The 56,113-nt window shown below is 71.6% G+C and carries 53 protein-coding genes and 2 pseudogenes (2 of these 55 only partly in view); 39 read left to right on the forward strand and 16 right to left on the reverse strand.

The window, feature by feature from the left end; genetic code table 11:
- From ACGF4C_RS14825 to ACGF4C_RS14835, 3 genes are all read right to left on the reverse strand, one after another.
- A protein-coding gene (locus ACGF4C_RS14825; RefSeq protein WP_393566382.1) for an FAD-linked oxidase C-terminal domain-containing protein crosses the window boundary here: on the reverse strand, window positions 1–3,023 show its 5' portion. The gene continues 109 nt to the left of window position 1, outside the view; only the first 3,023 of its 3,132 coding nucleotides appear in the window; its start codon is at window positions 3,021–3,023; its stop codon lies beyond the left edge, outside the window.
- 89 nt (window positions 3,024–3,112) lie between these two features.
- Window positions 3,113–3,679 carry a hemerythrin domain-containing protein gene (locus ACGF4C_RS14830; protein ID WP_393566384.1) on the reverse strand — a complete coding sequence of 189 codons (567 nt, stop codon included), beginning with the start codon at window positions 3,677–3,679 and terminating at the stop codon, window positions 3,113–3,115.
- Between the two features lie 159 nt (window positions 3,680–3,838).
- On the reverse strand, window positions 3,839–5,929 hold the full coding sequence (locus ACGF4C_RS14835; protein WP_393566385.1) for a SpoIIE family protein phosphatase: 2,091 nt from the start codon (window positions 5,927–5,929) through the stop codon (window positions 3,839–3,841).
- Window positions 5,930–6,320: 391 nt separating this feature from the next.
- Here ACGF4C_RS14835 and ACGF4C_RS14840 point away from each other — a divergent pair, with 391 nt between their 5' ends.
- From ACGF4C_RS14840 to ACGF4C_RS14890, 11 genes and pseudogenes are all read left to right on the forward strand, one after another.
- Complete coding sequence (locus ACGF4C_RS14840; protein WP_393566386.1) at window positions 6,321–7,505, forward strand: zinc-dependent alcohol dehydrogenase; 1,185 nt, start codon at window positions 6,321–6,323, stop codon at window positions 7,503–7,505.
- A gap of 135 nt (window positions 7,506–7,640) precedes the next feature.
- Window positions 7,641–8,420, forward strand: coding sequence for a VOC family protein (locus ACGF4C_RS14845; protein WP_393566388.1), 780 nt, complete (start codon window positions 7,641–7,643; stop codon window positions 8,418–8,420).
- Window positions 8,421–8,558: 138 nt separating this feature from the next.
- On the forward strand, window positions 8,559–8,915 hold the full coding sequence (locus ACGF4C_RS14850; RefSeq protein WP_201802755.1) for a gas vesicle protein: 357 nt from the start codon (window positions 8,559–8,561) through the stop codon (window positions 8,913–8,915).
- Between the two features lie 76 nt (window positions 8,916–8,991).
- A complete protein-coding gene (locus ACGF4C_RS14855; protein WP_310726350.1) occupies window positions 8,992–9,435 on the forward strand; it encodes a gas vesicle structural protein GvpA in 444 nt (147 codons plus the stop codon).
- Between the two features lie 3 nt (window positions 9,436–9,438).
- On the forward strand, window positions 9,439–10,152 hold the full coding sequence (locus tag ACGF4C_RS14860; protein WP_393566391.1) for a GvpL/GvpF family gas vesicle protein: 714 nt from the start codon (window positions 9,439–9,441) through the stop codon (window positions 10,150–10,152).
- Between the two features lie 55 nt (window positions 10,153–10,207).
- Window positions 10,208–10,462, forward strand: coding sequence for a gas vesicle protein GvpG (locus ACGF4C_RS14865; RefSeq protein WP_393566393.1), 255 nt, complete (start codon window positions 10,208–10,210; stop codon window positions 10,460–10,462).
- Window positions 10,463–10,511: 49 nt separating this feature from the next.
- Complete coding sequence (locus tag ACGF4C_RS14870) at window positions 10,512–10,874, forward strand: gas vesicle protein (protein WP_393566394.1); 363 nt, start codon at window positions 10,512–10,514, stop codon at window positions 10,872–10,874.
- On the forward strand, window positions 10,871–11,668 hold the full coding sequence (locus ACGF4C_RS14875) for a GvpL/GvpF family gas vesicle protein (RefSeq protein WP_393566395.1): 798 nt from the start codon (window positions 10,871–10,873) through the stop codon (window positions 11,666–11,668). The genes ACGF4C_RS14870 and ACGF4C_RS14875 overlap by 4 nt, the downstream gene beginning before the upstream one ends.
- A gap of 70 nt (window positions 11,669–11,738) precedes the next feature.
- Window positions 11,739–11,894 (forward strand): annotated as a pseudogene (locus ACGF4C_RS14880) (hypothetical protein); the annotation flags it as partial.
- Between the two features lie 121 nt (window positions 11,895–12,015).
- A complete protein-coding gene (locus ACGF4C_RS14885) occupies window positions 12,016–12,336 on the forward strand; it encodes a gas vesicle protein K (protein WP_393566397.1) in 321 nt (106 codons plus the stop codon).
- 168 nt (window positions 12,337–12,504) lie between these two features.
- Window positions 12,505–12,675, forward strand: a complete 171-nt coding sequence (locus ACGF4C_RS14890) for a hydrophobic protein (protein ID WP_393566398.1) — start codon at window positions 12,505–12,507, stop codon at window positions 12,673–12,675.
- 81 nt (window positions 12,676–12,756) lie between these two features.
- Here the strand turns inward: ACGF4C_RS14890 and ACGF4C_RS14895 are convergent.
- Window positions 12,757–13,554 (reverse strand): annotated as a pseudogene (locus tag ACGF4C_RS14895) (SDR family oxidoreductase); the annotation flags it as partial.
- A 104-nt stretch (window positions 13,555–13,658) separates the two neighbouring features.
- Window positions 13,659–14,585 carry an SDR family oxidoreductase gene (locus ACGF4C_RS14900; RefSeq protein WP_393566399.1) on the reverse strand — a complete coding sequence of 309 codons (927 nt, stop codon included), beginning with the start codon at window positions 14,583–14,585 and terminating at the stop codon, window positions 13,659–13,661.
- Between the two features lie 246 nt (window positions 14,586–14,831).
- Between ACGF4C_RS14900 and ACGF4C_RS14905 the strand changes: the two genes are divergently transcribed.
- Window positions 14,832–14,960 carry an LPFR motif small protein gene (locus ACGF4C_RS14905; protein WP_393566401.1) on the forward strand — a complete coding sequence of 43 codons (129 nt, stop codon included), beginning with the start codon at window positions 14,832–14,834 and terminating at the stop codon, window positions 14,958–14,960.
- A gap of 108 nt (window positions 14,961–15,068) precedes the next feature.
- On the opposite strand, the gene ACGF4C_RS14910 is transcribed toward ACGF4C_RS14905, so the two are convergent.
- Entirely contained in the window at window positions 15,069–15,440 is a 372-nt protein-coding gene (locus tag ACGF4C_RS14910; protein WP_030412801.1) for a hypothetical protein, read from the reverse strand.
- A gap of 286 nt (window positions 15,441–15,726) precedes the next feature.
- Between ACGF4C_RS14910 and ACGF4C_RS14915 the strand changes: the two genes are divergently transcribed.
- From ACGF4C_RS14915 to ACGF4C_RS14930, 4 genes are all read left to right on the forward strand, one after another.
- A complete protein-coding gene (locus ACGF4C_RS14915) occupies window positions 15,727–16,455 on the forward strand; it encodes a HemK2/MTQ2 family protein methyltransferase (RefSeq protein ID WP_393566403.1) in 729 nt (242 codons plus the stop codon).
- A 16-nt stretch (window positions 16,456–16,471) separates the two neighbouring features.
- Window positions 16,472–16,741, forward strand: a complete 270-nt coding sequence (locus ACGF4C_RS14920) for a CDGSH iron-sulfur domain-containing protein (RefSeq protein ID WP_393566603.1) — start codon at window positions 16,472–16,474, stop codon at window positions 16,739–16,741.
- The gene (locus tag ACGF4C_RS14925; RefSeq protein WP_393566405.1) at window positions 16,738–17,877 is read left to right on the forward strand and encodes an iron-containing redox enzyme family protein; all 1,140 of its coding nucleotides are present in this window, start codon (window positions 16,738–16,740) and stop codon (window positions 17,875–17,877) included. Before ACGF4C_RS14920 ends, ACGF4C_RS14925 begins: the two co-directional genes overlap by 4 nt.
- Window positions 17,878–18,032: 155 nt before the next feature.
- The gene (locus tag ACGF4C_RS14930; protein WP_393566407.1) at window positions 18,033–18,809 is read left to right on the forward strand and encodes a 2OG-Fe dioxygenase family protein; all 777 of its coding nucleotides are present in this window, start codon (window positions 18,033–18,035) and stop codon (window positions 18,807–18,809) included.
- On the opposite strand, the gene ACGF4C_RS14935 is transcribed toward ACGF4C_RS14930, so the two are convergent.
- Window positions 18,751–19,143 (reverse strand): hypothetical protein, encoded by a 393-nt coding sequence (locus ACGF4C_RS14935; protein WP_393566409.1) that lies wholly within the window; start codon window positions 19,141–19,143, stop codon window positions 18,751–18,753. The two genes, ACGF4C_RS14930 and ACGF4C_RS14935, sit on opposite strands and share 59 nt — an antisense overlap.
- 465 nt (window positions 19,144–19,608) lie before the next feature.
- Here ACGF4C_RS14935 and ACGF4C_RS14940 point away from each other — a divergent pair, with 465 nt between their 5' ends.
- Window positions 19,609–19,809 (forward strand): hypothetical protein, encoded by a 201-nt coding sequence (locus ACGF4C_RS14940; RefSeq protein ID WP_393566411.1) that lies wholly within the window; start codon window positions 19,609–19,611, stop codon window positions 19,807–19,809.
- Window positions 19,810–20,324: 515 nt separating this feature from the next.
- Here the strand turns inward: ACGF4C_RS14940 and ACGF4C_RS14945 are convergent.
- Window positions 20,325–21,221: a SigB/SigF/SigG family RNA polymerase sigma factor gene (locus ACGF4C_RS14945; protein ID WP_393566413.1), complete on the reverse strand. Its 897-nt coding sequence runs from the start codon at window positions 21,219–21,221 to the stop codon at window positions 20,325–20,327.
- A 283-nt stretch (window positions 21,222–21,504) separates the two neighbouring features.
- Here ACGF4C_RS14945 and ACGF4C_RS14950 point away from each other — a divergent pair, with 283 nt between their 5' ends.
- The 9 genes from ACGF4C_RS14950 to ACGF4C_RS14990 all read left to right on the forward strand — a co-directional run bounded on the left by ACGF4C_RS14950 (window position 21,505) and on the right by ACGF4C_RS14990 (window position 28,120).
- Window positions 21,505–21,855, forward strand: coding sequence for a hypothetical protein (locus tag ACGF4C_RS14950; protein ID WP_393566415.1), 351 nt, complete (start codon window positions 21,505–21,507; stop codon window positions 21,853–21,855).
- Between the two features lie 705 nt (window positions 21,856–22,560).
- Window positions 22,561–22,716, forward strand: coding sequence for a DUF6131 family protein (locus tag ACGF4C_RS14955; protein ID WP_234442379.1), 156 nt, complete (start codon window positions 22,561–22,563; stop codon window positions 22,714–22,716).
- A 333-nt stretch (window positions 22,717–23,049) separates the two neighbouring features.
- Complete coding sequence (locus ACGF4C_RS14960) at window positions 23,050–23,280, forward strand: DUF6480 family protein (protein ID WP_393566416.1); 231 nt, start codon at window positions 23,050–23,052, stop codon at window positions 23,278–23,280.
- 587 nt (window positions 23,281–23,867) lie between these two features.
- Complete coding sequence (locus tag ACGF4C_RS14965; RefSeq protein ID WP_030414850.1) at window positions 23,868–24,425, forward strand: hemerythrin domain-containing protein; 558 nt, start codon at window positions 23,868–23,870, stop codon at window positions 24,423–24,425.
- 59 nt (window positions 24,426–24,484) lie between these two features.
- Complete coding sequence (locus ACGF4C_RS14970; RefSeq protein ID WP_030414851.1) at window positions 24,485–24,901, forward strand: CBS domain-containing protein; 417 nt, start codon at window positions 24,485–24,487, stop codon at window positions 24,899–24,901.
- 295 nt (window positions 24,902–25,196) lie between these two features.
- Window positions 25,197–25,523 carry a hypothetical protein gene (locus ACGF4C_RS14975; RefSeq protein ID WP_030414852.1) on the forward strand — a complete coding sequence of 109 codons (327 nt, stop codon included), beginning with the start codon at window positions 25,197–25,199 and terminating at the stop codon, window positions 25,521–25,523.
- 255 nt (window positions 25,524–25,778) lie between these two features.
- Window positions 25,779–26,126, forward strand: a complete 348-nt coding sequence (locus tag ACGF4C_RS14980) for an Ig domain-containing protein (RefSeq protein WP_393566418.1) — start codon at window positions 25,779–25,781, stop codon at window positions 26,124–26,126.
- Window positions 26,127–26,181: 55 nt separating this feature from the next.
- Entirely contained in the window at window positions 26,182–26,640 is a 459-nt protein-coding gene (locus tag ACGF4C_RS14985) for an RrF2 family transcriptional regulator (RefSeq protein WP_393566420.1), read from the forward strand.
- Between the two features lie 202 nt (window positions 26,641–26,842).
- Window positions 26,843–28,120, forward strand: coding sequence for an acyl-CoA dehydrogenase family protein (locus ACGF4C_RS14990; RefSeq protein ID WP_393566421.1), 1,278 nt, complete (start codon window positions 26,843–26,845; stop codon window positions 28,118–28,120).
- Window positions 28,121–28,147: 27 nt separating this feature from the next.
- Here the strand turns inward: ACGF4C_RS14990 and ACGF4C_RS14995 are convergent, their stop codons facing one another.
- Window positions 28,148–29,263 carry a CapA family protein gene (locus tag ACGF4C_RS14995; protein WP_393566422.1) on the reverse strand — a complete coding sequence of 372 codons (1,116 nt, stop codon included), beginning with the start codon at window positions 29,261–29,263 and terminating at the stop codon, window positions 28,148–28,150.
- Window positions 29,264–29,521: 258 nt separating this feature from the next.
- Here ACGF4C_RS14995 and ACGF4C_RS15000 point away from each other — a divergent pair, with 258 nt between their 5' ends.
- A complete protein-coding gene (locus ACGF4C_RS15000; protein WP_393566424.1) occupies window positions 29,522–31,186 on the forward strand; it encodes an FAD-dependent oxidoreductase in 1,665 nt (554 codons plus the stop codon).
- Window positions 31,187–31,188: 2 nt separating this feature from the next.
- Here the strand turns inward: ACGF4C_RS15000 and ACGF4C_RS15005 are convergent, their stop codons facing one another.
- Complete coding sequence (locus ACGF4C_RS15005; RefSeq protein ID WP_393566426.1) at window positions 31,189–33,159, reverse strand: amino acid transporter; 1,971 nt, start codon at window positions 33,157–33,159, stop codon at window positions 31,189–31,191.
- A 297-nt stretch (window positions 33,160–33,456) separates the two neighbouring features.
- Here ACGF4C_RS15005 and ACGF4C_RS15010 point away from each other — a divergent pair, with 297 nt between their 5' ends.
- The 4 genes from ACGF4C_RS15010 (at window position 33,457) to ACGF4C_RS15025 (ending at window position 39,649) form a co-directional block, all read left to right on the forward strand.
- Window positions 33,457–35,868, forward strand: coding sequence for a GAF domain-containing SpoIIE family protein phosphatase (locus ACGF4C_RS15010; protein ID WP_393566428.1), 2,412 nt, complete (start codon window positions 33,457–33,459; stop codon window positions 35,866–35,868).
- A gap of 27 nt (window positions 35,869–35,895) precedes the next feature.
- Window positions 35,896–37,074, forward strand: a complete 1,179-nt coding sequence (locus ACGF4C_RS15015) for a MalY/PatB family protein (RefSeq protein ID WP_393566429.1) — start codon at window positions 35,896–35,898, stop codon at window positions 37,072–37,074.
- Window positions 37,075–37,553: 479 nt separating this feature from the next.
- On the forward strand, window positions 37,554–38,828 hold the full coding sequence (locus ACGF4C_RS15020; RefSeq protein WP_393566431.1) for a VWA domain-containing protein: 1,275 nt from the start codon (window positions 37,554–37,556) through the stop codon (window positions 38,826–38,828).
- Window positions 38,828–39,649, forward strand: a complete 822-nt coding sequence (locus ACGF4C_RS15025) for a hypothetical protein (protein ID WP_393566432.1) — start codon at window positions 38,828–38,830, stop codon at window positions 39,647–39,649. The genes ACGF4C_RS15020 and ACGF4C_RS15025 overlap by 1 nt, the downstream gene beginning before the upstream one ends.
- A gap of 512 nt (window positions 39,650–40,161) precedes the next feature.
- On the opposite strand, the gene ACGF4C_RS15030 is transcribed toward ACGF4C_RS15025, so the two are convergent.
- The 5 genes from ACGF4C_RS15030 to ACGF4C_RS15050 form a co-directional block, all read right to left on the reverse strand.
- Window positions 40,162–41,556, reverse strand: coding sequence for a DUF5685 family protein (locus ACGF4C_RS15030; protein WP_393566434.1), 1,395 nt, complete (start codon window positions 41,554–41,556; stop codon window positions 40,162–40,164).
- 147 nt (window positions 41,557–41,703) lie between these two features.
- Window positions 41,704–41,871 (reverse strand): hypothetical protein, encoded by a 168-nt coding sequence (locus tag ACGF4C_RS15035; RefSeq protein ID WP_393566436.1) that lies wholly within the window; start codon window positions 41,869–41,871, stop codon window positions 41,704–41,706.
- Window positions 41,872–42,048: 177 nt separating this feature from the next.
- Window positions 42,049–42,321, reverse strand: coding sequence for a hypothetical protein (locus ACGF4C_RS15040; protein WP_393566437.1), 273 nt, complete (start codon window positions 42,319–42,321; stop codon window positions 42,049–42,051).
- 201 nt (window positions 42,322–42,522) lie between these two features.
- On the reverse strand, window positions 42,523–43,905 hold the full coding sequence (locus ACGF4C_RS15045) for a PP2C family protein-serine/threonine phosphatase (RefSeq protein ID WP_393566439.1): 1,383 nt from the start codon (window positions 43,903–43,905) through the stop codon (window positions 42,523–42,525).
- 107 nt (window positions 43,906–44,012) lie between these two features.
- Window positions 44,013–44,846: an undecaprenyl-diphosphate phosphatase gene (locus tag ACGF4C_RS15050; protein ID WP_362142000.1), complete on the reverse strand. Its 834-nt coding sequence runs from the start codon at window positions 44,844–44,846 to the stop codon at window positions 44,013–44,015.
- A 255-nt stretch (window positions 44,847–45,101) separates the two neighbouring features.
- Between ACGF4C_RS15050 and ACGF4C_RS15055 the strand changes: the two genes are divergently transcribed.
- The 3 genes from ACGF4C_RS15055 (at window position 45,102) to ACGF4C_RS15065 (ending at window position 50,554) form a co-directional block, all read left to right on the forward strand.
- Window positions 45,102–46,196: an acyltransferase family protein gene (locus ACGF4C_RS15055; protein ID WP_393566441.1), complete on the forward strand. Its 1,095-nt coding sequence runs from the start codon at window positions 45,102–45,104 to the stop codon at window positions 46,194–46,196.
- Between the two features lie 177 nt (window positions 46,197–46,373).
- Window positions 46,374–48,008 carry a helix-turn-helix domain-containing protein gene (locus ACGF4C_RS15060; RefSeq protein ID WP_393566443.1) on the forward strand — a complete coding sequence of 545 codons (1,635 nt, stop codon included), beginning with the start codon at window positions 46,374–46,376 and terminating at the stop codon, window positions 48,006–48,008.
- A gap of 83 nt (window positions 48,009–48,091) precedes the next feature.
- Entirely contained in the window at window positions 48,092–50,554 is a 2,463-nt protein-coding gene (locus ACGF4C_RS15065; RefSeq protein ID WP_393566445.1) for a SpoIIE family protein phosphatase, read from the forward strand.
- Window positions 50,555–50,590: 36 nt separating this feature from the next.
- Here ACGF4C_RS15065 and ACGF4C_RS15070 read toward each other — a convergent pair whose 3' ends face one another.
- On the reverse strand, window positions 50,591–51,001 hold the full coding sequence (locus tag ACGF4C_RS15070; RefSeq protein ID WP_393566447.1) for an SRPBCC family protein: 411 nt from the start codon (window positions 50,999–51,001) through the stop codon (window positions 50,591–50,593).
- A gap of 126 nt (window positions 51,002–51,127) precedes the next feature.
- Between ACGF4C_RS15070 and ACGF4C_RS15075 the strand changes: the two genes are divergently transcribed.
- The 5 genes from ACGF4C_RS15075 to ACGF4C_RS15095 form a co-directional block, all read left to right on the forward strand.
- Window positions 51,128–51,598, forward strand: coding sequence for a MarR family winged helix-turn-helix transcriptional regulator (locus tag ACGF4C_RS15075; protein WP_393566449.1), 471 nt, complete (start codon window positions 51,128–51,130; stop codon window positions 51,596–51,598).
- Window positions 51,599–51,943: 345 nt separating this feature from the next.
- A complete protein-coding gene (locus ACGF4C_RS15080; RefSeq protein WP_393566451.1) occupies window positions 51,944–53,404 on the forward strand; it encodes an amino acid permease in 1,461 nt (486 codons plus the stop codon).
- A gap of 114 nt (window positions 53,405–53,518) precedes the next feature.
- Complete coding sequence (locus tag ACGF4C_RS15085) at window positions 53,519–54,469, forward strand: hypothetical protein (RefSeq protein WP_393566453.1); 951 nt, start codon at window positions 53,519–53,521, stop codon at window positions 54,467–54,469.
- 178 nt (window positions 54,470–54,647) lie between these two features.
- Window positions 54,648–55,094, forward strand: coding sequence for a hypothetical protein (locus ACGF4C_RS15090; protein ID WP_393566455.1), 447 nt, complete (start codon window positions 54,648–54,650; stop codon window positions 55,092–55,094).
- Between the two features lie 583 nt (window positions 55,095–55,677).
- Window positions 55,678–56,113, forward strand: partial view of a zinc-dependent alcohol dehydrogenase family protein gene (locus ACGF4C_RS15095; RefSeq protein WP_393566457.1) — the start only. 617 nt of this gene lie beyond the right edge of the window; the window shows 436 of its 1,053 coding nt (coding positions 1–436); its start codon is at window positions 55,678–55,680; its stop codon lies off the right edge, out of view.

A 56,113-nucleotide genomic window follows, 5' to 3' on the forward strand; every position in this document is an offset into this window, starting at 1 on the left:
AGCCGGGCGTCCCGGGCGGGGACCCGCGGCCGGTCGGCGCCCTGCTCGGGACGGCCGGCGGGCAGCGGACCGTCGAGGCCGAGCGCCAGCGCCTCGGCCAGGTGGAGCGCGCCCCGGCCGGTGTCGCCGTCGGCGATCTGGGTACGGCAGCTGAAGCCGTCGGCGAGCACCAGGGCGGCGGGGTCGGCGGCGCGGACGGCCGGCAGCAGGCCCTGTTCGGCGATGGTCATGGAGACCTCGTGGTGGCCGCGTTCAAAGCCGAAGTTCCCGGCCAGTCCGCAGCAGCCGACGTCCAGGACGTCCGCGTCCAGCCCGGCCCGGCGCATCAGTTCACGGTCGGCGTCGTCCTTGAACACCGCGTGCTGGTGGCAGTGGGTCTGCACGGTCGCCGGCCGGTCGAGCCGGGGCGGCCGCCAGCCCTCCGGGGCGTGGTGGACGAGCTGTTCGGCGAACGTCCGGAACTGCCCGGCCAGCCGCTGCACGTCCTTGTCGTCCGGGAACAGCTCGGGGGCGTCGGCGCGGAACACCGCGGTGCACGACGGCTCCAGCCCGATGACCGGCGTCCCGGCCTCGATCCACGGCCGGAGCTCACGCACGGTGCGGCGCAGCACCCGCTTGGCGGTCGTCAGCTGCCCGGTCGAGATCCAGGTCAGCCCGCAGCACACCGGCCCCGGCGGTACCGCGACCCGGAAGCCGGCGTCCTCCAGGACCCGCACCGCCGCCCTGGCGACGTTCGGGTGGAGGTGGTTGCTGAAGGTGTCCGGCCAGAGCAGCACCGTCCGGGCGTCGCCGGGGTCGGGCTGCGGGCGGTCGCGGGCGGTCCACCATTCGGTGAACGACTCCGCGGCGAAGGCCGGTGCGGTGCGCTCGGTGGCCACCCCGGCGGCGCGTTTGCCCAGCCGGGCCAGTACGGGGGCCCGCAGCGCCGCGTTGACCAGCCGTGGCGCGCCGCGCGCCAGCTTCGCCCACAGCGGCAGCCAGCCCAGGGCGTAGTGGGCGGCCGGGCGCGGCCGGCCGGCGTAGTGGTGGGCGAGGAACTCCGCCTTGTAGGTGGCCATGTCGACGCCGGTGGGGCAGTCGGACTTGCAGCCCTTGCAGGCCAGGCACAGGTCGAGCGCGTCGCGGACCTCGGTGGACCGCCAGCCGTCGGTGATCGCCGAGTCGGCGTGCCCGTTCAGCATCTCGAACAGCAGCCGGGCCCGCCCACGGGTGGAGTGCTCCTCCTCACCGGTGGCCCGGTACGAGGGACACATCACCCCGCCGGTGTGGGTGCGGCAGTTGCCGATGCCGACGCAGCGCATCACCGCCCGGGTGAAGGAGTGCTCGTCGTCCGGGTAGCCGAAGTGGGTGCGGTGGGTCTCGGGCCGCCAGGCGGGGCCGAGCCGGAGGTGGTCGTCGGTCCGGTGGGGGCGCACGACCTTGCCGGGGTTCATCCGGTCGTCCGGGTCGAAGAGCGCCTTCAGCTCGCCGAAGGCACCGGTGAGCCGTTCGCCGAACATCTTCGGGAGCAGTTCGCCGCGCGCCTGCCCGTCGCCGTGCTCGCCGGAGAGCGACCCGCCGTACGAGACGACGAGGTCGGCCGCGCGGTGCAGGAAGGCGCGGAAGTCCGCCACTCCCCGGGCGGTCTTGAGCTCGAAGGGGATGCGGGTGTGCACGCATCCCTGGCCGAAGTGGCCGTACAGCGACGGATGGTCGTAGTCGAACTCGGCGAACAGCGCCTTCAGATCGCGCAGGTAGTCACCGAGCTTCTCCGGCGGGACCGCGGAGTCCTCCCAGCCCTCCCAGGTCTCCCGGTCGTCCGGCGGCCGCGCGGTCACGCCGAGGCCGGCCTCGCGCGCCTTGAGCATCCGCTGCTCGCGCGCGGGGTCGTCGGAGAACGCCACGGTCGGATCGCTCTCCTTGCGGCCCAGCGCCCGGAGCAGGTCGTGGCACTGGGCGTCGACGTCCTCCCGGGTGTCGCCGGTGAACTGCACCAGCAGCCAGCTGTCGCCCTCCGGGAAGATGTCCAGGGAGTCGAGGTAGGCGTGCTCCTCGCGCATCAGCTGCGCCATCCGCCCGTCCAGGGCCTCCAGTTGGGTGGGGTTGCCGTGCGCCAGCAGGCGGGGTACGTCGTCCGCGGCCGCGCAGATGTCGGGGTAGCCGAGCACCACCATGGCCTCGCAGGACGGCACCGGCACGAGGTCCAGCTCGGCGTGCAGAACGGTGACCAGCGTGCCCTCGCTGCCCACCAGCGCCCGCGCGACGTCGAAGCCCTTCTCGGGCAGCAGCGAGTCCAGGTTGTATCCCGACACCCGCCGCGGAATGTCGGGAAATCCCCGCCGGATGTCGCCCAGATACCGGTCCGCGAGTTCCCGCAGGCCCCGGTAGATTTCCGCCCGCCGGCCGCCTTCCGCCTGGATCTCCGCGTATTCCTCCGGCGAGGTGGGCCCCACCCACATCCGGACGCCGTCATAGGTGAGGATTTCCAGCCGCCGCACATTGTCGACGGTCTTCCCGTACGCCTGGGCCGAGGCGCCACAGGAATTGTTGCCGACCATTCCGCCCAGCGAGCAGTGGCTGTGCGTGGCGGGTTTCGGGCCGAACTTCAGTTTCTCATCGGCAAGTTGCCGGTTGAGTGCGTCGAGCACGATGCCAGGTTCGACCACGCACCGGCGCCGTTCGGCGTCCACCGACACCAGGCGGTCGCAGTATTTCGTCCAGTCGATGACCACGGCGGTGTTCGTGCACTGCCCGCCGAGGCTGGTCCCGCCGCCCCGGGAGAGCACCGGCGCACCGAATTCGGCGCACACCTCGACGGCGGTCGCGCCGGCGTCGACGTTCCGCGGAACGACCACGCCGATCGGCACCTGCCGGTAGTTGGAACCGTCCGTGGCATAGGCGCCGCGGCTGCCCGCGTCGAAGCGCACCTCACCGTCCACCCGCTCGCGCAGCGCCTTTTCCAGCGCACCGGTCCGCGCGGCGGGGAAGGTCTCCGGCGAGCCGTTCTGCCGCTCGTCCGGCGTCGTCTCCTGTCGGTGGTCCATACACACCTTCTGCCGTTTCTGCGCTACGAAAGGCCCGGACGCCCCTGCGGACGGCCGGGCCGTACGGGCCCGGGGGTGGTTCCGGCGGGTCAGTCCGGGCCGCCGCCGCGGCCGGTGAGCAGGTCCCGGGCGCGGTCCACCAGCCCGAGCCCCGGGGCCAGCAATTTGTTCGCCGGCGGGGCGTCGGGGACGCCCGGGTGCGGCCGGGTGGGCGCGAGCTTCTTGGCCGCCCGGACCTTCTCCCCGAGCGCTTCGAGTTCCCCGGGAAGGCACGCCTCACGCAATCGGGCGAACAGTTCGCTCTCCTCTTCCCGGATGTGTGCCCGGACCTCCGTCCGGAGTTTCACGAACAGTTCGTTGAACGCACGGTCTTCCGCATCGAGCCGTTCCAGCTCTTTCAGCAGCCCTTCCACGCGCTGGTGGTCGGCGATTTCCCGGTCGGCCAGTGCGGCGCCGTCCGGCAGCTTCTCGCGGACCGCGGGGTAGAGGTACTGCTCCTCGGCGACGGAATGCCGGACGATTTCGATCGTCAGCCGGTCGAGCAGCCTTTTGCGCAGCGAGGCCGCAGGGACCGCCGCCTCGATCTGCTCGAACAGCGCGGCCATCTCCCGATGGTCCGCGGCCAACTCCGTGATGACATCTCCGCCGTGTCCCATGGTCGTACCTCTCGCCCATGTGCGCGCGTCCGCCCTTCGGCCACCAGAACGGGTTCCCCCGCACCGTCCCGGCTAACGCCTCGACCGGCGGGAATTGCGCCGGATGCCGCATCCGGTTCCTTGGCGGGGGCACCCGGGGAAATGCGGCGGAGGAATTCCTCAGCCGTCGGCGCCGGGCGGCCCGGGCCGGGCCCGGGCGATGAGCAGGGCCACATCATCCGCGTCGTCCGGGTCGCGCAGCTCGTCGAGCAGCCGGTCGCAGGTGTCCTCCAGGGACGGGTCCGGGCGGTCCAGGAGAGCGAGCAGGCGGTCCAGGCGGTCGTCGATGGTGTCCCGGCGGGTCTCGACCAGCCCGTCGGTGTACAGCACCAGCCGGTCGCCGGGGCGCAGCGCGAAGGTGGTCTCCTCGAAGGGGACGCCGCCGACGCCGAGCGGGACGCCGGTGGGCAGGTCGAGCAGTTCGGGCGGCCGGCCGGAGTGGATCAGCACCGGCGGCAGGTGCCCGGCGGCGGCGATCCGGCAAACGGCCTGCTGCGGATCGTGGACGGCGTAGACGCAGGTGGCGTACTGGTCCAGGCCGGCCGTGATCCGGTCGACGTGCCGCAGCACCTCGGCCGGCGGCATGTCCAGGTCGGCCAGGGTGCCGGTGGCGGTCCGCAGCCGCCCCATCGTGGTGGCGGCCTTGGTGCCGCTGCCCATCACGTCACCGACCACGAGTGCCGTCTGCTCCCCGGCGAGCGGGATCACGTCGAACCAGTCGCCGCCGACCTCGTTCGTGGTGCCGGCCGGCCGGTAGCGGGTGGCGATCTCCAGCCCGGCCCGCTGCGGCGGACGGTCCGGGAGCAGGCTGCGCTGGAGCGTGACGGCGGTGTCCCGCAGGCTCTGGTAGAGCCGGGCGTTGTCCATGCTCACGGCGGCCCGGTCGGCCAGTTCGGCGGCCAGGGTCAGATCGTCCTCGTCGAACGGGACGGGGTTGCGACTGCGGGTGAGGCCCAGCGCACCGAGCACCTCACCGCGGGCGATCAGCGGGGTCGCGAGGTAGCTGTGGATACCGGCCCGGGCGAGGATCGCGGCGGCCTCCGGGTCGCGGGCGATGCGCGCCAGGGACTCGTCGTCGACGTGGCGCACGAGGATGGGCCGGCCGGTCCGTACGCATTGGGTGACCAGCCGGTCGGCGCCGTAGCTGGCGATGTGGCCGGGCGGGTCGGCGGCCCGGGCCGCCTCGGTGGCGTAGGCGGTCTGCACCGCGAGGGCCCGGAAGACCGCCGGGTGGGCGCCGGAGGTGGTGGGCCGGCGGTCGTCCAGGAAGGAGTCCAGGATGTCCACGGTGGCCACGTCGGCGAGCTCGGGCACGGTGACCTCGGCCAGCTCATGCGCGGTCCGTTCCACCTCCAGCGTGGTGCCGATCCGCGCCGAACCGTCCGCGATCATGGCCAGCCGGCGCCGGGCGCGCGCCGCCTCCCCGGCCGCGCGGTGCCGGTCGGTGACGTCCACGATCACCCCGGCCACGCCGAGGATCCGCCCGCCGGGGTCCTCCAGCCGGTAGAACGAGACCGACCAGGCGTGCTCGTTCTCGGGGTCGGCGAGGGTGCGCCCCACGACGTACTGGTCGACCAGCGGCCGCCCGGTCTCCAGCACCCGCCGCAGGGCGGCTTCGAGCGCCTCGGTCCGGATGAACGGCAGCACCTCGTGGACCGACCGGCCGAGGTGTTCCCGGGCGGAGATCCCGTCGATCCGCTCCAGCGCGGGATTGACGGCCAGGTACCGCAGGTCGGTGTCCAGGACGCCGAGTCCGATCGGGGACTGCGAGACCAGCCGGGTGGACAGCGCCACATCGCGCTCCACCTTGCTCAGGGTGGCCTCGTCGGTGGCGATGCCCAGGGCGTAGTAGTCCCCCCGGTCGTCCAGCAGCCGGACGTTGCGGAACTCCACCAGCCGGGTGCTGCCGTCCTTGTGCCGGATCGGGAAGGCCCCGGCCCAGCTCTGGCCGGTCGCCATGACCTCGGCGAAGAGCCTGACCACCAGGTCCAGATGGTGCTCGTGGACCAGCAGCCGCCCGGCGAACTCTCCCAGCGCCTCCTGCGCGGAGTAGCCGAAGAGCGTTTCGGCCTGCGGGCTCCACAGCACGATCCGGCCGTCGGCGTCCAGGACCACCGCGGCGACGCCGAGCAGGTCCAGCAGTCCGCTGCGTTGCGGCACCTTGCCGACCGGCCAGTCGCCCGCCGCGCCGACGGGGTCGGCTGTGGACATCCGGCCCTCCCTCCGCCTGCGGATCGCCGCCTTTCCCATGGTCCCCCGGACCGCCCGAGGACGCGCAGCCGTGCCGGCGGGCGGCGGCGGGCATCGAGCCGCGGTCCGCGGGCACACTCGGTCACGGCCGCCGCCCGGGCGCGCGGCCGGGCGTGGTCCGTTCGGGCGTTTGCACGATCGGGAGGCCGGCCGGAGACTGGGCTGAGCGGCCGGCTCCGCCGAGCGGCGCGCGCCTGCCACCTGCGCAGGAGGAGCCGCCCGGAGCACGCGGAGGCGGCGCGGCCCGGAGAACCGGCGTGGCCCGGAATACCGGCGTGATGACCCGTCAGACGAATCGGTCGTCCCGAAACGAACCAGTTCCTGCCGACCGGTCACGGCGAAGGAGGACAGGGTGCGGGCACTGACGTGGCACGGCAAGCGGGACGTGCGGATCGACACGGTCCCCGATCCGAAGATCATCGAACCGACGGATGTCCTGGTCAAGATCACCTCCACCGGCATCTGTGGTTCCGACCTCCACCTCTACGAGGTGCTGGGGCCCTATCTGGAGCCGGGCGACATCCTCGGCCACGAGCCGATGGGCCTCGTCGAGGAAGTGGGACCCGAGGTGACCGCGCTCGCCCCCGGCGACCGGGTGGTGGTGCCCTTCAACGTCTCCTGCGGCTCCTGCTGGATGTGCGACCGGGGCCTGCACTCCCAGTGCGAGACCACCCAGGTCAGGGAACACGGCATGGGCGCCTCGCTGTTCGGCTACACCAAGCTCTACGGCCAGGTACCGGGCGGTCAGGCCGAGTTCCTGCGGGTGCCCTTCGGCAACACCCTCCCCGTCAAGGTCCCGCACGGCCCCCCGGACGAACGGTTCGTCTACCTCTCCGACGTCCTGCCCACCGCCTGGCAGGCGGTCGCCTACGCCGACCCGCCGCCGGACGCCCACGTCGTGGTCCTCGGCCTGGGCCCGATCGGCGACATGGCCGCCCGGATCGCCCTGCACCGCGGAGCCCGGCAGGTGATCGGCGTGGACCTGGTGCCCGAGCGGCTGGCCCGGGCCCGGGAGCGCGGCGTACACACCCTGAACGTCGACGAGCTCGGCGCGGACCTGGGTGACGAGGTCCGCCGGCTCACCGACGGCCGCGGCGCCGACGCGGTCATCGAGGCCGTCGGCATGGAGGCCCACGGGGCACCCGTGGCGAAGGCCGCGCAGCAGATGGTCGGGCTGCTCCCGGACCGGCTCGCGGAGAAGCTGATGTCGCGCGCCGGGGTGGACCGGATGGCGGCCTTCCACGCCGCCGTCGACGTGGTCCGCCGGGGCGGCACCATCTCCGTGGTCGGCGTCTACGGCGGCGCGATCGACCCGCTGCCGCTGCTCACCATGTTCGACAAGCAGGTGCAGCTGCGGATGGGGCAGGCCAACGTGCGGCACTGGGTGGACGACATCCTGCCGCTGCTCGACGACGAGGACCGGCTCGGCGTCGAGGGCTTTGCCACCCACAAGCTGCCGCTGGAGGACGGGCCGCAGGCCTACAAGACCTTCCAGGCCAAGGAAGACGGCATGATCAAGACGCTGCTGCAGCCCTGACCGGCCGGCCGCCCGCCGGCGCCGCGCACCGGACCGTCGGCCCCCAGGCGCCGCACTCGGCCGAGCCGTAGAAGGATGCGGACGCGAAGTCCTGGCAGAGTGGACGGTGGCACCCGTTCCAGGAGGCGCATCGCCATGCCGGTCACACCGTCCGCCGTCGCCGTACGCGGCACCCCGTGCTGGGTGAGCCTGACCACCCACGATCTCCGGCGTGCCCAGGACTTCTACGCACAGGTCCTGGGCTGGACCTTCCGGCCGGGCGGGCTGGGCGAGGAGTTCACCGTGGCGCTGACCGACGGCCGGCCGATCGCCGGGGTCACCGCGCTGGCCGCGGACTGGCAGGTGTCGGTGGCCTGGACCCCGTACTTCGCGGTCGCGAGTGCGAACGACGCCGCGGGACGGATCCGCGAGCGCGGCGCGACCATCGCGGTGGGCCCGCTGCGGCTCGGCGCCGGCCGGGTGGCACTCGCCGCGGACCGGGACGGTGCGGTCTTCGGCGTGTGGGAGGGCCACACCCCCGCCTGGGCCATCGGCCGCGGCAGCGCCCCGGTCTACCTGGACCTGCGGACCCGCGACGCCTTCGACGCCACGATCTTCTACGCCGAGGTGCTCGACTGGGCCTCGGAGGAGCCCGGCGGGGTCGAGGTCGCGTACGAGCACGGCGAGGTGCTGGTGCGGGACGGCAACCAGGTGGTGGCCACGGTGCGCGGCGGTGTCATGGAGGCCGCCCCCGACCCGCACATCCGGCCCCGCTGGCACGTCCAGTTCCCCGTCGAGGACGTCGAGAAGGTCGCCGCGGCCGCCATCGCGGCGGGCGGCCAGGCCACCCACCTGACCCCGCCGGCCGACCCCGCGGTCGGCCAGGCGCTGATCCGTGACCCCGACGGCGGCCTTTTCACGGTCACCACCGGCTGACTCCCCCTCGGATTTCCCGCTCGCGCATACCTCCGGCTTTCCCGGGCAACCGCCTTTTCATCGCCACAGAACGGCCAACCGTCCTTCGACGGGAAGACCTTCGGCAGATGACCTCTACGACGCACGACAGGCGGGATCATGGCGACCGAGGAAAGCACCGTGGAAAAGGTGGAAGCGGGCGCGGCACATGAGGAAAGCCTCGCGCCGACCGAAACGGAAACTGCGCACAGCGGACCGGATCGCATCGCCGCTCCCGCGGCAATGCGCCTCGCTGCCGGGCAACTTGCCGAGATGCTCAACTGCGCACCCGGCTCGGTGTCCGCGCTGAAGGCCGCCGGTGACGGCTGGCTGGCGGACGTGGAAGTGGTGGAACTCGAAAGGGTCCCGGACACCGCGAGCGTGATGGCGTCCTACCGCGTCCGCCTCGATGAGCAGGGCCATCTCATGGAATACGCGCGCATGCGCCGCTACGGGCGGGGCCAGATCGACCGCTAGGGCGGCGGCCACGCATCCGCGATTCCCCCACACGGCCATGGCCCGCTCCAGTCAACTGGAAGGGACAGAAAAGACCGTGACTGCCATTCAGCAACAGACACAGGCCGCACCGGCCGGCGGCAGCGGCTCGGGCACTCTCTACGACGTCCTGGAGCTCATTCTCGACCGCGGGCTGGTCATCGATGCCTTCATCCGGGTCTCCCTGGTCGGCATCGAAATACTCAAGATCGACGTACGCGTCGTGGTCGCGAGCGTGGACACCTATCTGCGTTTCGCGGAGGCGTGCAACCGGCTCGATCTCGAATCGGGGCGCAAGGCGCCGGAACAGCTCACCGATCTCGTCGGCCAGGCCACCGAGAGCGGCGCCAAGGGAAAGTCGAAGGGCGCGCTCGCAGGGGCCGTTGAGGCGGTCGGCGAATCCCTCCGCAAGGGCCACGACGAATCCGAGGAAACCGAGAAGCGTCCGGCGCGCAAGACGTCGTCGTCCGCCGGCCGCCGCACCGCCCGCCGTGAGGAGTAACCCATGACGACGTACGTCTACGCCATCACCGGCGCCGGCCATCCGCTGCGACTGTCCGGCATCGCCGGGGTGGGCAACCCCGCGGCGCCGCTGCGCACCGTGCGGGCCAAGGACCTGTGCGCGGTGGTCAGCGACGCCCCGGCGGAGCTGCGCGCCAAGCGCCGGGACGTGGCGGCCCACCAGGACGTGCAGGAAGCCCTGTTGGCCGACGGCAGCTGCCTGCCGATGCGCTTCGGGCTGGTGGGCCCGGACGACGAGCAGGTCGCCGCCGTACTGGAGGAGCAGCACGACACCTACACCCAGCGGCTCGGGGAGCTGGCCGGGTGCCGCGAGTACCACCTCAAGGTGACGCGCGACGAGGAGGACCTGCTGCGGGAGATCCTGCGGGACTCCGCCGAGGCGCGGCGGCTCAACGACCGCACCCGGCAGAACTCCGGGGCGTACGACGACAAACTGGCGCTCGGCGAGCTGATCTCGCAGGAGGTCCGGACCCGCCAGGACCGCGCCCGCGCCGACATCCTGGCCCGGCTCGCACCCGCCGCGGAGCGCATCGAGGACGGGGAACCCACCAAGCACCACTTCCTCACCACCTCGTTCCTCGTCGCGCGGGCCCGGTCCGCCGTCTTCTCCCAGGCGGTCCACACCGAGGCCGAACGGCGCGGCGACCACTACACCTTCCGGCTCTACGGCCCGCTGCCGCCGTACAGCTTCGTCTGACCGCGCCCCGGGCCGTGCCCTCGGCACCGGGGACACCGACCGAGCGGAGGTCCGGATGGGACTGCTCACCCAGCTGCTGACCCTGCCGCTCGCCCCGGTCCGGGGCACGGTCTGGGTCCTCGACCAAGTACTGCTCACCGCGGAGCAGGAGTTCTACGACCCGGAGCCGGTCCGTGACGAACTCGCCGAACTGGAACGGCAGTTGGTCGACGGCCGGATCGGGCCCGAGGAGTTCGACGCCCGCGAGGACGAACTGCTGGACCGGCTGGAGTGGCTCCAGGCCCGCCGGCGTCAACCACGAGGAGGCTGAACCGCACATGTCCGACCCGCTGACCGGGGCGGGGGGACCCGCCTCGCCCATGAGGGCATCCCCCGCGCCGTCCCCCTACGGCCGGGCGGGGGCCGGGCCCGGCTCCTCCACCAATCTCGCCGACATCCTGGAACGCGTCCTCGACAAGGGCGTGGTGATCGCCGGCGACATCCAGATCAATCTGCTCGACATCGAGCTGCTGACCATCAAGCTCCGGTTGCTCGTCGCCTCCGTCGACAAGGCCAAGGAGATGGGCATCGACTGGTGGGAGCACGATCCCTCGCTCTCCTCCCGGGCCCGCCCGGCCGACACCGGGCCGCTGCCCTCCGGCCAGGAGCGGGCGGCGGTCGAAGGACAAGCAGGACGCGAAGCCGGGCGGGAGCAGCAACAGCGAAGGGAGGAGAACCGGTGAACGGGCCGTGGCACAGCTATGTCTACGCGGTCGGGCGGGACGGCGGCGACCTCGACGCGGTGGCCGCCGAGCTGACCGGGCTGCGCGGGGCATCCCTGCGGACCGTCGCCGAGGACGGCCTCACCGCCCTGGTGTCCTCCGTCCCGGCCGACGACTTCGGTACGGACGGGCTCACCGAGCGGATGGCGGACCTGACGGAGCTGGAGGCGCTGGCCCGCGCGCACCACGAGGTCGTCGAAGCGGCCCACGCCCGTACGACGGTGTTGCCGATGCGGCTGGCGACGGTCTACCTCGACGACACCCGGGTGAGCGCGATGCTATCCGAACGAGCCCTGGAATTCGGTGAGTTGCTGACCTGGCTCGACGGCCACGCCGAGCTCGGGGTGAAGGTCTACGCGGACCCCGTGCGCGCCCAGGTCGAAGCCGCCCCTGCCGCCCCCGCCGCGCCGTCGACCGGTTCGGGCCGCGCCTATCTGCGCCGGCGCCGCGACCAGCGGCGCCTGCGGGACGACGCGTACCGCGCGGCCGGTGCGGTGGCCGGCGCGGTCCGGGACACGGTGGCCCCGCTGAGCCGGGGCGTGGTCGCCCACCGCCCCCAGCAGGGCGAACTGGCCGCCGGCCCCGGCGAGAACATCGCCAACGAGGCGTATCTCGTCCCGCGCACCCGGGTCCGGGAGTTCCACCAGGCGCTGGCCGGTCTGACCGGGAGCGACGCCGGCGTACGGGTCGAGATCACCGGCCCGTGGGCGCCGTACTCCTTCGCGACCCGGCCGGCGGAAAGCGGCGCGGCATGACGGGCGGCAGCGCAGGGCTGGTGGCAGCACATGACAGGGTGGCAGCCCATGACAGGACGGGTGGCAGCCCATGACGGGGCGTGATGTCGCGGTGCCGGATGTCGCGGTGCCGGCCGCCGGCTCGTCCGGGCTCGGCGAACCGGCCGGAATCGCCGGCCCGCAGATCGCCCTGATCGACCTCCTCGACCGGCTCCTCAACGGCGGCGCGGTCCTCACCGGAGACCTGGTGCTGTCCATCGCCGATGTGGACCTGGTCCGGATCAGCCTGCGCGCCGTCATCCATTCGATCGTGCAACAGGACGCATTCCCTTGCCAGGAGGCATCCCTTTCTCAGGAGGCATCCCTTTATGAGGCAGGACTCCACCGGGCCGACGGCGCCCAAGACCCTCGCCCAGCGGCTGGAGAGCGACCCGGAGACGGTCGAACGCGATCTGATCAAACTCGTGCTGACGATCGTCGAGCTGCTGCGGCAACTCATGGAGCGCACCGCGCTCCACCGGGCGGACCAGGGCGACCTGACGGATGATCAGGAGGAGCGGGTCGGTATGACGCTGATGATCCTCCACGACCGGATGTCGGAACTGTGTGAGCGCTACGGCTTCACGATGGACGACCTCAACCTCGACCTCGGCCCCCTCGGCTCCCTGCTTCCGCAGAACTCGCGCTGAATCCTCACAGCGCTGAGCCGTCACAGCCCTGAGCCGTCACAGCCCCGAGCCATCACAAATCCATTTCCCAGAAGTCCCCCACAGACGTCCCACGAAGTGTTCGGTCATGAAGTCTTCGGTCACGAAGTTTTGGTCACGAATTCTTCGTTCATCCAGAGGAGGAACCCCATGGCACCCCTGCTAATCGTCCTGCTGCTCGCGCTGCTGCTGTTCGGCGCCGGCTTCGCGCTCAAGGCGCTGTGGATCGCCGCCGTCGTCGTGCTGGCCTTCTGGCTGCTCGGCTTCCTGATGCGGTCGACCGGCGCCGGCGGCGGCCGCGCCCGCTGGTACCGCTGGTAGCCACCGGACCGCGGCCGCCCGGGCCAGGTCGTCCGCCCGCCCTCCGGCCCCGATCAGACCGGTGGCCGTGACATCACCGCGGGCCGCCATCTCCGGCACCTGGCCGCGGAACAGGCGGGTGACGGCGGCCGGGAGCCCGGCCCGGACGAGCTGCGCGGCGCGCAGCCAGGGCTGGGCGTAGACGGCCGTGGCCCGCCGCTCCATCCCGTGGACGATCCGGTCGGCGACCGCCTGGGGCGAATAGATCCGGCCGGCGGGCCACGGCAACCGCGACCGCAGCTCCCGCAGCACCGCGGCGTCGATCATGTCGGTCTCCGCCCAGCTCAGATAGGCGACACCGACCCCGACGCCGCGGTGCGCCACTTCTGCCCGGATGGCGTGGGCGAACGCCTCGACGCCGGACTTGGAGGCGCAGTACGCCGACATCATGGGCGCCGCGGTGATGCTCGCCAGGGAGCCCATCTGCAGGAAGTAGCCGCGGGTGGCGAGCAGTCCGGGCAGAAAGGCCCGCAGGGTGAGCGAGCTGCCGATGAGATTGACCTCGATGATCCGGCGCCAGACGGCGGGGTCGGATTCCAGGAACGGGCCGCCGGCCGCCACACCGGCGTTGGCGACCACTACGGAGGGGGGACCGAGGCCGCGCTGCACCCCGTCGGCGACGGCGGCCAGCGCGGCCTCGTCGGTGACATCCGCGAACCAGTACTGTGTCCGCCCCGGGAACGCCTCGGCGAGCCGCTCCAGTCCGTCCTCCTCCAGCCCGACCAGCGCCACCGTCGCGCCGCGGCGGACGAGCGCCCGGGTCATGCACTCCCCCAGCCCGCGGGCGGCCCCCGTCACCACCACGACGCGCCCCGCGAGCGACTGCCGCTGACCGGTCATCGCACGTCACCCCACTCCTTCAGCACACTCCACGAACGGGCAGAAACGTCGGGTCAGGAACGTCAGGACGGAAACGTCAGGACGAGAACGACCGGGCGGGAACGTCAGGGCAGGGGTGTCCCGCCGGTGGCATTGACGATCTCGGCGGTGATGTAACTCGCCTGTGGGGAGGCGAGGAAGACATAGGCGGGGGCCATTTCCGCGGGCTGTGCCGGGCGGCCCAGCGGGGCCTGTTTACCGAATGTGGTGGTGTCCGGAAGCGTCGCCGGAATCAGCGGGGTCCAGACCGGGCCAGGGGCGACCGCATTGACCCGGATACCGTCGGACGCGAGCATCTGCGCCAGCCCCTGGGTGAACGTGACGATGGCTCCCTTCGTCGTCGCGTAGTCGAGCAGATGCGGACTGGGCTTGTAGGCCTGCACCGACGTCGAATTGATGATGCACCCGCCCTTGGGAATGTGCGGCAGCGCCATCTTGCACAGCCAGAACATGGCGTACAGATTGGTCCGCATCACCCGGTCGAACTGCTCCGTGGTGATGGCCTGGATTCCGTCCGGCTGCGACATCTGATAGGCCGCGTTGTTCACCAGGACATCGATCCGGCCGAACTCCTTCACCGCGCGTTCGACGAGCAGCCGGCACTGCTCCTCCTCACGGACGTCGCAGGCCAGCGGCACGGCCGTACGGCCCGCGTCCGTGACGAGCCGGGCGGTCTCCTCGGCCTCCTTCTCCTCCTCGGGGAGGAAGGTGAACAGCACGTCCGCGCCCTCACGGGCGAATGCCAGCGCGACGGCCCGCCCGATACCGGAATCCCCTCCCGTCAGCAGCGCCTTGTGCCCTTCCAGGAGTCCCCTCCCCCGATACGATTCCTCGCCGTGGTCGGGGGGCGGGTCCATCGGTCCGGTCCATCCCGGGTGCTTCTGGTCCTGGTCCGGGAATTCCGGCTGCGGATATTTGGTGACCGGGTTCTCGGCATTCGCGGGGCCCTCGGGGCGTTCCCGGTTCTCCGGGGCTGCCTTTCCGTCTGCCATTTCGAGACCTCCTGGTGCGCGCACGGACGAGTGGGCCGCGGACGAGTGGACTGCGTACCGAAGCCGCGGCCGCGTACAGAAGCCGGGTTCCCGACGGGCCCGAGTTCCACCATGCGGCAGCCGGTCTTTTCGCGCAGTGCGAGGCACCGGGCTCGTTTCGGACCGGGCTCGTTTCGGCGGTCTTCCTACGGGAACTCGCCCGTGAGAAGAAGGCAATCGAAGAGTGTGATGAGAAGGAGGCCCCTCGTGCTCACCGCGATCGCCGACGTTTTTCGCGCCATCGGTGGCGCCATCGCCACCGTCGTGACGCTTCCCTTCAGGGCCGTGGCCCGGCTCTTCGGAGGAGCCTCGGACACCGCACACGGGCACCACTGAGCCAGGTACCGCTGATCCGGGCACCGCAGACCAGGCCCACGGCTTTCCGACTCTCTCGCCCTGCGGCTTCCCGCCTGGCCGGCTGCCCGGCTGGCCGGCTCTCCGACTTCAGGGATTCTGCGGGTCCACGCCGGTGTGCGCCTCGGCGTCCCGGCCACCGCTGGGCCGCCGCGCGGGGCCCTTGGGCTCCTTGCGGTGCATCCCCTTCTCGTCGGTCCGGGCGGCCCGGCGCTCGCCCGGCTCGGACTCGCTCTTGACCTCGCTCGCCGGGGACACCTTCTCCTGCCCGGTGTCCTTGGTCTCCTTGCTGCGGTCCGGCTTCGGCGCGTAACGCTCGGGGTGGAACGAGCGGTGCGCACTCTCGTCGGCGTGCTGCTCGGACTGGTCGATGTCCGGTGACCAACCGTGCTGCTCGGTGCCTTTGTGCATGCTGTGGCCCTCGCCCATCTTCGGGTGCGAGGACTTCCGGTGCTTGGCCACTTCCACTCCTCGTATCAGGCGTCCCGGCGAGCCGCGCTCGCCCGCCCCTGTCTCCAGGCTGAGGGCCATCCGGGCCGTCCGCACCTCAGCCCGCATCCCAGGGGGCCCGGTCCGCTCCCGCTCCCGCTCCCGCTCCCGCTCCCCAGTGGTCGCCTCACCGGATTACCGCAACGCTGGAACCGAAGCCGCGGGAGCCATTGATGGCCGCGGACCCGTGCAAGGCCGTACCAGGGCCGCGCAAAGGCCGTACCAGAACCGTGCAACCCCGCGAAAGGAGGTGCGGAAGATGACCCCCGATACCGCCGCGCTCGTCCGGCCGCGTCCCTTGATGACCCTCCCCGGCGTCTACGCGCCACAGGACGACACCCGACTCCTCCTGCACGCCCTGTACCGGGAAGGCATCGGCCCGGGTACCGAACTGCTGGACCTGGGCACGGGCAGCGGGGCCCTCGCGCTGGGGGCCGCCCGCCGCGGGGCCCGGGTCACGGCCGTGGACATCGCCTGGCGGGCGGTGCTGACCACCTGGCTGAACGCCCGGCTCGCCGGCCTGCGCCTCAGGGTCCGCCGGGGCGATCTGGCCACCGCCGTCCGCGGCCGCACCTTCGACCTGCTCGTGAGCAATCCGCCGTACGTACCCGCACCCGGCCGCCGCCCACCCCGGGGCGCGGCGCGGGCCTGGGACGCGGGACTCGACGGGCGGCTGCACATCGACCGGATCTGCGACCTCGCACCGGCGGCGCTGCGCCCCGGCGGGGTACTGCTGATGGTCCATTCCGGGCTGTGCGGCACCGGGGACACCCTGTCGCGGCTGTCCCGGTCCGGGCTGCGCGCCGAGGTAAGCGACCGTGCGCACATCCCGTTCGGCCCGGTCCTGCGCTCCCGGCTTCCGTGGTTGCGCAGCAACGGCCTGCTCGACATGACAGGGAACAGCGCTATGACAGGGAACAGCGCGATGACAGGGGCCAGCTCGCCGCACACAGAGGAACTGGTGATCATCCGTGCCGAACGTCCCTGAGCGCCCACCGCGCCGCATCACCCTCACCCGGGACGGCCCGATGCTGGTGGAAGGCCCGGTGGAGGTGGTCTGCGACGACGGTTCCGTCGCCGTCTCCGACCGCTTCGTCGTCGCCCTCTGCACCTGCCGGCGCAGCCACAGCTACCCGTGGTGCGACACCAGTCACCGCCGCCGCGCACGCCCCACCCCCGAGCCGGGCCCAACTCACGAGCCGGGCTCCACCCCCGAGTCAGACCCCACCCCCGAGTCAGGCCCCACCCCCGAACGGGAAGGAGACGCGCCATGAGGCCGGCGGCCCCCCTGACCACCTCATCCGGCACGCCCTCCGCCCCACCGCTTCCCCGCCCGGCCGGCCGGCCACAGCTGCCCCGCCCCCAGGGCAAGCTCTCGACCGCAGTCCTCTCCGCCCTCTCCGCCCTCTCCTCGCCTTCCGCATCCGCCCCCCACTCACCACGCTTCTCCCTGCGGACGCCAGGCACCGACCCCCTGCTCACCACCACGGAGAAGGAAGCCCAGCACGCCGACCCCTACGGAGCCGACCTCCAGCTCGCCCTGTATGCGCTCTACGAACTGCACTACCAGGGCTTCGACGGCGTGGACGACGACCGCGAATGGGACCCCGCGCTGCTGGCGGTTCGGCGCGCGCTGGAAAAGGTGTTCCTCCAGGCGCTGCGGGCGGACGTCCCGTCCTCCGTCGGCGCGGCGGAGGCGCTGGACGGCCTGCTGGTCGAACCGGTTGCCGACGACGGCACCAGCGTGAGCCACTATCTGCGACGCGAGGGCCGGCTGTGGCAGCTGCGGGAGTACGCCGCCCTGCGCTCGCTGTACCACCTCAAGGAGGCCGACCCGCACGCCTGGGTCCTCCCCCGGTTGCGCGGCCGCGCCAAGGCCGGGATGGTCGCCGTCGAATTCGACGAGTTCGGCGCCGGACGCGCCGACGACATCCACGCCCAGCTGTTCGCCGACCTCATGACGGACCTCGGCCTGGAGACCGCCTACGGGCACTACCTCGACCTGGCGCCCGCCGAAGCGCTGGCCACGGTCAACCTGATGTCCCTGTTCGGTCTGCACCGGTCGCTGCGCGGGGCCCTGGTCGGTCACTTCGCCACCGTGGAAGTGACCTCCTCCCCCTCCGCGCGGCGCCTCGCGGACGCCATGCGCCGCACCGGTGCCGGCCCGGCGGCGGAGCGGTTCTACGACGAACACGTCGAGGCCGACGCGGTGCACGAGCAGGTGGTACGCCGCGAGGTCGTCGAGGGCCTGCTGACCGACGAACCGGACCTTGAACCCGATGTGGCCTTCGGCATCGGCGCCACCGTCCACCTCGAGGACCGGCTCGCCACCCACCTCCTCGACGCCTGGCGCCACGACCGCACCGCACTGCGCGCCCCACTTGCCGTCACCGGCGGCCGTTGGTCATAACCCCGTAAATACCAACCTCCGAGAATCCGGACGCTCAAGATTCCGAACCCTTGACAATCCGAAGCCCCGAGAAGCCGAACCCTTGAGAGTCAGCAGTCAGCAGTCAGCAGTCAGCAGTCAGCAGTCAGCAGTCAGGAGCCAGGAGGTGTCCGCACATGGACGAGACCGCCGTCACCACCCCGGTGGCCACCGCCCGCGCCTCCCTGGCAACGGCCGGTGCCCATCTCCTCCCCGCGGCCGTCACGAGGTCCCTGCTGGCCGCCGACGAGGCGGCCTGGGCGCGCTTCGCCGCCCACTGGGAGGAGCTCTCCCCGGACCGTTACGCCGCCGAACAGGGCACCTGCCGGCTGCGCCGGTACGGCCAGTTCGCGCTCACCCCCGCCACCGGCGAACTGTCCCACCTCCCGCACCTCCCCTTCGTCCAGCCCGACCGCACCAATCCGCTCTACGACGGTGTCGACCGGCACTTCGAGCCCCTCACCGACGCCTTCACGGCCGATCCCGTCCTGCGCGCCGTACTGGCACTCCTGGGCCGCCTCGCAGGCGCCCTGGATCCCACGGTCACCACATGGAACGCCAAGGTCCATCCGTTCCGGGTCGTCGCCGCGGCGGACGGCGCCGGGAACCCCACGCCGGAGGGCAAGCACCAGGACGGCGTCACGCTGGTGTCCTCCCTGCTCGTCCACCGCAGCAACGCCACCGGAGGCCGCAGCACCGTGTACGCCCCGGACGGCCGGGAGCTGCTGTCCGCCACCCTCGACGAGCCCGCCGCGCTCCTGGTGTCGGACGACCGCAGCACCCTGCACGGCGTGTCCCCGATCCGCCCGCTGGACCCCGCGCGCACCGCTCATCGCGACGTTCTGGTGACCACGCTCATTCCGCAGATCCGCTCGGCACGGTCCCGGGCTGCCGGCCCTCCGGCCGGACGGTAGAGGTATTGACGGAGCGGGCCCGGCGGCCCCAGCTCTTCCCCGCCTCGGTCCGGAATCCGCCGAGGTCCTTCGGCGAGAGGGTCGGCCCGAAGGTCAGATGCTCGCCCCGGTGGCCGGGCTCGTCGTACAGCTCCACGGCGAACCGGCTGAAGTTCACCAGCGACTGCACCACGGCGGCGAACCCGTGCTCCGCGAGGTCCGGCACGGGCTCGTCGGCGACCAGCACCCGCCGGGCGTCGTCCTCCCCCTCATTGAAATGACCGCCCTCATAGAGGGCGTAGCAGTGCGGCGGGCAAACCGTGGTCCCGGTCCCCTCGATGACCTTCACCGTCATGGGTGCCTCCTCCTCACACTCGCTCTCCCTCGCCCGCGGCCGGCCGGGGCGCCGCTGCCCACGCCGCCGCCCCCTCCTGTCCTGTCTACGCCGTGCCCGCCCCACGCGCGACTCCTGGCAACACACCAACGCGACAACAACGCGACACCAACGCGATGAGCGCCAACGCAGGCGAACAGCTTGTGCGTTACGCCCCTGGGCAGGCCCCGACGGACGCCGCCCGGGGCCTGGATGAGGTACTCCTCGGCCGGCTCGCCCCCCTCCCGCGGATCATATGCGGGGCCTCGAACGAATCGGAGGGGGTCGGACCGGACAGGACAGGACCGGACGGGAGCGAGCCACCGGACGAGAGCGAGCGGTACCCACCAGCCGACCAATCGCACCTTTTATAAGGTTTTGCCCTGATGACTTCGGGCACGGGCCGAGAGAGACCCCTCCCAAAACAGAGGAAAGGCGGAGGCCACCATGCCCGAGCCTGGCAGCAAGAAATTCGACAAGCGGCGCGCGAGGCTTCGCAGCGAGGCCGAGGACCGCGGCATTCCCGACAAGCACGCTGCGGAGGATGCGAAGGAAACCCTGGAGAGCGACCCGAAGTGGCGCAGCCAGGGACCGCGGACCGAGCGAGGTCGCGGCCCCAAAGGGGAACGAGACCAGCGGAACGACTGACGAACCCACTGACGGAACGACTGACCCGAGCGGAACCGACCGGAGCGGAGAGGGACGCCATGTCGAAGAACCCCCAGCAACCCGAAGTGCGCCGTAGCGACAAGGGGGCAACCGTCCAGGACGCCGCCGAGACGAAGGCGGACACCGATCGTCCGGTGGGCCCCGGCGGCAGCAGGAAGGCACACGGCACCGACAAGGGAAGCAAGGGCGGCGGCCGAGGCGGCGGTGTGCCCGAAGAGCAGCGCCCTGACCACCCGAAACGTCATCAACGTCATCCCTGTGCGCGCCTGAGCACAGGCCCCGGAGACAAGAAACGGCCAGTCCAACAACACGACGCGACGCACACACGACAGGACCGGGGCGCCTTGCCGCCCCGGTCCTTCCTCGGCCCTTCGTTCCGAACGTCGTTCCGAACGTCTCTCGCTCCGATTGCCTCCTAGATTGCCTCCCCTCACTCCTGTCACTCCTGACGCCAGGTCCACCCTCATCGCGCGGGGTGCCACGGCGGCACTCACTCACGCCTCGGCGAGCAGTCCCTTCCGCAACTTGGTGCAGGCACGGTTCAGCAACCGGGAAATGTGCATCTGGGAGAGGTTGAGCTCCTTGCCGATCTCGGCCTGGGTCATCTCCGCCCCGAACCGGAGCCGGAGCAGTGTGCGTTCCCGCTCGTCGAGCTGCGCGAGATGCGGCTTGAGTGCCTGGATGTTCTCGGCGAGGTCGAGCGCGGGGTCGGTGCTGCCCATGAGGTCCGCGACAAGCCCGGTCTGCTGCTTGCCCGCGGTCTGGATCGGCCGGTCGATGGAGTCGGTGTCATAACCGTTGCAGGCGATGAGCCCCTCCCGCACCTCCTCCTCCGGCAGCTTCAAATGTGCGGCAAGCTCCGCCGCCGACGGATCGTGGTTGTTGGCGGCCTCCAGGTCCTCGAAGGCGCGCGCGAGGTCGATACGGAGTTCCTGCAGCCGGCGCGGCACATGGACGGACCAAGTGGCGTCACGGAAGAAACGCCTGATCTCCCCGCGGATGTACGGCACGGCCAACGTGGTGAACTCCACGTCCCGGCAAACGTCGTAGCGGTCTATCGCCTTGATGAGACCTATGGTGCCCACCTGCAGAACGTCCTCGGCGCTTTCCCCCCGGCTGCGGAAGCGCCGGGCGACGTAGCGCACGAGGGACAGATTCATCTCGATCAGCGTGTTGCGCACGTACTGGTATTCGGGGGTGCCTTCCTCAAGGACGTCGAGTCGCTCGAAGAACACCCTCGACAATTCCCTGGCTTCACTCGGCGCAAGGCGCTGCGGCTCATCGATCGGCGGCAGAGACACCGACGGAGCCGGGGCAGCACTCCCCTTGGACGTAGTGGTGGCCGGGGTCGCTACCGCAGTCGCTGCTGTCATGGTGCCGGTGCTGGTCATGCTCGGGCTCCTAGCTGTTGACTCGGTCCCCGTCTGCAGTCCCCCCTCGACCCGCCTCTACCCGACGACTCCCAAGGCATGTCCCTAAACCCGCCATCACCTCATTGTCGTCGGTCTGTTGACGCCCGACCGAAGGTTGCGAACGCGGCGGAAGGTACGGGTGGTGCGGCGTGCCGAACCTGCCCCAGCGGTCACCGCGAGGTAGAACAACGCTGTGGGTGAGGCAATTGAGCCGGAGGAAGCGGAACAGCTTCCCGGACTGTGTGGACTGTGCGGCGCGAGCGTGGTGGACGGGACCGGGGTCCATGCCATCGTTCCGGATTCCTCGGCAATCCATGTCCACGATCCGGCACTGGACGGAAACCGGTCACTGACGGCCTGTTCCACGGCGCACCTGGGCGAACTGCAACAGCATTACCACGCACGACCCTTCGTGAATGCCGAGCTGTGGGCCGGGAAGATCGCCCGAGCGCTGCGCCGGCACCCGGAGGGCCTTTCCCGGGAACGGCTGGTCGCGGAGACCGGACTCAACCTGCTGCAAATCGAAGCCGCAGCAAACTGGACCAACCACCGCCCCCGCCACCATCACCCTCACCGCAGGACGCCCCACAACGACCGCCCCGAGGCGCCATAGCCCCCAGGCCCACGAGGCCGCCCATCCACACCAAATTGACGCCCCCTCACCCCGCTTCCCCGGCTGCCCTCACCTCACTGCCACGGCAGTCCTCGACCTACCGACAGGTCAGTCCTCACCGTCCTGGTACTGAAAGGTGAATCCGAAAGCCCCGCCGCCCAGGACCCCCAGACCGACCAGTACCACCCACAGTCCGTACACCACGCCCAGAGCGGCAACCGCATAACCAACCGCCACGACCACGGAATACCTACGACGCCATACCGCCGCAGCGACGAAGAAATGCGGCCTCCTTTTCACCCCCCGTCCACCCCTCGGCGCATCGGGCAGTCCTCACCTACTCCCTTGATCCCGACTCCGGCCCCGGGCCCGGCCCCCGACCCGCCCCCGGAGAGCGACACCGACACCGACACCGACACCACCGCACCCATCGCCACCACTGGATAGTAAAAACCGAATGCGGCGTATCACGGCCGACCCGCGGCCGCCACAGGGAATTTGCAGCCAGCGGTCGGCAGCCCTCACTTTCCCTTCCCCGCGGCCAGCCCCTGACCGCCGGCAGAACCCGGAATTACCCACGCACTCACCTATGTGATCACGCCGTACACCTTCCATGGGCTTCGCACAGGTCGACGGCAGAAGTTGCCCGTGCGTCACACCGGGACCACAGTTAAGAGGGGAACATATGCGAGATCGGAGCACATCGTGATCGTTCTCGGAATTATCTTGCTGGTCATTGGGTTCGTGACCGGCATCGGCATCCTATGGACCATCGGAATCATCCTCGCCGTCATCGGGGCGATCCTCTGGGTCCTCGGGGCAATGGGTCACGCAGTAGCCGGCCGACGGCACTACTGGTAGCGCCACAAGCCCGCAAGCGGAATGACGCACGCGGGCCAGGATCCCGCAATTCCTCCGCCACTCCACGGTGGCGGAGGAATTGCGGGATGCACATTTAAGCCAATCGGCCCCCGCGCCCCACCAAGCACTGATCACAAACGCGCCAGACGCAACACAAACCGCCTCCCCGCCTGCCCCCTCCCCTCCCCCACCCCATCCCTCCCGCCCACCCCCGCCGCTATCGCCGGCCCCGACGACCCCACCCAGCCACCACCTCGCCGCCCACCACCCCATCACCACTCCACTCCCCCCACCCCACCGGTGAAACTGGTCTTTTTCGGGCAAACTCCCGGTATGAGCACTCACCACCCTGATCCGGATCCTCGCGAAACCCCGGGCCTCGGCCCCGGAGGCGGCGTGCCGCCGGGCGAAACCCCACCGGGCGAGGACAGCACGGGCTCGGAGACCGGCCCCCGCGACCTCCCCACCCGCGGATGGGCCAAGGGCCCGGCCATCATCCTCGGCATCGTCGTCGTCCTCTGCGCGGCGTTCTTCATCGCCTACGCGGTGACCATGGCCCGCTGACCCGAGCCGCCGCGCCCCACCAGAGGGCCCTGGCCGCCCGCCCCGCACGTCCTGCACGCACACGTCCCGCACGTCCCGCCCTCCAGGCGGCAACCCAACCTCGAAGCGGCAGCACCCGACCCCCAGGCGGCGGCACCCGACCTCTCAACGGCTGCACCCGACCCTCCAGGCGGCGATAGCAAGCCGCATCCAGTGGCAGGTGACAGCCAGCCGTACCCGGGAGCACGCTCACCGGTCACCTGCGCACGCCGGGATTCCGCCACGGGCCGCACGAGCCCGTCACGAGCCCGCCACGGGAACGGCGACGTCCCGGCACCCCCAACCAACTCCTCGCCCGGCACCCGAGGCACACCACCTCCCCGCGCCCCTCCCCCTCCCCACCCCCGCCGCCCACCGCACGCCCCCGCACCACCACGGCCCCCATCCCGGCATCCCACCACTCCGACATCCCGGCCCCCTGCATCCCGGCATCCGACGCAATTCCCCGGAGTTGACGTTATGCGCCGGACGACTCGGGAACCCGTTGCCCTGGGTGCGCCCGGCAACGGGCCGGCAGCGCCCGGGTCACCGGAGGGACAGGACAGATCATGGAGCACGGCGAGGACGTCATCGCGGAGCTGACCGCGGACCACCGGGAGGTCGACGACCTCTTCGAGCAGTTCGACAACGCGGCACCCGGCAGCAGCGCCCGCAAACGGCTCCTGGACGCCCTGACCATCGAGCTGGTGCGCCACTCGGTCGCCGAAGAGGAACACCTCTACCCGGCCGTACGCGACCACCTGGAGAACGGCGGCATGCTGGCGGACAAGGAGATCGCCGACCACCTCCGCGTCGAGCAGCTGCTGAAGGAGCTCGAAGGACGCGAGCCCGATGACACCGATTTCGACCGCCTCGTCCGTGAACTGCGCACCGAGGTCACGGCGCACGTGGAGGACGAGGAGAACCAGCTCTTCCCCCAGCTGCGCGACGGCGTCCACCCCTATGTCCTGGAAAGCCTCGGCCGGAAGGTCCGCGAGGCGAAGAAGACCGCCCCGACCCGCGCCCACCCCATGGCCCCGAGCACGCCGCCGGCCAACAAGCTGCTCGCTCCCGGCCTGGGCCTGGTGGACCGGGTACGCGACTACGTCACCGGTCGAGGCCGGTAACCCGCACGGAAACTCACCTCCTCACATCAAGATCCCTCCTCCAGGAAGGACACACAGTCATGCCTGTGGCACGCGACATCATGTCGCCCGGTGCGGAATGCATCGGCGCGAACGACAACATCCTCGAAGCGGCTCGCAAGCTGACCTCCCTCGGTGTCGGAGCGCTGCCGATCTGCGGCACGGACGACAGGCTCAAGGGCGTCCTCACCGACCGGGACGTCGTCGTCAAGGTGCTGGGCAAGAACTTGGACCCGCAGCAGACCAAGGCCGGCGAACTCGCCCAGGGCGAAGCGGTCACCATCGGCGCCGACGACGGAGCCGACGAGATCTTCGCAACGATGGCCCGCCACAAGGTCCGTCGCCTGCCGGTCATCGACGGTCATCGCCTCGTCGGCATGGTGGCTCTGGCCGATGTCGCCCGCGCCCTCCCCGACCCGCAGGTCGGAGACCTCCTCGAGGCGCTCTCCACCGACTGACCTCACTACATCAACACGCACCGGCCCGGCACTCCTTCCCCCGCGCGCCGCGCCCCCTCTGTCATCCGTCCAGTGTCATCGTCCGGCCGGTGCCTGGTGCGGCGAGGGGGGCCGGTGGGCGGGGCAGCGCGCGAGCTCGCCACCGGCGGGTTCCCGCCACCGGAGACCCACCCGCCCGATCGGCCGTTCTGCCTCGCGCACTGCCGCCGAACGGAGTGAACTGAAGGGGTGACCGTCGACCGCCCCGAGACGCGGCCGGCCGACGAACGACACATCAACCGGTCAAGGAGCCGTCATGCCTGCAGGTTCGAGCAAGAAGCGTGAGCGTCAGTACGAGCACATCAAGGAGGGTGCCGAGCAGCGAGGCGAGTCGACGAAGCGGGCGAAGGAGATCGCCGCTCGGACCGTGAACAAGGAACGTGCCCGGTCCGGGGAGTCGAAGACCGCCAGCAAGGTCTCCACCCGGGACAAGAAGTCCGCGCCGCAGCGCGGCGGCGAGCGTTCTCACCGCGGCGCCCAGGGTCCCACCAAGGACCAGCTCTACGAGGAAGCCAAGAAGCGCAACATCGACGGCCGCTCCTCGATGAACAAGGACGAGCTCCGTAAGGCCCTCGGCCGCTGACCAGCGTCACAGCCGCTCGCCTGAACTGCGTCCACAGTCCCACGGTCCGGTAACTGTGCCTGTATCCAAGGGCGTTGTACATGTATCTCTTTCCCTAATCGATTCATTGCGTCCGCTGTAAAGCCTGCATCGAAAAAGCCCGCGTGTGCAAGCATTCTGCCGCGTTCGAGCCAGGAAACACCCGCTCGAGTGACGGCGGAGCGGGCGGGCCGACGCCCAAGCAGACTGTTCAGGGTCATGGAATGAGGAGGCGCAATGAATGCGGAAGCGGGCACGGACCTGACGGTGGCCATCGAGCCGGCCGGAGGCACGGGACAGCACGCCGGCCCCCACGAGACCTTCTCGGACCCCTTGAAGGCGCGACTCGTCGACCGCAGGAGCGGGCTGCCGGTGACCGATGCGGCGGTGACGTTCGTCTGGTTGTCCACGACCCAGCAGGTCCTTTTCGAAGGCGGAGAAACCACTGTCACGGTCGACACCGACTCCCAGGGGTACGCACAGACCCCGCCGTTGGTAGCGGGTGACGCGGCGGGCACCGCGTCCTTCACCGTGACCGCGGAGGGGGCCGCTCCGAAGCACTTCGAGGTCTCGGTCGACCACTGACCAGCCTCCCGCGCCACCTCTCCAGGCCCCTGTCGCACTGCGGAATAATGCGAGCATGCGGATTTCAGCCAGAGCGGATTACGCGGTGCGCGCCGCGCTGCAACTCGCTCACACCCGGGACGCAGGACCGCTCAAGGCGGAGGCCATCGCGGACGCCCAGGACATTCCGCACAAGTTCCTCGAAGGCATTCTGAACGACATGCGCCGCGGCGGACTCGTCCTCAGCCAGCGTGGCGGGAACGGCGGCTACCGCCTGGCCAAGGCTCCGGAGTCCATCAGCATCGCCGACGTCATCCGCGTCGTCGACGGCCCCCTGGTATCCGTCCGCGGCGTCCGTCCGCCGGAGTTGTCCTACACCGGCCCGGCGGAGTCCCTACTGCCGCTCTGGGTCGCCCTTCGCGCCAACGTCCGGCAGATCCTCGACGGGGTTTCGCTCGCCGATGTCGCCTCGGCGGAACTGCCCACCCGGGTATCCGCACTGGCCGAGGACCCCGCCTCCTGGACGAACCCCTGAGGCTGTAGCCTTCGCCGCCGTTTGCATCCGGGAGCTGCTCGGACTGGGACTTTGGTTCCGTCCGGATACCAAGATTCGACTGTCCACGCCTTGAACGGGCCTTGCTGTCACGGGAGTACGGGCGCATCATTCCCTACTAATCCAGTGGGAAAACTAGGGAAATCGACCCGCCAGACCACCCGACAGGACGGTGACCGGCGCCATGCCGAAGAAGTCCGAAGCATGCACCGCCGCCCCACAGGTCAACGACACGGCGGACCAGGCCGCCTGGCAACGCGTCACCCGTGAGGTCGCGGAGGATCTCGCCGTAGACGCGATTGCCCGGGACCGCGCCGGCAAGCCTCCGTTCGACGAGCTCTCCCGGCTGCGCGAAGCCGGCCTGCCGGCCCTCCTCATGCCGCCGACTTCGTCCCAGTCGGGTACCGACTGGCGCACGGCATGTGCAGTCATCCGGGAGATCGCGGCGGCCGACAGCTCCATCGGCGAGCTCCTCGGAAGGCACTACGCCCTCTCGTGGAGCGCTCGCTTCTTCGGCTCCCCCGAGCAGGCCGAGCGGATCGAGCGTCAAGCGGGAGCCGGGCAGTGGCTCTGGGGCGGGAGCATCGAGCTGCCGGGGACGGAACCGGAGCAGGAGACCGAGACGGGACCCGAACTCACCCTCACGCCGGCCGGGAGCGGATACCTCCTCCACGGTCGCCAGGTGTTCCCGGCGGGCGTCACGGTGGCCGACCAACTGGTGGTGAGCGCGGTCTGCACGGGCACCGGGGAGACGCTGATCGCACAGGTGGACCCGGCCGATCCCCGCGTCTCGGCGGTTCCGGCGCACGACCGCCTCGGTCAGCGGCTCACCGGAGCCGGCAGTGTCGATTTCGACGGCGTACCGGTGCAGCCCGACCACATCCTCGGAACCGTGCCGCACGACGAACACGACGTCTCCCCGTTCGCCACGCTCGCCCCGTTGGCGCTCCGGCTCGCCCTGGTCCACGTCTGTCTGGGTATCGCCGAGGGAACGCTGGCCGAGGCCCGGGACTTCAGCCGCACCGCACCACGCAACTGGCCGTCCTCCGACCCGGACTGCGGTGCCTTCGAGCGGCGCCCCGGAAGCGACCCGTATCTCCTTCTCGCCTACGGGGAGCTGGTGGCTGCCGCGCACACCGCCGCGGCGGTGGTCGAGCCCGCCACCGAGGCGCTGGCGAGGGGGCTCCTCATGGGGCGGGAGCTCGATGTCGACCAGCGCGCGGACATCGCCGTGCTCGTCGCCGCGGCCGAGGCGGTCACGAGCAGGTCCACGCTGGAGATCACCACTCGCGTCCTGGAACTCACCGACGGCGCCGACTCCCCCGCGGACGGCCCGGGGTTCGACCGGTTCTGGCGCAACGCCCGTGTGCTGACCGCCCAGGGCTCGCCCACCCACAGGCTGCGCGACATCGGCGACCACTATCTGAACGGGACCCATCCCCCACTCACATTGCACATTTGAGGCCCTCGCACCTCTGCCCGGCCGGCGTCACAGCGGGCGGAGGGTGAGCGTGCGGCCGTTCCCCTCCGTGGTGGTGCAGGGATGGAAGCCCGCGCTGATGCGGTCCAGGAGCCGTTGTAGCCAGTGGCAGTCCCGGGCGGGCGGGTGCCGTAGGCGCATCCTGTGGGCCTGGAGGGGGACGATGCGCACCTCGTGGAGCCTGCCGGTCGGCTGCTCCAACGAGACGAGGAAGAGCAGGCGCAGGTCGTCCCGGTATTGCTCGTAGCCCGTAATGCCCTCGTAGTCGTCGATGAAGTCGCCGCACCCATGGATCACCAGTTTTCCGTGATGGGTCTCCAGGCTGCGCGGGTGGTGCGAGGAGTGACCGTGCACGATGTCGACGCCTCCGTCGAGGAGCAGCCGCGCGAAGGCGGCCTCGCTGCGGGAGATGCCGTAGCCCCAGTTGGGGCCCCAGTGGATCGAGGCGATGGCGATGTCGCCCGGACGCTTGGCCTGCCGTACCCGTGCGGCCAGGCCGTTTGCCGCGGTTTCCGAGGGTTCGGACAGGAACGCCACTCCGCTCCGGTCCTCGGTCGCGGCCCAGGAGAACGGGATGCCGCTGGTCGGCAGGCCGAACGAGAAGACGAGGAGGCGATGGTCGCCGTCGAGGGGGACGATCGCCGGACACCGCGCCGCGTCGGCGTCCACTCCGGCGCCCGCCGTCCGCAGTCCCGCCCCGGCCAGGACGTCCAGCGTCTCCGCCAGGCCATTGCGGCCGAAGTCCAGGACGTGGTTGTTGGCCAGGACGCAGACGTCGGGACGTGCGAGGGTCAAGCACGGGAGATTGCCGGGGTTCATCCGGTAGTGGACTGCCTTGCCGGACGCGAAGGTGTCGCTGCGCGTGACGCTGGTTTCCAGATTGATCACCCGGGCCGTGGGGGCGGCCTCGTCGAGGACGGGTAGTGCCTCCCCCCACGGCCAGGCGAAGCCGACCGGACGGGGGATCGGGCCATTCGCCGCCTCGGCGAGTTCGACGTAGGCGCGGGCGTCGTGCAGATAGCCCTCGCGCAGCGCGGGGTCGCCCGGGTACGGGAGGATCTGGTCGACGCCGCGACCGAGCATCACATCCCCGCACAGGAACACCGTGACCAAGTCACCGTCCACTCTTCCAGGCTAGGGCCGGGCCGGCGCCGGGGCGGAGCTCCGGTCGCCTCAGGTCGAAGCGGGTCGGCCGGACGCCGGCAGCCGAGCGTCAACATGACGCCGCCGGACGCACACCTTCCGGGCATTCACAGCTCCACGGCGATCACGGATAGTAATCAAACGAAGGGTGATGGCTACGCAGAGTTTCCTGCGCGGTGTCGCGTCGATGCTCGCAGCCGTCACATCCCGACATCGATCCATCGTCATAGGGAGGCCATCATGGCTGCGTATCAGATCAGCGCCGGCACCGAGAGCGGTACTGAAGTAGTTCCGGGGGACGCGCGCTACGAGGCGTTGCGAAGGGGATTCAACCAGCGCTTCATCGCGACACCTGACTATGTGTCCGTGATCGGCTCGACCGGCGAGGCCGTCGCCGCGCTCAACAAATACCTGGCGGATCACCGCTCCGACGAGAGCCTCAGCCGCCGCATCACGGTCCGCTCGGGAGGCCACTGCTACGAGAACTTCGTCTGCGGTGAGGACGTGGGCGTCATCCTCGACCTCGGGCAGATGGACCGGGCCTATCTGGACCAGGAGATGGGCGCGTACTGCGTCGAGTCCGGTGCCACCAACTGGCATGTCGCCACGCACCTCTACGCACCGTTCGGTGTGGCGCTGCCCGGCGGGTCGTGCTACTCCGTCGGCGCCGGCGGCCATGTCTCGGGAGGTGGGTACGGATTGCTCTCCCGGCAGCACGGGCTGACGGTGGACTATCTCTACGCGGTCGAGGTCGTCGTCGTCCGCGACGGTCAGCACGCCGAGGTGGTGGTCGCGCGCCGCGACTCCCCGGAGCCTGAGCTGCGGGACCTGTGGTGGGCACACACCGGCGGGGGTGGCGGCAACTTCGGCGTGGTCACGCGGTACTGGTTCAAGGGGCTTCCCAAGCCCCCCGGGCAGGTGCTGCTGCATGCCATCGCCTGGCCCTGGGAGAAGCTCAAGTGCCAGCCGGAGCGCTTCAAGTCGCTGGTGCGCAACTACGGGCTGTTCTTCGAGTACGAGAACACCCCGCGGCTCCCGGAATCGCTCCGCGGCGACTACACCGACATGTTCACCCTGCTGAAGCTGAACCACCGCGCCAACGGCAAGATCGGCCTGATCACCCAGCTCGACGCCACCAGGCCGGACAGCGTGCAGCGGCTCAACGCCTTCCTGGACTGGATCACCCAGGACCTGGACGTCGACCCGACGCCACTGGACCGGCGGATGGGCGAACACGCTCCCATGGGCGGACTGCACGTGCCGACCCGGCTGCCCTGGCTGACGGCCACCCAGACGCTCAACGGCTCCGGTGACAACCAGTGCGGCAAATACAAGTCGGCGTATATGACGCGGGGATTCACCGAGCACCAGCTCGACGCCCTCTTCAACCATCTGACCCGTGCGGACTACGACAATCCGCAGGCACTGCTCCAGGTCGACTCCTACGGCGGCGCCATCAACCTGCCCGACAGTACCGACACGGCGGTCTACCAGCGCAGTTCGGTGCTGAAGCTGCAGTACCAGACGTACTGGAGCTGGAAGCGGGACGTCAACAAGGACGGTGTCGCCGACCAGCACGATGCCGATGCCGACCCGTCGATCGCTGCACCACATCTTCGTTGGATCCGCGAGTTCTACCGCGATGTCTACGCGGACACCGGCGGCGTTCCGGTGCTGGCGTCTGAAGGCACCCCGGCGGGCGATCAGCCGGCACCGGTGACCGACGGCTGCTACATCAACTACCCGGACACCGATCTCGACGATCCCGAGTGGAACACCTCCGGCGAACCCTCACACCGTCTGTACTACGGCGACAACTACACACGTCTGCAAGAGGCCAAGGAGTACTGGGACCCGCGCAACGTCTTCCGCCATGCCCAGTCCGTCCAGCCGTTCACCCGCTGAGGTCAGCCGACATGGACACGGGGGCGATGGGAACGGTCGGGTTCGGCCTCGCGGAGGACCTCGCGGGTGACGGGGGCGACTTCGCCCTGGCCGAAGAGGAAGAAACGGAGGAACTGGGCGAAGGGATTCCCTTCGGTCCACTCGAAGTAGATGTGCGGGCGCTTGCCCGTCTCGTCGCGCACGTGCAACAGCAGCGCGGCCAGTGCGTTGGAAATGGTGGAGCTTTCGAGGGCGAGTACGCGATAGCGGTTGTGGAGGACCTCGCCGTGCACGCGCAGCTCGCTCTCGAACTCGGACGGGTCGCGCACGGTGACCTCGACGAAGATGAAGTCGTCGTCGGCCGGGAGGTCGTTGTCGGTGCGGATCTGCTGGAGCTTGTCGCGGTATTCGGCCACGTCGCGCTGGTCGGGCTCGTTCGCGATGAACCGGATCTCGCGGTGGGCGACGTCACGGATGAACCGCTCGGACATGTCATCGAGCACGACGCTGGTCACCCGCAGCTCGAAGGCCCGGGCGAGCCGGGAGAGGAGCGACAGCAGGATGATCCCGGCGATGAAACAGGCGCCGATCTTCACCCCGTCGGGACGTTCGATCACATTCGCCACGGTCGTGTAGAGGAACACCGCCGCGATCACGGCGAAGCCGACGGTCCAGCCCCGCTCCCCGCTCCGCCGGGCGGCGATGGTCACCGCGATCGCGGCGGAGCTGATGAGCACCAGCACACCCGTGGCGTAGGCGCCGCCCTGGGCATCCACGTTGGCGTCGAAGATCCACGTCACCAGGAAGGCAACAGCGATGAAGACCAGCACCATCGGGCGCACGGCCCGTGCCCAGTGGGGCGCCATGCCGTAGCGCGGCAGGTACTGGGGCATGAGGTTGAGCAGTCCTGCCATGGCCGAGGCGCCGGCGAACCAGAGGATGGCGATGGTGGAGATGTCGTAGACCGAGCCGAAGGCGGAGCCCAGGTACTGGTGGGCGAGGTAGGCCAGGGCGCGCCCGTTGGCCGGGCCTCCGGGTTTGAAGGCCTGCTCGGGGATCAACAAGGTGGTGACGAAGCTGGTGATGATCAGGAAGACGCTCATGATCACGGCGGCGGTGGTGAGCAGCTTCTTCGCGCCGCGGATCCGCCCGGTGGGGCGCTCCTCGGTGTCGCCGGCATCACCTTCGATATGCGGCATCACCGCCACCCCGGTCTCGAAGCCGGACAGGCCCAGGGCCAGCTTCGGGAAGACCAGCAGGGCCACGCCGACCATCGCCAGACCGTTGCCGTGCTCGGTGGTGAGCCCCTGGGTCCAGTCGGTCACGACGTGCGGCGCGGACAGGACGTGCCACAGGCCGACCACGACGACCACCCCATTGAGCCCGAGGTAGATCCCGACCAGGACGATCGCGACGCCGATCGCCTCCAGGAAGCCCTTGAGGAAGACCGCGCCGAGCAGGGCGACCAGGATGAGCGTGATGAGCACCTGCTCACCGTGCAGCGCGCTGGTGAGGTGCGGGTTCTCCACCAGGTGGGTGGCGGCGTCGGCCGCGGAGAGGGTGATGGTGATCAGGAAGTCGGTGGCGGCGAAACCGAGCAGGGTGAGGACGAACAGCTTGCCCTTCCAGAAGGACAGCAGCCGCTCCAGCATCGCGATCGACCCCTGGCCGTGCGGGCTCTCCTTCGCCACCCGGCGGTACACCGGCAGCGCCCCGGCCAGTGTCACCAGGACCAGGACGAGGGTGGCCACGGGCGACAGCAGCCCGGCCGCGAGGGCTGCGATACCCGGCTGGTAGCCGAGGGTGGAGAAGTAGTCGACACCCGTCAGGCACATCACCCGCCACCACCGCTGGCCCTGGTGCGCGTTCTGGGGGCCGGCGTGCGGGCCGGGATGGCGCTTGGCCATATCGGTCAGCCCCTCCAGCAGCCATGCCCGCAGGCGATGCCGCGGTCCGGACGAGGTGGAAGGGCCCGCGGGGGCGGAGGGGGGCATCGTGCGCTCCTGTCGTGCCGCGAAAGCGTCCAGCCACCGGCCAGACGGCCAGGTCAGGGTACGGAACCCGGTGGCCTGCGGCGTGGCGGCGCCCGGCGTGCCGCCCGGGGATTCCAGCAGGTGGACCCACCGGACGACGCCGGGCAGCGGAGCCGGATCGACGATCGAAGCACATGGGCATATGCCCGATATGTCACAGTGAAGAGAGGGCGCGACGGCGCGGTCGGCGAACGCATGAGAGGGCAGCCTTCCATGTCCACGGATCGACTCGGATCGGTCACCGAACGGATCAGGTCCTTGCACAGGCGGAGCACGGAGTACGAGGACCTCTTCGACCAGGCTCCGGTGATCTTCGCTGCGCTGAGCGGGCCGCGGCACCGGCTCGAGGCGGCGAATCCGGCGTTCCTGGAGGCGGTCGGCGGCGACCGGGGGCAGACCGGGGTACCGATCGGTGAGCTGCTGCCGGAGCTCGGCCCGCAGGGCGTACTGAACCGGCTCGATGAGGTGTACCGGACCGGCACCGCCTACCGGGCCCGGGGCGCTCGGCTGGTGCTCGGCGCGCCGGGAGCGGAGCGGGAGGGGTATTTCGACTTCACCTACGAGCCGCGCCGGGACGCGGACGGCGCGGTCGACGGCGTGGTGGTGATCGCGGTGGACATCACCGCGTATCACCACACGCAGATCCTTGCCGCCGAGCAGCGGGTGCTGCTGGAGCAGATCGCGCGCGACGCACCGCTCGGCGAGATCCTGACCGGGATGGCGCGGGCGATCGAGGAGTTCTCCCCCGACCTGATCGTCTCGGTGCTGCTCGCCGACCCCGACGGGGCACATCTGCGGCACGGCGCCGGGCCCAGTCTGCCCGCCTTCTACAACGAGGCGATCGACGGGGTGGCCATCGGCCCGGACGTGGGTTCCTGCGGCACCGCCGCGTATCTGCGTGCTCCGGTGATCGTCACGGACATCGCCACCGACCCGCGGTGGGACGGCTATCAGGAGCTGGCGCAACAGGCCGGGGTGGCGGCCTGCTGGTCCACGCCGATCATGGGGGTGGACGGGCAGCTGCTGGGCACCTTCGCGATGTACCACCGCACTCCGAAGGCGCCGAACGACAAGGACGTGGCACTGAGTGGGGCGTTCGCCCGGATCGCGGCCCTGGCGATCGAGCGCCGCCGTGCGCTGGAGGCCGGCCAGGCCGCCCAGGAGAGGGAGAAGGAGGCCCGGGAGGACCTGGCGTTCGTGCTGGACGCCAGCACCGCCATCACCCGTGAACCGCACTACTTCGACTGCCTGCAGTGTCTGGCCCGGCTGACCGTGCCCTCGCTGGCACCACTGTGCACCGTGCACGTCATGGAGGACGGCCACACCCATCGGATCGCGGTGGCCTCGGACGGCCTGGCCGGCGAGAGCCTGCTGTCCGCCCCCGGGCTGAGCGACGAGATCGACGGCGCGGTCGCCCGGGTGCTGGCCTCCGGCGCCACCGAGACGGGCCGAATCCGTGCCACCGGCCCCGAGAGCCGTGCGGCCGCCCCCGAGAGCCGTGTCGTCGGTTCCGAGAGCCGTGTCGCCGGCCCCAACGGCAGTCACGGCCACGACGGCAGTCACGGCCACGACGGCAGTCATGGGCACGACGGCGGCTCCGGTCCCGGCGGCGGTTCCGGTTGCGGCGGGCGTACCGGTCCCGGCAACCACGCCAGCCTTGGCGGCCCCGACAATCGCGACGGCCCGGACGGCGACGCCAGCCGCGCCCGGCTCGACGGTAGCTCCGGCCTCGACGGCAGCCTCCGTCCCGGCACACCTCCCGGGCGGTCGACCGTCACCGGCTATGTGTGTGTCCCGTTGGCGACCCGTGGCCGTACGTTCGGGGTGCTGACCCTGCTGGCAACCGACCGGGAGCTGGACGGGCATGTGATCGCGCTGGCCGAGGAGCTGGCGCGGCGGGCCGCATCGAGTGCCGACAACGCCCACCAGTTCACCGACCGGGTCCGGCTGGCCCGTGAGCTGCAGGCCGGTCTGCTGCCGCCCGAGCTACCGACCGTGCCGGGCGCCGAGCTGGCGGCGTCGTACCACCCCGCCGGCGAAGGGCTCGATGTCGGTGGTGACTTCTACGACGTCTTCCCGCTGCCCGACGACCGCTGGGCGCTGATGATCGGCGACGTCTGCGGGCGCGGTGCGGCGGCGGCCACCACGACCGGCATGGTCCGCCACACGGCGCGGGCCGCCGCGCGCCTTCTGCACGACCCCGCGGCCGTCGTCGCGGCCATCAACGACGCGCTCATCGAGGGCACCAGCGAGGACACCTTCGTATCGCTGATATACGGCGAACTGCGGCGCGAGGGTGGACGGCTCGTCCTGGACATGATGCGCGCCGGTCATGTGCCGCCCCTCATACGCCGGGCCGACGGCACGGTGGAACAACTCGCCCAGCCGGGGCAGTTGCTGGGTATCGCGCCCGGCATCGACGATTCCCCATACCAGATAGCCCTGTCCCCGGGCGACAGCCTGGTGCTGGTCACCGACGGCATCACCGAGGCCCGTGACGCCGACGGCGAGTTCTTCGAGGAACAGCGTCTGGCCGATGCGCTGGTAGCGGTGCGCGGTCCGGCTCCCTCTGCCGCCGCGCTGCTGGAGTCCGTCACCGCGGCGGTGACGGCCTTCGCCGGCGATGCCACCGACGACGACCAGGCCGCGCTGGTCCTCACCGCCTCCTGAACGCGCCGACGCGCCTATCGTTGCCTCATGGAGCCCAGGCCGTCCGACGTTCCCGCCGACGCGAACCCGCTGCGTGCGCTCTCCCTCGACACGCTGCGGCGGCGGACGAGCATGAAGTGGCGTACGTATCCCGCCGATGTGCTGCCGTTGTGGGTGGCCGAGATGGACGTACCGCTGGCCGCACCGGTGGCCCGGGCGATCGCGGACGCGGTCGCGATCGGCGACACCGGCTATCCGGCCGGGACGGCGTACGCCCGGGCGCTGGCCGGGTTCGCCCGCGAGCGGTGGGGCTGGCACGACCTCGCCGTGGAGCGCACGGCGATCGTGCCCGATGTGATGCTGGGCATCGTCGAGGTGCTGAAGCTGGTCACCCGGCCGGGCGACCCGGTGGTCGTCAACTGCCCGGTGTATCCGCCGTTCTACCAGTTCCTCACGCATATGGACCGGCGGGTCGTGGAGGCCCCGCTGGGTGCCGGTCAGCGGATCGACTTCGATGCGCTGGAAGCGGCGTTCCGGGATGCCGTTGCGGGTCGTGGCCGGGGCGCTTACCTGCTGTGCAGCCCGCACAATCCGACCGGCACGGTGCACAGTGCGGAGGAGCTGGCGAGAGTGGCGGCGCTGGCGGACGAGTACGGCGTGCGGGTCGTCGCGGATGAGATCCACGCACCCGTGGTGGCACTGGACGCCGCCTTCGTCCCGTACCTGAGCGTGCCGGGCGCGGAGGGCGGCTTCTCGCTCATGTCGGCGTCCAAGGCGTGGAACCTCGCGGGGCTCAAGGCAGCGCTGGCCGTCGCCGGTCCCGAGGCCGCAGGGGATCTGGCGCGGATGCCGGAGGAGGTCAGCCACGGCCCGAGCCATGTCGGCATCCTCGCGCACACGGCTGCGCTGCGGGACGGCGGCGGCTGGCTCGACGCGCTGCGCGCCGGGCTCGACGAAAACCGCCAACTGCTCGCCCGGTTGCTGGCCGAGCGGCTGCCGGCGGTCCGCTACCGTCCGGCCGCGGGCACCTTCCTCGCCTGGCTCGACTGCCGTCCGCTCGGCCTCGGCGACAATCCCGCCGCGTTCTTCCTGGAGCGCGGCAGGGTCGCCCTCAGTCCCGGCCCGGACTTCGGCACCGGCGGGGCGGGCCATGTGCGGCTCAATCTGGCGGCCTCCCCAGAGGTACTCACCGAGGCGGTCGGGCGGATGGCCGACGCGCTGGACTGAATCGGCCCACGCCGCGAGGGCTGACGCGCTGGCTGAAAGCGGCATGGCGTGAGGGGTCGGCAGGACGCAGGGGGGGGCAGGGCACGAAGTGTCTGCAGGGCGCGAGAGCTCGGCAGGGCGCAAAGGGTCGGCAGGGCGTGAGGGGGCAGCAGGGCGCGAAGGATCGGCAGGACGCAAGGGATCGCCATGGCGCGAGAGATCGGCAGGGCGCAAGAAATCGGCGTGGCGTGAGGGGGCGGCAGGGCGCAAGGTTCGGCATGGCCTGAATGAGCCGCATAGCGCGAGGGATCGGCATGGCGTGAGGGGGCGACGCGTCGCACCGTAACGGGCAGCGGGCTCCCAGTGGGCGGGGCCTCGGTCGGGTCCCGAGCGGGCCCGGCGGCGTGTGGCCGATCCCGTTCCTCCGGGCGCCAACTCCCCCTGCAGTCGGCCCCGGCGATCGTTTTGGTGTGGGGCGGATTTCTCCATACGATCCAGCGATGATCACAAGAAAACGGCTGGCGGCCGGGGTGTGCGGGCTGTTGGCCGCGATGGCCGTCGCCCTTCTTCCCACACCCGCCAGCGCCGGGGAACCGGATGCGAAGACCGCTCCCAAGGTGGAGCTGACCCTCGACGTCAGCGGCTCGATGCGGGCCCGCGACATCGACGGTCAGAGCCGGATGTCCGCCGCGAAGCAGGCGTTCAACGAGGTGCTGGACGCCGTACCGGACGGCGTCCAGCTCGGCATACGGACGCTCGGCGCCGACTACCGCGGTGAGGACCGGAAGACCGGCTGCAAGGACACCCGTCAGCTCTACCCAGTGGGGCCGCTCGACCGCACCGAGGCGAAGACCGCGGTGGCGACGCTCAGCCCGACCGGCTGGACGCCCATCGGACCCGCCCTGCTGGGCGCGGCGCACGACCTCAAGGGCGGCGACGGGTCCCGGCGGATCGTGCTGATCACCGATGGCGAGGACACCTGCGCCCCGCTCGACCCGTGCCAGGTGGCCCGGGACATCGCCGCGCAGGGCATCCACCTCACCGTCGACACGCTCGGTCTGCTGCCGGACGCCAAGACCCGTAAGCAGCTGAGCTGTATCGCGGAGGCGACCGGCGGGACGTACACCTCGGTGCAGCACACCAAGCAACTCCGCGACCGTGTGCACCAGTTGGTGGAACGGACGGCCGATCCGGTCGTCACGCCGGTGGCCACCCAGGGCGCGCAGAGCTGCGCCGGCGCGCCGAAGCTGAAGCCGGGGCTCTACAGCGACCGCGAGAAGTTCGCCGAGCACCGCTGGTACCAGGTCGACGTCCGGCCCGGCCAAGAGCTGCGGGCCTCGGTGAGTGTGGCCGCCGACCGTGCGGTCAACAACGACTACGGCGTGCTCCTGCGGGCCTCGACGGAGCACGGGCGGGAGTTGGTGCGCGGCGCGGAGGCGGGTGACGGGCGGACGGATGTGATCTCGTCCGGTCTGCGCTATCCCGAGCCGCCGGCCGATGCCCCGGACGGTGCGGACGAGCCGCCGGCGAAGACGGTCTGCCTCCAGGTCAGCAACTCCTTCTCGGCGCCGCCTTCGGTCAAGACCGAGCCCGGTATGCCGGTCGAGCTGGCCATCGACGTGGTGGACGGTCCGAGCGACGCCTCCGACGCGGCGTTCTTCGGGCTCGGCCACGGCTGGTGGCTGCTGATCACGCTGGCCCTCACCGGACTGGTGGCCGGTCTGGTCTGGGGCTGGATCTCCCGTTGGCGCGTCTCCGTCTGGAGGACCAACTGATGCGCACCGTACGCAGGATGCTGATGACCGCCGCGCTGGCCGGGGCGGGTCTGCTCGGTGTGGCGGGGCCCGCGGTCGCCGACACCGCGACGCCGAGTCCGAGCGCGAGCGCGGAGGCGGCGCCGACCGAGGCCGGCACCTCGTTCCGTACGGCGACCGCCATCAAGCCGGGGCAGCCCGCGACGGCCGATGCGTCCACCGGTGACTACCTCTACTGGGTGCTGCCGGTCGACGCGGGACAGCGCGCCACGGTCACCGCCACGGTGACGCTGCCGGCCGCCGCCCGGCACGGTGCGGCCACCTGGCAACTGGACGTCTACGACGGGCTGCGCCGGCGGCAGCCGTGCAAGTACGGCGCTCCGACCAAGGCCGCGGCCCAGGGCGCCGGTTCCGTCGAGCTGACCTGCACGTTGCGGACGGTGCGCGCCTGGGCGGAGCCGTGGGCCAACGACCCGCTGCCCGGCAGCTATTACGTGCGCCTGACGGTCGTCGATCTTCCGCAGGAGGACCTGGGACTGCCGGTCCATGCCAAGGTCGAGGCCGGCACGGCCGACCAGGGCGGCGCCCAGGCGGTGGACGGCACGCTCGCCGCTCCCCTGGTGCCGGGCGCCGGTACGGCCACGCCGCAGTCCGACGGGGCTACGCCGTCGCCGCGGCCGGCGGCCATGGCGGAGCCGGACGGTGGCTGGTCCTCCGGCTGGTGGTCGGACCGCTGGCTGTGGACCGCGGCCGGCGGGCTGCTCGCGGCCCTCGGGGGCATCGCCGGCTATTCCGTCACCCGCGGCTCCGGCCGCCCGTCACGGGTGCCGCCGGGCGCCTGACCCGAGCCGCACGGCGGGGCGGGGCGGGGCGGTCACAGCATCGTGCCGTGACCGCCCCGCTCGTCATTGCGCTTCGTCGCTGAGCTTTCATCATTGAGCCGCGTCGCTCAGCCTCTTCACTGAGCTCGTCGCTGAGCGTTGTCGCTGAGCCTCGTCACCGAGCCGCGTTACTGAGCTCGTCGTTGACTTCGCCAGTCGGCCACGTCGGTCAGATACGGCGGTCAGCCATGCGCGGCGATCAGCCAGATACGGCCTTCAACCATGCACGGCCTTGAGTCATGCCCGTCGGTCAGTCATGTTCGTCGGTCGCTCATGCCGTCGGTCAGTCGTGCTCGTCGGTCGCTCATGCCGTCAGGCAGCCAGGCAGCCAGGCAGCCAGGCAGCCAGGCAGCCAGGCAGCCAGGCAGTCAGGCAGTCAGGCAGTCAGGCATGCTCGTCAGGCCTGCCGTCAGCCGTGCAAGTGCGCCTTGTGACGGGGTACTTCGGCGGCCGGCGCTCCCGTCGCCGGCACGTCAGCCGCAGTCGCAGCAGCTGCAGCAGTCACAGCAGTCGCATCCGCTGCAGGGGTCGCAGCTGTCGCAGCAATCGCAGTCCTGGCAGCATCCCTCGCGCTTCTTGCGCGACCAGGCGCCCTCGTACTCCTCCGCGCAGCACACCTTGCAGGTGCAGCACAGGCCGATGGCCACCGCGCAGCCCGCGAAGAAACCCCGGGGCTTCTTCGGCTGGTGCGGGAAGTGCGGCAGGCCGCCACCGTTACCACCGTCCCCGCCGTTGCCGCCGCCCCCGTGTCCTCCGCCGTGGCCGCCGCCGTGACCACCGGGCGGCACCGATCCCCCCGCGTAAGGATTCTGGCCGTGAGGATTCTGCCCGTAGGGATTCTGCGCGTAAGGATTCTGCGGGGCGTTCAGGTACGGCCCCTGGGCGTACGGTCCGCCAGCCGGCGGCTGACCGTACTGCGGCGGCTGGCCGTACGGAGTCGGCTGACCGTACGGAGTCGGCTGGCCGGGCCCGCCCTGATGCGGGTGGGAGGCATGCCCCTGGTGGGAGCAGGCCGCGGTGCCGAAGGCGCGGTCCACCGACCGCCGCAGTTCGTGTACCAGCAGCACGTGCACCAGGGCGGAGTCGGTGAACTCCACGTCGCGCAGGGCGAGGCGGATGCCGTGCAGCGCGTCGTCGCAGAGCCGGCGGGCGTCGGCGGTGCTCGCGCCGGTCGCGGTGAGCGGGTTCCAGGCGCCCTCGGCGGCGTCCGCGGCCCGGTCCTCCACAGCGTCGAGGAGGTGCGCCAGCCGCCCGAAGAGCCGGCCGGCCTCGGCCAGTGGCGCGGCGTTTCCGGGCCGGCCGGCGAGTACGGCGGTGTGGGCGAAGGCGGCGGCGGTCGCGGTCTCGGTCGGTTCGGTGATGACCGTCAACGGCGTGCCCGGTCCGGCCAGTTGCTCGATGGCCGGCTGGCGGTCGACCGCGTCGACGAGGACGGAGGTGTCGAAGCCGAGGGTGGCGCCGGTGCGGGCTCCGGCCCGGTCCCAGCCGGCGGCGACCCGGCGCGCAGCGGCGGCCACCGGGCGGCGGCGCAGCAGACCGTTCCGGTCGGCGACGTGGTCGCGGATCTTCGCCGAGGCGAGCACGAGGGACACCGAGGCGGCGAGCCGTGCGCCCTCGCCCTGCGCCACGGAGGCGGTGCGCATGCCGCGGAGCGGGCAGGGGCCGGCGGTGCGCCGGCCGGCCTCCGTGCGTCCGGCCTGGGCGTCCGTCAGGACGGAGACGATCAGCCCGTCGTAGTTGGTGACGACCCGGGCGAACTGTCCGTGGTCGCCGCGCAGCGCGAGGCACAGACCGCAGAGGTGTGCCATCCATTCGGCCTTGAGCCCTTGGGACAGGCGATGGCTGCAGGGCCTGACGATTCCGAACATGTGCGATCCCCCGTGAGACGTCGGACGGTGCTGCCGCGGCGCGCGGCGGCAACGGCTGAAGATCGTACCGATCCCACCGCTGACCTGGGACACCCCCTGGGGAGGGCCGCTTCGGTCAGGTGGCCAGGTGGTCGAGTGGTCAGGTGGTCAGGTGGTGCGGCGGGCGGGTAGGGCGTCGGGCCGGGCCGCCCGGTGCGCGAGGCCGTCGAGGGCGCGGGTGGGCGCCAGGCCGGGACCCCACCGGGTCGGACCGCCGGTCGCCAGGCGCCCCAGGACCGGGCCGGTCATGTCCGAGAGGGGCCGGGGGATGACCATCGGGCGATCGTAGGCGACCCGCGCCGTCCCCCGGGACGGGCTGTTCGCTCACCAACGGGCAGCGTGCCGCGCTCAGTTCAGCCCGGTAGGGGACGGCCTGGTCGTAGCACGCCGTTCGGCGCGGACCGGGACGGCCTGGGCGTCGCGTTCAGTTCGGCGCGGACCGGGACGGCGTGGTCACCGCTTGTCCGGGGCGGGGACCAGCACCATCCAGTCGTCCTTGCCCTCTTCCTCGTGCAGGTAGCCGATCATGGTGGGGTGCGGCCCCGGATAGGCCGGGCCCTCGTTGCGCACCCCGGAGGCGCTGCCGGTGTCCGTGCGCCCGAGAAGCACCGCCAGGGCGAGGAAGGGCAGTACGGCCGCCGAGAGCGCTATCCCCGTGCTCCTTCTCCCGCTCCTGCTCTCGCTCTTGCCCCTACTCCCGCTGCCGCTGCTGGTCTTCGGTCTCACAACTTCCCCCGGGTCCATGTGGTGTGCCACCTGGGCATCTTCCTCCATGCCGCTGTGCGGGCCGTCGCCGGGGTCTCACACGGGGCCGCTATCGCATGTCCCCCGGCCGGATCGACCTCTGGGGAACAGTCCTGACAAACCGTCGGGGCACATCCCGAGGAACCTTCCTGGCAAATCGCCGGAACGACCCCTGACGCATCGTCAGGACTCGTCCCCGGCGGTCCCCTCCCGCCCCAGGGTTTCCGGGTGCCGGCGGATCCGGGCGGCGAGGACGGCGACGTCGTCCTCGGCGTGCAGGCCGTCGAGGTGGTCGAGGACCTCGTCGAGGACCTGCTCGACGTCGGCTCCGGCGGGGAGGCGGAGGCGGGAGAGCCGGGAGAGCGAGGTGTCGATGTCCTCGCCGCGGCGTTCGACCAGGCCGTCGGTGAACATCAGCAGGGTGTCGTCGGGGGTGAGGGTGCGGGTGATCTGTTCGTAGCCGCCGGTGCCGGTGCTCAGGGGCGGGCCGACGGGGACCCGGAGGAGGTCGGCGGTGCCGTCGCCGCCGAAGACCACCGGGGAGAGGTGGCCGGCGCTGGCGAACGCGGCGATGCTGCGGGCCGGGTCCACCCGGGCGAGCAGGCAGGTCGCCGGGCGGCGGGACTCGTCCCCGGCCACCGCGGTGTCCAGCTGGCGCAGGACGCGGTGGGGCGGCAGGTCGGTCGAGGCGACGTAGCGGAGGCTGGAGCGGTAGGCGTTCATGTCGACCGCGGCGTCGAGGCCGTGGCCCATGACGTCGCCCATCACGAGCAGGGTGCGCCCGTAGTGCAGCCGGACGGTCTCGAACCAGTCGCCGCCGACCAGCGCGCTGCTGCCGGAGGGGAGGTAGCGGGTGGCGAGTTCGAGGTTGGGGTGCGGGCGGCCCGGTTCGGCCAGCAGCGCCCGTTGGAGGTCCATCGCGGTGCGCTGCACCGAGGAGTGCCGGCGGGCGTGGGTGAGATGGGCGGCCGCCAGGCGGGCCGCGTGCAGGACGGTGGCGGTCTCGTCCGCGCTGAAGCTGCCGCCGGCGCGGAGGACGATCAGTACGCCGTGGCGGCGGCCCTGGGCGGACAGCGCCACCGCGAGGGCCTGGGCGGACATCCCGCCGGAGAGGACGGCCCGGGCGGTGACGGGGCGGTCCTCGGCCAGGGCGCGCAGGAGGGGGGAACCGTTCCCCGGGCCTTCCGATCTTTCCGGGCTTTCGGGTCCTTCGGCTCCTTCAGGACCTTCACGACCCTCGAGGCCTTCGGGGTCGTCGTCGGGGAAGCGGGCTTCGAGCACCTTGACCAGGCCGGCCGAGGCCACCCGGCGGAGCGCGGGGGCCTCGGCGGGCCGGCGGGCCGCGGTGGCGTCCTCGGGGAGGAGTTCCACCGCGGCGGCGTCGCCGATGTGCCGGCACAGGAAACGGGACAGCTCGGTGCAGGTCGTCCGGGCGTCGAGCGTGGTGCCGATGCACTCGGCGGCTTCCTCCGTGGCGCGCAGCCGTTCCTCCGTGGCGCGCAGCCGGGCCCGTAGGCGGGTGTCCTCGGCGTCCCGGCCCGCGTCGTCCGAGCGGTCCCGGTTCATTACGGCCACCTCCAGGGCGCTACGCCCGCTATGGGCGGGCTTGCTGGTGTTGCACCCATATCACCAGCGGGACCGGATCCCGGTCCGGCGCGGCGGCCGCGGCGGGGTCAGTTGAGGACGCCCATGCCCAGCAGGCCGAAGAGGAGGGCACCGATGAGGATGCGGTAGACGACGAAGGAGTTGAAGGAGTGCTTGGCGACGAACTTCAGCAGCCAGGCGATCGAGGCGTAGGCGACGACGAAGGAGACGACGGTGCCGACGGCCAGCGGGGCGATCGCGGCGCCGGAGCCGATGGCGTCCTTGAGCTCGTAGATCCCCGCGCCGGTGAGGGCCGGGATGCCGAGGAAGAAGGACAGCCGGGTGGCGGCGACCCGCTCCAGGTCGAGGATGAGCGCGGTGGACATGGTCGCGCCCGAGCGGGAGAAGCCGGGGAAGAGCAGCGCGAGGATCTGCGAGCAGCCGACCCACATGGCGTCCTTGAGGGAGGTGTCGTCCTCACCGCGCTTGTGGCGGCCCATCTGGTCGGCGGCCCACATGACGCCACTGCCGACGATCAGTGAGCCGGCCACCACCCACAGGGAGGCGAGCGGGCCCTCGATCAGGGGCTTGGCGGCCAGGCCGACGACGACGATCGGGAGGGTGGCGAAGATCACCCACCAGGCGAACTTGTAGTCGTGGTGGTAGCGCTCCTCCTTGTTGGCCAGCCCGCGGAACCAGGCGCCCACGATGCGCACGATGTCCTTGCCGAAGTAGACGAGCGCGGCGGCGATCGCGCCGACCTGGATGACGGCGGAGAAGCCGACGACGGCCTTGTCGTCGACGGGGATGCCCATCAGCCCCTCGGTGATCTTGAGGTGGCCGGTGGAGGAGACGGGGAGGAATTCCGTCACCCCCTCCACGGCTCCGAGGACGACGGCTTGGCCGATGCTGATCGCGCTCATGGGATCCATTTCTCGGGACGGGTGGACGGTGGGCGCAGGCACGCCTCGGCGCGTGGGGCGGTCTGGTGGATCGGCCCGGCCGACCCGGACGACACGCCTGGCGCGATGAGTGACTTTACTGGGGGTTTCGCCGTCGGGCCGACGGGCAGGCCCCTGCGGGCCGGCTGAGCGGACCGGGATGCGCGGTGCCTGCCCGGGCCCCTACAGTGCGGGACGGTCTACAACACTGTAGACGACCGAGGGGAGGAACGACCCATGACCGCGGCCCCGCTCCGCCGCCGCTCCACCACCGCCTCGGCGCGCGCCCCCGCCCCGGCCGCATCCCAGGGCACACCCCCGGCCGCGGACAAGGCCGGCGGCACCCGGCGCGACGCCTACTTCGACAATGCCAAATACCTGGCCATCGTATGGGTGGCGATCGGCCACGCCTGGGAGCCGTTCTACGCCGGAAGCCGGACCTCGGCCGCGCTCTACCTCGTGCTGTACGCCTTCCACATGCCGGCGTTCATCGTCATCTCCGGCTATTTTTCCCGGAGTTTCACTTTCCGCCCCGAGCAGCTGCAGCGACTGGTCACCGGCATCGCCGTCCCCTATGTCCTGTTCCGCACGGCTTACGCCCTGTTCCGGTACGCGGCCGGTGATCAGCCGGACCTCTCGGTCGGCCTGCTGGATCCGTGGTTCCTCACCTGGTTCCTGCCGGCGCTGTTCATCTGGCGGCTCACCGCCCCGCTGTGGCGGATCATCCGCCTGCCGGTGCCGGTCGCCCTGACGATCGCCGCACTCGCCTCGGCCTCCCCGGAGATCGGCAGTGATCTCGATCTCCAACGGGTGCTGCAGTTCCTGCCGTTCTTCGTGCTGGGCATGTGCCTTTCCCCCGAGCACTTCCGCCTGCTGCGCCGCCGGGCGGTGCGGATCGCGGCGGTGCCCGTGGTGCTGGGCGCGACCGCGTTCGCGTACTGGGCCGTGCCGCGGATGAACGACGCGTGGTTCTACCACACCGACAGCGCCCAGAAGCTGGGGGCGCCGTGGTGGGGCGGCATGCTGATGCAGCTGGCCACGTTCGGCTGCTCGCTGGTGCTGACCGCCTGCTTCCTCGCCTGGGTGCCGGGCCGCCGGATGTGGTGCACCACCCTGGGCGCCGGCACCCTCTACGGCTATCTGCTGCACGGCTTCCTGGCCAAGGGCTCGCGCTGGTGGCACTGGTACGACGCGGCCTGGGTCGGTACGCCGTGGGGCCACGTCGTGGTGACGCTGATCGCCGCCGTGGTGGTGACGCTGCTGTGCACCCCGCCCGTACGGCGGGTCTTCCGGTTCGCGGTGGAGCCACGGATGCGCTGGGCCTTCCGCTGACCCGTCCGCGGCCGCGGAGCTCCCGGCCAGGAGCAGCAGTACTGTTGGCGTGGCTCATACGTGCCGTAGCGGCCCCGACTTTGGCCGACCGGCTGCTTGGCGGCCGGGATCGTATGCGCCACAAGAGGGCCTGCGCCGTCCGGCCCGGGCCGAACCGACCCAGCAGAGGCGCTGATCATGGAAACAGCCGCAGCCGCGGCGGCATCGCCGCCCCGTACCGGCATCAGCCTGCGCCAGCTGCTGATGTCGCTGGGCGAGCCGCTGGTCGAGCTGCAGGCGGCGCCCGCCGGGCTGGACGTCGAGATCCGCAGCGTCGCCCTGCTCGACCCCGAGGATCCGCCGATGGCCCGCCCCGGCGAGCTGATCCTCGCCATAGGCGCCCGCGGCCGCGCCGCGTTCCCCGCGCTGCGGGCCGGCGGGCGCGACGGGGCGGCCGCGGTCGCGGTCAAGCTCGACGCCCCCGGCCAGGCCGCGGCGCTCAGCGAGACCGCCGTCGAGGCCGGCATCGCGCTGCTGTCCGTGCGCAGTGAGGCGCGCTGGGAGCAGATCGACGCACTGGCCCGGGCGGCCCTGGAGAGCGCGCCGCCGGGGCTGCCCGGAGCGGGCGACGAGGAGGGCGACCTGTTCTCCCTCGCCCAGACCACCGCCGTCCTCACCGGCGGCATCGTCAGCATCGAGGACACCGCGAACCGGGTGCTGGCGTACTCCCGCTCCACCGACTCCGACGAGGTCGACGATCTGCGGCGGCTGTCCATCCTGGGCTGGCACGGCCCCGAGGCGTATCTGGCCCGGCTCCGGAAGTGGGGGGTCTTCCAGCGGCTGCGCGCCTCCGACGAGGTGATCCGCATCGACAGCCATCCGGAGCTGGGCATCCGCGCCCGGCTCGCGGTGGCGATCCGGTCCGGGGAGCGGCAGCTGGGCACCATCTGGGTGCAGGAGGGCTCGACGCCGCTGACCGACCACTGCGACCAGGCGCTGCTGGGCGCCGCCCGGGTCGCCGCACAGCATCTCGTGCGCCGCCGCCGGGAGCTCTCGGCGGATCTCACGCTGACCCGCACCCTGGCGGCCGGGCTGCTGGAGGGCACCACCGGGCCGCAGCCGCTCGCCTCCCACATGGGCCTCGACGCCGCCCGCCCGGCGGCCGTCCTGGGCTTCTCCTACGGGACCGAGGCCCCGCCGCCGGAGCTGGCCCGCGCCGAGGTCGGCAACCTGATCTCGGTGCACACCGCCGCCCGGCACCGCAGCGCCCTGGTCACCCAGGCCGACTCCCGGACCTACGTGCTGTTGCCGCAGCTGCCGCGCAGCATCGACCTCGGCACCCTGCGCTGCTGGGGGCAGGAGATCACCGACGCGGTCCGCCGCCACCTGGGACTGTCGTTGCGCGGCTCGGTGGGCTGCATCGTGCCGGCGCTCGGCGAGGTCCCCGAGTCGCGGCGGGAGGCGGACCGCATCCTGGACGCCATGGTGAGCGTGGGCGTCGCCACCACCGTCGCCGCGCTGCCGGACATCCAGGCGGAGGTGCTGGTCAGCGAGGTGCTGACGCTGCTCTCCGGCCATCCGGAGATGCGTGATCCGCGGCTGACCGCGCTGGTCGCGCACGACAGCCGCAACCAGGGGCAGCTGGCCGAGACCGTGCTCGCCTATCTGAACGCCTTCGGCGACGTCCGGGCCGCCGCCGCCCAGCTGCACGTGCACCCCAACACCCTCCGCTACCGGATCCGGCGGGCCGAGGAGCTGACCGGCCTCGACCTCGGCCGCCCCGACCAGCGCCTGCTGGCCATGCTGCAACTGCGGCTGCCGCCGGCCTCCTGATCCGTCACCGGGTGCAGCGGCTGTCGGTCGGTAAAACTCCTAGACTGGCCGAGATGCTCCCTTGAGCCGACGGACTGGCGATCATGAGCTCCGACAAGGCACGGCCGGGCGGTTCCGGCCGGGCGGGTGACCTCGCGAAAGCGGCCACGGCCGAACTCGACGCACAGGGGCTGATCGTCTCCTGGACCGTGGCCGCGCAGCGACTGCTCGGCTACCGCGCCGAGGAGGTCCTCCACCACCCCGCGGCGGAACTGCTGGCGCTGCCCGGCGACAGGGAACGGGCGGCCGCGGTCGCCGCGTGGTGCCGGACCGGCGACGGCTGGGGCGGTTCGGTGGCCGCGCGCCACCGCGACGGCCGCGATCTGCAGCTGGCCGTCCAGGTCACGCCGGTGCTCGACGGCGCCGGCGGGGAGCGGTGGTCGGTGTTCGCCCTGGAGGAGTGGCGGACGCCGGGCGGCGGGGTCAACCAGCTGATGCTCGAACCGTTCCTGGCGCACGCCCCGGTCGGCATGGCCGTGCTGGACACCGAGCTGCGCTACGTGTGGGTCAACGACGTGCTGGAGCGGCTGATCCCCCTCGAACGCCGGCTGGGGCGGACGGTGGACCAGGTCCTGCCGCCGCTGGAGGCCGAGGCCTTCCACGAGCGGATGCATCGGGTCCTGCGCACCGGCACCCCGGTGATGGACTACGAATTCCGCAGCCCCACCTACGCCGACCCCAGCCAGGAGCGCGCCTACTCGGCGTCCTTCTTCGGGCTGGCGGATCCGCAGGGCCGGCGGATCGGCATCTGGTACATGGTCATCGACGTCACCGAGCGCTGGCGGGCGCAGGAGCGGCTGGCCCTGCTGAACGACGCCAGCGCCCGGATCGGCAGCACGCTGGACGTCACCCGCACCGCCCAGGAGCTGGCCGACGTCGCGGTGCCGGCGCTCGCCGACTTCGTCGCCGTCGATCTGCTGGACTCGGTCCTCCGGGGCGACGAGCCGGTGCCCGGGCCGGTCGACAGCAGTCTGCTGATGCGGCGCTGCGGCCAGCAGTCGGTCAACGAGGGCTGCCCGGAAGCGGGCCTGGCGGTCGGCGAGGCCGTACGGCGCTCCCCGGCCTCACCCATCACCCGCTGTCTGCTGGCCGGCGAGTCCCTGGTGGAGGCGGCGCTGGACCAGGCGTCCAGTGCCTGGGTCACCGAGGACCCGGCACGCGGCGCGGTGATCCGGGCGTACGGGTTCCGGTCGGTGATGGTGGCGCCGGTGCAGGCCCGCGGGGTGACGCTGGGCGCGGCGACGTTCTTCCGCTCGCGCCGGCTGGGGCCGTTCAGCGCGGACGACGTGCGGCTGGCCGAGGAGTTGGTGGCGCGGGCCGCGGTGTGCGTCGACAACGCGCGCCGCTACACGCGGGAGCGGACCGCGGCGCGGGTGATGCAGCAGAACCTGCTGCCGCACGAACTGACCGGCGGCTCCGCCCTGGAGGTCGCGTCCTGGTACTTCCCTGCCGACGCGCCGAGCGGGGTGGGCGGCGACTGGTTCGACGTGATCCCGCTGTCCGGCGCCCGGGTGGCGCTGGTCGTCGGGGACGTGGTCGGCCACGGCATCAATGCCGCGGCCACCATGGGCCGGCTCCGGACGGCGGTGCACACCCTGGCCAACCTCGACCTGCCGCCCGATGAGCTGCTGGCCCGGCTGGACGACCTGGTCATCGGCCTGGTGAAGACCTACGGCACCGAGCCGGCACCGGACACCGGGAACGCCACGGTGGCCGCCACCTTCATGGGCGCGACCTGTCTGTACGTGGTCTACGACCCGGTCAGCCGGCGGTGCTGCCTGGCGCGGGCCGGCCACCTCCCGCCCGCGGTGGCCGGGCCGGACGGCACGGTCGAGCTGGTCGACCTGCCCGCCGGTCCGCCGCTGGGGCTGGGCTCGCTGCCGTTCGAGGCGGTCGAGCGTGAGCTGCCCGAAGGCAGCCTGCTCGCGCTCTACACCAACGGGCTGATCGAGACCTGCGATCCGGACATCGGGGTCGGGCTGGCCCGGCTGAGCGGCGCGCTGACGCCGCCCGGGGCGACGCTCACGGACATCGGCGGGCGGGTGGTCAAGGCGCTGCTGACCGGGCCGCCGTCGGACGACGCGGCGCTGCTGCTGGCCCGTACCCGTGCGCTGGGTGCGCACCAGGTGGCCTCCTGGGACCTGCCCGCCGACCCGGCCGTGGTCGGCAACGCCCGGGCGCTGGCCGGCCGGCAACTGGCCGAATGGGGCATGGAGGAGCTGCAGTTCACGACGGAGTTGGTCGTCAGCGAGCTGGTCACCAACGCGATCCGGCACGGCACCGGCCCGATCACCCTGCGACTGATCCGGCAGGACGGGCTGATCTGCGAGGTCTCCGACGGCGGCAGCACCGCGCCGCATCTGCGCCATGCCCGGACGACCGACGAGGGCGGCCGCGGGCTGTTCATCATCGCCCAGATGACCCGGCGCTGGGGCACCCGCTACACGCCGACCGGCAAGATCATCTGGGCCGAGCAGGACCTGCCGTCCGAGGCGGACGCGGGGTGACGGCCCGGCCGGAGGCGGGGTGACGGCCTGGCCCGGTCACGGCCGCGGGCGTTCCAGTACGGCCTTGAGCGTTGCCAGTTCGGTGTCGACCAGGGCGGTCTGCCGGCGGAAGTCCTCGTCGGAGAGGGTCGGCGGGCGGAAGAACGTGATCATGAAGTCGGCGCCGGCGCCGTTGGGCACGACGCGGGCGGGCACCTGCCAGGAGGCGGTCTCGTCGAGGTAGTCGTGGTCCAGGACGCCCAGCGCGGCGTGCGGGCGGATCCGGAGCCTGGCGGGCCCCTGCGGGGTGGCCATCCGCCACCACTGCGGGTCCTCGGTGGGTTCGACGGACCGGACGTTCACCACGGCCCACTGCGGCCAGTTGGCCGGGTCGGCGAGAAAGGCGAACACCTCGTCCGGCGGGCGGTCGATGGTGACGGTCTTGGTGACCGAGCGACTGGTGCTCATGGCGGGCCCTTTCCGGTGCCGTGCTGTGTGTATAGCCATTGCATATAGACAGCACATTGCTATTCTGACAACAGGTTGTCAAGAGAGCGAAGGCGGTCCGACGAGGGGCGCCGGAAGGAGGACCGGGTGCCGGACGAAATGGCCCTGCTGGTGGCCGATGTCTTCGAGGCCGCCGGGGCACTGCGCCGCCTGGGCGAGCGCACCGCGCAGGCGGAAGGACTCACCCAGGCCAGGTGGCAGGTGCTGAGCGTGGCGTCGGACGCACCCGTGACGGTGCCGCAGGCGGCCCGGCGGCTCGGGGTCAGCCGGCAGAACGTGCAGCGGGTGGCCAACGACCTCGCCGACCTGGGCCATCTCACCTTCGAACCCAACCCGGATCACCGTGGTTCCCCGCTGCTGGTGCTCACCTCCGACGGGCGGCGGGCGCTGGCCCGCGTCACCGAGCGCGCCACCGCCGTCCACCGCGCCCTGGCTCCCGCGCTCCCGGCGTCCGCGGTCACCGAAACCCGGACGTTCCTGCACCGGCTGCTCGCCGAGCTGGACCGCCGGGAAAGCGCCGAGGGCGGGCGCACCCCGCACCGGAAGGAGCCCTCGTAGGCGGTCGGCAACGGATTCCGCATTGGCCGGTCGCACAGCCATCAGGGGTGACTTTGTCGTCCCTCACAAATACGCCGCCGTGCATCGCCACATACGCTGACGCAAATCCATTCGGACGTGATGCCGCTCACCTCTCACGAGGAGGCCGGGCACGCTGCGGCGGCGCGATCAGCGCTCCCCACCCGCGCGAGCATCCGGAATCCGCGGCCCCGTGCCGCCGCTTTCGACATTCGACAGGGCCATGATCGCCACCTGCCAGCACCCGGCCCTGTCGTGCGTCCAGACCGAGGCGATCCCAGCAGTCACCCCGTGCATGACCCCTCCAACCCCTCAACGGATGTCGCAATGACCACACCTCCCCAGAGCCATCTGACCGCTCCGCCCGCACCCCCGGAAGGCGGGCCGGCGTCGGAGCAGTCAGGACTGCGCTCCGGCCTCAAGAACCGCCACCTGTCCATGATCGCCGTCGGCGGGGTCATCGGCGCCGGCCTGTTCGTCGGCTCCGGGTCGGGCATCGCCGCGGCCGGCCCCGGCATCCTGCTGTCCTACGCCCTGGTCGGCGCGCTGGTCGTGTTCGTCATGCGGATGCTCGGCGAGATGGCGGCGGCCAACCCGACCTCCGGCTCCTTCTCCGCGTACGCGGACCGGGCGCTCGGCCGCTGGGCGGGCTTCTCCATCGGCTGGCTGTACTGGTTCTTCTGGGTCGTGGTGCTCGCCGTGGAGGCGACCGCCGGCGCCGCCATCCTCACGAGCTGGGTCCCGGCCGTCCCGCAGTGGGCCTGGGCGCTGATCGTGATGGTCGTCCTGACCGCCAGCAACCTCGCCTCGGTCGCCTCCTTCGGCGAGTTCGAGTTCTGGTTCGCGGGCATCAAGGTCGTCGCCATCGCCGCCTTCATCGTCGTGGGCGGCCTGGCGATCTTCGGTGTGCTGCCCGGCACCGGCCACGCCGCGACCGGCTTCGGCAACCTGACCTCGCACGGCGGGTTCCTGCCCCACGGGCCCAGCGCGATCCTCACCGGCGTCCTGATGGTCGTCTTCTCCTTCATGGGCTCCGAGATCGTCACCCTCGCCGCCGGTGAGTCCGAGGACCCCGAGCGCGCGGTCACGAAGGCCACCAAGAGCGTGATCTGGCGGGTGGGCATCTTCTACCTCGGCTCGATCCTGGTCGTCGTCTCCCTCCTGCCGTGGAACGACCCCTCGATCACCAAGAAGGGCTCCTACGTCGCGGCCCTCGACTCCATAGGCATCCCGCACGCCGGCCAGATCATGAACGTCATCGTGCTGACCGCCGTGCTGTCCTGCCTGAACTCCGGCCTCTACACCGCCTCCCGGATGGCGTTCTCGCTCGGCCAGCGCGGCGACGCGCCGAAGGCCTTCGCCCGGACCAGCACGCGCGGCGTCCCGCAGGCCGCGATCCTGGCCTCGGTCCTCTTCGGCTTCATCGCGGTCGGCTTCAACTACCTGTGGCCGACCACCGTCTTCCAGTTCCTGCTGAACTCCTCGGGCGCGGTCGCGCTCTTCGTGTGGCTGGTGATCTGCTTCTCGCAGCTGCGGATGCGCGGCATCATCCTCCGCGAGAACCCGGACAAGCTGGTCGTACGGATGTGGCTGTTCCCGTACCTGACCTGGGCCACGATCGCGATGATCACGTTCGTGCTGGCCTACATGCTCACCGATGACAGCGAGGGCGGCGGCCGCATCCAGGTGCTGCTGTCGGTGCTGCTGGCCGTCGTGGTCGTCGGGATCTCCCTGGTCCGCGACCGGATCGGCGGCAGGTCCGACAAGGCGGCGGGCCTGTCCCACTAGCAGAACGCGATTCATAGGGGCGGTGGTGTGCACGGCACGCCACCGCCCCGTACCATCCCCTCACCACCGCCCCCCGCCGCCCACGACTCCCGCTCGGAAGGCCAGCCCACGACGATGCCCGTCTTCAGACGCCGCAAGGACAACGTTCCCCGGATGGCCCCGGAACTCGACGACGTCACCCTGGGCCGGACCCGGAAGCGCGTCGAGACCGCCTGGTCCCGCGGCTCGCTGGACACCGCCGTGATGGCCACGATGGGGCAGCTGCTCGACGACGCGGGCGAGGACTGGGACCGCAGGGCACACCGGCTGGCGGTGCTGGCCGCATCGGCCGGCCGCGGGCTGCCCGGCATCTGGCGGCGGCACAGCCCGCGCGACCCGGGCGCCCTGCTGCTGCACGCCTGGTCCGATCTCCTCCGGGCCCGCGAGCCGGGCTCCGCCGTCGATCTGGCCGAGACCCGGGAGACCTGCCGGATCGCGGCCGATCTGGCGCCGGCCGATCCCACGCCGTGGACCCTGCAGCTGGCCGTGCTGCGGCTGGAGCGCCGCCCCTCGCAGGAACTGTCGGCGATCTGGCGCGAGATCAAGGCCCGCGACCCCTGGAACCGCGAGGCGCACCTCCAGGCCCTGGGCTATCTCTCGCCCGACGAGTGCGGATCCAGCGCCTTGGTGCTGGACCTGCTCGACGGTGTCCGCAACAGCATGCCGCCGGACGCCCCCGCCGCCGGCCTGGAGCTGACCGCGCTGGTCCGCGCCCATCAGCGGGCGGTGGCCACCGGTGGGCTGTCCGCCCTGGGCGCGGGGGAGATCTGGCGCCGCCCGGATGCCGTCCGGGCCCTCGACCAGGCGGCCCGGTACTGGCCGGCGCCCGGCTATCTGCACCACGCCCAGGCCGTGGCGGACCTGAACGTCCTGGCTTACGCGCTGATCAAGTCCGCCCGGATGACCGAGGCGGCCATCACCCTGCGGGCCACCAAGGGCATCGCCACGCCCTGGCCGTGGAGCCTCGACGGCGAGCCCCTGGAGCGGTTCACGCACCACTTCGAGCGGGCCGCGGCGGACAACTAGGGCGCCCCGCGTCCACGCCCTTGCCCGAGCCGCCGAAACCCGCGGCGACCTGTCCGATTGATGGGCATACGTACGGGCGGTAGCCGGAACGGGTGGAATGCGGGGCTCTTTCCGGTCTCTCCGGAGTGCCCCGATGTTGTACCGGGGATCCCTTCCTGAAGAGCGTGGGGAGATCCGTATGCGGGACACCGTCAGCACCGGCCGCTCCGCGGCGACACGGGGCCGGCGCGTGCTGCTCCTGATCGCTCTGCTGGCCTTGCTGCACGCGGCGTTCGCCCCGGGCTCCCCGGAGGCACCGCCGGCCGGTGCCGCTGCCGGGGCCTGCGCCACCCGTGCCGCGGCCCCCGTCGCGTCCGCTCCGGCCGAGCGGCCGTGCGCCGCGCGGGCACCGGTACTGGCCTCCGCCGACGGCGACCACCGGCATCCGGGCAGCGGCGTCCGCCACCGGTGCGAGGGGTCGGTCTGCCACCTGCGCCACCCTGTCCCGACCGGGGCGGCCGGCAAGGCGCTCGGGGCGTCACCGGCGGCGGCCGCCCGTACCGCGAGCGGCGTCCCGGCGTCCGGTGCCGTCCGCACCTCCGCCGCCGCCGCGCCTGCCGGGGGCGTGACCGTTCTGCGCTGCTGACCGGGCCCGGCCGCGCCTGCCCGCCCCGCCCGTCGGCGGGCCACCGGGGCGCGGCCTGCCGTCATCCGCTCACAGGTCCGGCACCGCAGGAGAACCGGTATGCCCCGCGACATCTTCGGGGCCCTGGGCGCGCTCATCCCGCCGAGGCCTCGCGCACCGTCCCCCAGCCGAAGACCCCTCCCCCGGACAGCTCGCCGCCGCCCGACCGGCCGCCGTCGGGCGGCCCGGCCGAGCCGGCGCCGGTTGCCCCGGATGCGGCGGATGCGGCGGACGCGCCGGGCAGCACCCCGGCCGTCCGCGAGCGCCGTCGGCCGCTGATCGCGCTGCTGCGCGCCCTTCGCTTCCGCCAGAAGGGCCGGACCGGCCAGAAGGACCGGCCCGGCCCGGCCGACGGGCGGAGCGCCTCTCCCTCCTGACGAGGCGAGGCGGGTGCCCCCTCCTCACGAGGTGAGGCGGGCAACGAGGCCGGCGTGTCGAGGTACGTCGGCCGGGTGCGGGCGTGCCCCGGGGCCCGCCCGCCGGCGCCGCGCGGCGCGCTCCGCTCCCGTTTGTCCGCCTCCCTGCCCGGCGCGATGCTGGACGCATGGCCGCACACACGGCCGGAGCCCCGGCGCCGGTCTCCGGCCCGGAACTGGCGTCCGCCTGGGCCGTCGGGCGGCCCGGCCCGGTGGCCTCGGGGCCGCTGGTGGCGGTGCGGCGGCCCGTTCCCGCGCCGGGTCCCGGCGATCTGCTGCTGCGGGTCGAGGCGTGCGGGGTCTGCCGTACGGATCTCCATCTGGCCGAAGGGGACCTGCCGCCGCGCCGCCCGTCGACCGTACCGGGGCACGAGATCGTCGGCCGGGTCGTCGCCACGGGAGCGGCGGTCGGCCGGTTCCGGATCGGTGACCGGGCGGGTGGGGCCTGGCTGCGCGGCACCTGCGGGGGCTGCCGTTACTGCCGGGCCGGCCGCGAGAACCTCTGCCCGGCCTCCCGGTACACCGGCTGGGACGCCGACGGCGGGTTCGCCGAGGCCGCCCTGG

The organism is Streptomyces sp. NPDC048197 (genome assembly GCF_043202395.1).
GTDB lineage: Bacteria > Actinomycetota > Actinomycetes > Streptomycetales > Streptomycetaceae > Streptomyces > Streptomyces siderophoricus.

Coding starts and splice junctions, on each gene's coding strand:
- ACGF4C_RS14925 (WP_393566405.1), top strand. CDS start 16,738: ATGAGGCCGGCGGCCCCCCTGACCACCTCATCCGGCACGCCCTCCGCC.
- ACGF4C_RS14980 (WP_393566418.1), top strand. CDS start 25,779: ATGAATGCGGAAGCGGGCACGGACCTGACGGTGGCCATCGAGCCGGCC.
- ACGF4C_RS15065 (WP_393566445.1), top strand. CDS start 48,092: ATGAGCTCCGACAAGGCACGGCCGGGCGGTTCCGGCCGGGCGGGTGAC.
- ACGF4C_RS14870 (WP_393566394.1), top strand. CDS start 10,512: ATGAGGGCATCCCCCGCGCCGTCCCCCTACGGCCGGGCGGGGGCCGGG.
- ACGF4C_RS14890 (WP_393566398.1), top strand. CDS start 12,505: ATGGCACCCCTGCTAATCGTCCTGCTGCTCGCGCTGCTGCTGTTCGGC.
- ACGF4C_RS14845 (WP_393566388.1), top strand. CDS start 7,641: ATGCCGGTCACACCGTCCGCCGTCGCCGTACGCGGCACCCCGTGCTGG.
- ACGF4C_RS15060 (WP_393566443.1), top strand. CDS start 46,374: ATGGAAACAGCCGCAGCCGCGGCGGCATCGCCGCCCCGTACCGGCATC.
- ACGF4C_RS15090 (WP_393566455.1), top strand. CDS start 54,648: ATGCGGGACACCGTCAGCACCGGCCGCTCCGCGGCGACACGGGGCCGG.
- ACGF4C_RS14850 (WP_201802755.1), top strand. CDS start 8,559: ATGGCGACCGAGGAAAGCACCGTGGAAAAGGTGGAAGCGGGCGCGGCA.
- ACGF4C_RS15055 (WP_393566441.1), top strand. CDS start 45,102: ATGACCGCGGCCCCGCTCCGCCGCCGCTCCACCACCGCCTCGGCGCGC.
- ACGF4C_RS15000 (WP_393566424.1), top strand. CDS start 29,522: ATGGCTGCGTATCAGATCAGCGCCGGCACCGAGAGCGGTACTGAAGTA.
- ACGF4C_RS15030 (WP_393566434.1), bottom strand. CDS start 41,556: ATGTTCGGAATCGTCAGGCCCTGCAGCCATCGCCTGTCCCAAGGGCTC.
- ACGF4C_RS14900 (WP_393566399.1), bottom strand. CDS start 14,585: ATGGCAGACGGAAAGGCAGCCCCGGAGAACCGGGAACGCCCCGAGGGC.
- ACGF4C_RS14975 (WP_030414852.1), top strand. CDS start 25,197: ATGCCTGCAGGTTCGAGCAAGAAGCGTGAGCGTCAGTACGAGCACATC.
- ACGF4C_RS15035 (WP_393566436.1), bottom strand. CDS start 41,871: ATGGTCATCCCCCGGCCCCTCTCGGACATGACCGGCCCGGTCCTGGGG.
- ACGF4C_RS14990 (WP_393566421.1), top strand. CDS start 26,843: ATGCCGAAGAAGTCCGAAGCATGCACCGCCGCCCCACAGGTCAACGAC.
- ACGF4C_RS14930 (WP_393566407.1), top strand. CDS start 18,033: ATGGACGAGACCGCCGTCACCACCCCGGTGGCCACCGCCCGCGCCTCC.
- ACGF4C_RS15020 (WP_393566431.1), top strand. CDS start 37,554: ATGATCACAAGAAAACGGCTGGCGGCCGGGGTGTGCGGGCTGTTGGCC.
- ACGF4C_RS14970 (WP_030414851.1), top strand. CDS start 24,485: ATGCCTGTGGCACGCGACATCATGTCGCCCGGTGCGGAATGCATCGGC.
- ACGF4C_RS14945 (WP_393566413.1), bottom strand. CDS start 21,221: ATGACCAGCACCGGCACCATGACAGCAGCGACTGCGGTAGCGACCCCG.
- ACGF4C_RS15070 (WP_393566447.1), bottom strand. CDS start 51,001: ATGAGCACCAGTCGCTCGGTCACCAAGACCGTCACCATCGACCGCCCG.
- ACGF4C_RS14835 (WP_393566385.1), bottom strand. CDS start 5,929: ATGTCCACAGCCGACCCCGTCGGCGCGGCGGGCGACTGGCCGGTCGGC.
- ACGF4C_RS14985 (WP_393566420.1), top strand. CDS start 26,182: ATGCGGATTTCAGCCAGAGCGGATTACGCGGTGCGCGCCGCGCTGCAA.
- ACGF4C_RS15005 (WP_393566426.1), bottom strand. CDS start 33,159: ATGCCCCCCTCCGCCCCCGCGGGCCCTTCCACCTCGTCCGGACCGCGG.
- ACGF4C_RS14940 (WP_393566411.1), top strand. CDS start 19,609: ATGCCCGAGCCTGGCAGCAAGAAATTCGACAAGCGGCGCGCGAGGCTT.
- ACGF4C_RS14960 (WP_393566416.1), top strand. CDS start 23,050: ATGAGCACTCACCACCCTGATCCGGATCCTCGCGAAACCCCGGGCCTC.
- ACGF4C_RS14935 (WP_393566409.1), bottom strand. CDS start 19,143: ATGACGGTGAAGGTCATCGAGGGGACCGGGACCACGGTTTGCCCGCCG.
- ACGF4C_RS15025 (WP_393566432.1), top strand. CDS start 38,828: ATGCGCACCGTACGCAGGATGCTGATGACCGCCGCGCTGGCCGGGGCG.
- ACGF4C_RS14915 (WP_393566403.1), top strand. CDS start 15,727: ATGACCCCCGATACCGCCGCGCTCGTCCGGCCGCGTCCCTTGATGACC.
- ACGF4C_RS15085 (WP_393566453.1), top strand. CDS start 53,519: ATGCCCGTCTTCAGACGCCGCAAGGACAACGTTCCCCGGATGGCCCCG.
- ACGF4C_RS15045 (WP_393566439.1), bottom strand. CDS start 43,905: ATGAACCGGGACCGCTCGGACGACGCGGGCCGGGACGCCGAGGACACC.
- ACGF4C_RS14865 (WP_393566393.1), top strand. CDS start 10,208: ATGGGACTGCTCACCCAGCTGCTGACCCTGCCGCTCGCCCCGGTCCGG.
- ACGF4C_RS14965 (WP_030414850.1), top strand. CDS start 23,868: ATGGAGCACGGCGAGGACGTCATCGCGGAGCTGACCGCGGACCACCGG.
- ACGF4C_RS14830 (WP_393566384.1), bottom strand. CDS start 3,679: ATGGGACACGGCGGAGATGTCATCACGGAGTTGGCCGCGGACCATCGG.
- ACGF4C_RS14860 (WP_393566391.1), top strand. CDS start 9,439: ATGACGACGTACGTCTACGCCATCACCGGCGCCGGCCATCCGCTGCGA.
- ACGF4C_RS15080 (WP_393566451.1), top strand. CDS start 51,944: ATGACCACACCTCCCCAGAGCCATCTGACCGCTCCGCCCGCACCCCCG.
- ACGF4C_RS14885 (WP_393566397.1), top strand. CDS start 12,016: ATGAGGCAGGACTCCACCGGGCCGACGGCGCCCAAGACCCTCGCCCAG.
- ACGF4C_RS15015 (WP_393566429.1), top strand. CDS start 35,896: ATGGAGCCCAGGCCGTCCGACGTTCCCGCCGACGCGAACCCGCTGCGT.
- ACGF4C_RS15050 (WP_362142000.1), bottom strand. CDS start 44,846: ATGAGCGCGATCAGCATCGGCCAAGCCGTCGTCCTCGGAGCCGTGGAG.